The organism is Aestuariibacter sp. A3R04 (genome assembly GCF_018860805.1).
Taxonomy (GTDB): Bacteria; Pseudomonadota; Gammaproteobacteria; order Enterobacterales; family Alteromonadaceae; genus Alteromonas.
Genome location: NZ_JAHKQR010000003.1, coordinates 346,029 through 403,699, shown reverse-complemented (window position 1 = coordinate 403,699; position 57,671 = coordinate 346,029). Strand labels below are relative to the sequence as shown.

Annotated in this window: 50 protein-coding genes (2 of these 50 cut by a window edge); 35 read left to right on the top strand and 15 right to left on the bottom strand. The window is 47.8% G+C overall.

Translation table 11 applies throughout. From position 1 onward, the window contains the following. Together thrA and KO518_RS06535 are read right to left on the bottom strand one after the other, a co-directional pair. Positions 1 to 84, bottom strand: the 5' portion of a protein-coding gene (gene thrA, locus KO518_RS06540) for a bifunctional aspartate kinase/homoserine dehydrogenase I (protein ID WP_216025022.1). It extends 2,382 nt beyond the left edge of the window; 84 of the gene's 2,466 nt are visible here — the first part of the coding sequence; the start codon lies at positions 82 to 84; its stop codon lies off the left edge, out of view. A gap of 622 nt (positions 85 to 706) precedes the next feature. Continuing rightward, positions 707 to 3,271: a TonB-dependent siderophore receptor gene (locus tag KO518_RS06535; RefSeq protein WP_216025021.1), complete on the bottom strand. Its 2,565-nt coding sequence runs from the start codon at positions 3,269 to 3,271 to the stop codon at positions 707 to 709. A gap of 337 nt (positions 3,272 to 3,608) precedes the next feature. Between KO518_RS06535 and KO518_RS06530 the strand changes: the two genes are divergently transcribed. The 4 genes from KO518_RS06530 (at position 3,609) to KO518_RS06515 (ending at position 8,234) form a co-directional block, all read left to right on the top strand. Next, the gene (locus KO518_RS06530; protein ID WP_216025020.1) at positions 3,609 to 4,148 is read left to right on the top strand and encodes an NUDIX hydrolase; all 540 of its coding nucleotides are present in this window, start codon (positions 3,609 to 3,611) and stop codon (positions 4,146 to 4,148) included. Positions 4,149 to 4,309: 161 nt separating this feature from the next. Then, complete coding sequence (gene aceK / locus KO518_RS06525; RefSeq protein ID WP_216025019.1) at positions 4,310 to 6,031, top strand: bifunctional isocitrate dehydrogenase kinase/phosphatase; 1,722 nt, start codon at positions 4,310 to 4,312, stop codon at positions 6,029 to 6,031. Between the two features lie 128 nt (positions 6,032 to 6,159). Further along, a complete protein-coding gene (locus tag KO518_RS06520; protein ID WP_216025018.1) occupies positions 6,160 to 6,840 on the top strand; it encodes a response regulator transcription factor in 681 nt (226 codons plus the stop codon). Continuing rightward, complete coding sequence (locus tag KO518_RS06515; protein ID WP_216025017.1) at positions 6,837 to 8,234, top strand: HAMP domain-containing sensor histidine kinase; 1,398 nt, start codon at positions 6,837 to 6,839, stop codon at positions 8,232 to 8,234. The genes KO518_RS06520 and KO518_RS06515 overlap by 4 nt, the downstream gene beginning before the upstream one ends. Here KO518_RS06515 and KO518_RS06510 read toward each other — a convergent pair. Together KO518_RS06510 and KO518_RS06505 are read right to left on the bottom strand one after the other, a co-directional pair. Next, positions 8,229 to 8,783, bottom strand: a complete 555-nt coding sequence (locus tag KO518_RS06510) for a DUF3833 domain-containing protein (RefSeq protein WP_216025016.1) — start codon at positions 8,781 to 8,783, stop codon at positions 8,229 to 8,231. The genes KO518_RS06515 and KO518_RS06510 overlap by 6 nt on opposite strands. Next, positions 8,780 to 9,325: a chalcone isomerase family protein gene (locus KO518_RS06505; protein ID WP_216025015.1), complete on the bottom strand. Its 546-nt coding sequence runs from the start codon at positions 9,323 to 9,325 to the stop codon at positions 8,780 to 8,782. Before KO518_RS06505 ends, KO518_RS06510 begins: the two co-directional genes overlap by 4 nt. A 118-nt stretch (positions 9,326 to 9,443) precedes the next feature. Here KO518_RS06505 and KO518_RS06500 point away from each other — a divergent pair, with 118 nt between their 5' ends. The 5 genes from KO518_RS06500 (at position 9,444) to KO518_RS06480 (ending at position 15,052) form a co-directional block, all read left to right on the top strand. Beyond that, positions 9,444 to 10,355: a 1-aminocyclopropane-1-carboxylate deaminase/D-cysteine desulfhydrase gene (locus KO518_RS06500; protein WP_371742258.1), complete on the top strand. Its 912-nt coding sequence runs from the start codon at positions 9,444 to 9,446 to the stop codon at positions 10,353 to 10,355. A 70-nt stretch (positions 10,356 to 10,425) separates the two neighbouring features. Then, on the top strand, positions 10,426 to 10,827 hold the full coding sequence (locus KO518_RS06495; protein ID WP_216025014.1) for a hypothetical protein: 402 nt from the start codon (positions 10,426 to 10,428) through the stop codon (positions 10,825 to 10,827). 95 nt (positions 10,828 to 10,922) lie between these two features. Beyond that, positions 10,923 to 12,125 carry a saccharopine dehydrogenase family protein gene (locus tag KO518_RS06490; protein ID WP_216025013.1) on the top strand — a complete coding sequence of 401 codons (1,203 nt, stop codon included), beginning with the start codon at positions 10,923 to 10,925 and terminating at the stop codon, positions 12,123 to 12,125. Positions 12,126 to 12,140: 15 nt separating this feature from the next. Next, positions 12,141 to 13,271, top strand: a complete 1,131-nt coding sequence (nspC, locus tag KO518_RS06485; protein ID WP_216025012.1) for a carboxynorspermidine decarboxylase — start codon at positions 12,141 to 12,143, stop codon at positions 13,269 to 13,271. A 191-nt stretch (positions 13,272 to 13,462) separates the two neighbouring features. Next, positions 13,463 to 15,052, top strand: a complete 1,590-nt coding sequence (locus KO518_RS06480; protein ID WP_216025011.1) for a methyl-accepting chemotaxis protein — start codon at positions 13,463 to 13,465, stop codon at positions 15,050 to 15,052. A gap of 276 nt (positions 15,053 to 15,328) precedes the next feature. Here the strand turns inward: KO518_RS06480 and KO518_RS06475 are convergent, their stop codons facing one another. Continuing rightward, a complete protein-coding gene (locus KO518_RS06475) occupies positions 15,329 to 15,595 on the bottom strand; it encodes a hypothetical protein (protein ID WP_216025010.1) in 267 nt (88 codons plus the stop codon). A gap of 63 nt (positions 15,596 to 15,658) precedes the next feature. Continuing rightward, positions 15,659 to 16,498, bottom strand: a complete 840-nt coding sequence (rsmI, locus tag KO518_RS06470; RefSeq protein ID WP_216025009.1) for a 16S rRNA (cytidine(1402)-2'-O)-methyltransferase — start codon at positions 16,496 to 16,498, stop codon at positions 15,659 to 15,661. Positions 16,499 to 16,697: 199 nt separating this feature from the next. On the opposite strand from rsmI, the gene KO518_RS06465 reads away from it, so the two are divergent. The 5 genes from KO518_RS06465 (at position 16,698) to KO518_RS06445 (ending at position 21,891) form a co-directional block, all read left to right on the top strand. Continuing rightward, positions 16,698 to 18,698, top strand: a complete 2,001-nt coding sequence (locus tag KO518_RS06465) for a penicillin-binding protein activator (RefSeq protein WP_216025008.1) — start codon at positions 16,698 to 16,700, stop codon at positions 18,696 to 18,698. 1 nt (position 18,699) lies between these two features. Continuing rightward, on the top strand, positions 18,700 to 19,044 hold the full coding sequence (locus KO518_RS06460) for a YraN family protein (RefSeq protein WP_216025007.1): 345 nt from the start codon (positions 18,700 to 18,702) through the stop codon (positions 19,042 to 19,044). A 25-nt stretch (positions 19,045 to 19,069) separates the two neighbouring features. Continuing rightward, complete coding sequence (locus tag KO518_RS06455; RefSeq protein ID WP_216025006.1) at positions 19,070 to 19,669, top strand: phosphoheptose isomerase; 600 nt, start codon at positions 19,070 to 19,072, stop codon at positions 19,667 to 19,669. Then, a complete protein-coding gene (locus KO518_RS06450) occupies positions 19,669 to 20,256 on the top strand; it encodes a BON domain-containing protein (protein WP_216025005.1) in 588 nt (195 codons plus the stop codon). Before KO518_RS06455 ends, KO518_RS06450 begins: the two co-directional genes overlap by 1 nt. Before the next feature lie 225 nt (positions 20,257 to 20,481). Next, positions 20,482 to 21,891, top strand: a complete 1,410-nt coding sequence (locus KO518_RS06445; protein ID WP_252736003.1) for an MFS transporter — start codon at positions 20,482 to 20,484, stop codon at positions 21,889 to 21,891. Positions 21,892 to 21,923: 32 nt separating this feature from the next. On the opposite strand, the gene KO518_RS06440 is transcribed toward KO518_RS06445, so the two are convergent. After that, complete coding sequence (locus KO518_RS06440; protein ID WP_216025004.1) at positions 21,924 to 24,044, bottom strand: glycoside hydrolase domain-containing protein; 2,121 nt, start codon at positions 24,042 to 24,044, stop codon at positions 21,924 to 21,926. A gap of 299 nt (positions 24,045 to 24,343) precedes the next feature. Between KO518_RS06440 and KO518_RS06435 the strand changes: the two genes are divergently transcribed. The 7 genes from KO518_RS06435 (at position 24,344) to KO518_RS06405 (ending at position 32,820) form a co-directional block, all read left to right on the top strand. Next, complete coding sequence (locus KO518_RS06435; protein WP_216025003.1) at positions 24,344 to 25,015, top strand: GntR family transcriptional regulator; 672 nt, start codon at positions 24,344 to 24,346, stop codon at positions 25,013 to 25,015. A gap of 12 nt (positions 25,016 to 25,027) precedes the next feature. Continuing rightward, the gene (gene prpB / locus KO518_RS06430) at positions 25,028 to 25,906 is read left to right on the top strand and encodes a methylisocitrate lyase (RefSeq protein ID WP_216025002.1); all 879 of its coding nucleotides are present in this window, start codon (positions 25,028 to 25,030) and stop codon (positions 25,904 to 25,906) included. A gap of 54 nt (positions 25,907 to 25,960) precedes the next feature. Further along, complete coding sequence (prpC, locus tag KO518_RS06425) at positions 25,961 to 27,085, top strand: 2-methylcitrate synthase (RefSeq protein ID WP_216025001.1); 1,125 nt, start codon at positions 25,961 to 25,963, stop codon at positions 27,083 to 27,085. A 57-nt stretch (positions 27,086 to 27,142) separates the two neighbouring features. Then, positions 27,143 to 29,743, top strand: a complete 2,601-nt coding sequence (acnD, locus tag KO518_RS06420) for a Fe/S-dependent 2-methylisocitrate dehydratase AcnD (RefSeq protein ID WP_216025000.1) — start codon at positions 27,143 to 27,145, stop codon at positions 29,741 to 29,743. A 1-nt stretch (position 29,744) separates the two neighbouring features. After that, complete coding sequence (gene prpF, locus KO518_RS06415; RefSeq protein WP_216024999.1) at positions 29,745 to 30,941, top strand: 2-methylaconitate cis-trans isomerase PrpF; 1,197 nt, start codon at positions 29,745 to 29,747, stop codon at positions 30,939 to 30,941. A gap of 199 nt (positions 30,942 to 31,140) precedes the next feature. Next, on the top strand, positions 31,141 to 32,151 hold the full coding sequence (gene add / locus KO518_RS06410) for an adenosine deaminase (RefSeq protein WP_216024998.1): 1,011 nt from the start codon (positions 31,141 to 31,143) through the stop codon (positions 32,149 to 32,151). 105 nt (positions 32,152 to 32,256) lie between these two features. Beyond that, entirely contained in the window at positions 32,257 to 32,820 is a 564-nt protein-coding gene (locus tag KO518_RS06405) for a hypothetical protein (RefSeq protein ID WP_216024997.1), read from the top strand. Between the two features lie 4 nt (positions 32,821 to 32,824). Here KO518_RS06405 and KO518_RS06400 read toward each other — a convergent pair whose 3' ends face one another. From KO518_RS06400 to arcB, 3 genes are read right to left on the bottom strand one after another with little or no spacing between them, the layout of a single operon-like run. Next, positions 32,825 to 34,399 carry a PH domain-containing protein gene (locus KO518_RS06400; RefSeq protein ID WP_216024996.1) on the bottom strand — a complete coding sequence of 525 codons (1,575 nt, stop codon included), beginning with the start codon at positions 34,397 to 34,399 and terminating at the stop codon, positions 32,825 to 32,827. Further along, entirely contained in the window at positions 34,399 to 34,938 is a 540-nt protein-coding gene (locus KO518_RS06395) for a PH domain-containing protein (protein ID WP_216024995.1), read from the bottom strand. Before KO518_RS06395 ends, KO518_RS06400 begins: the two co-directional genes overlap by 1 nt. A gap of 9 nt (positions 34,939 to 34,947) precedes the next feature. Then, positions 34,948 to 37,305, bottom strand: coding sequence for an aerobic respiration two-component sensor histidine kinase ArcB (gene arcB, locus KO518_RS06390; protein ID WP_216024994.1), 2,358 nt, complete (start codon positions 37,303 to 37,305; stop codon positions 34,948 to 34,950). A gap of 1,001 nt (positions 37,306 to 38,306) precedes the next feature. Here arcB and gltB point away from each other — a divergent pair. The 9 genes from gltB (at position 38,307) to KO518_RS06345 (ending at position 48,964) form a co-directional block, all read left to right on the top strand. Continuing rightward, positions 38,307 to 42,773, top strand: coding sequence for a glutamate synthase large subunit (gene gltB / locus KO518_RS06385; protein ID WP_216024993.1), 4,467 nt, complete (start codon positions 38,307 to 38,309; stop codon positions 42,771 to 42,773). Positions 42,774 to 42,791: 18 nt separating this feature from the next. Beyond that, positions 42,792 to 44,207, top strand: coding sequence for an FAD-dependent oxidoreductase (locus KO518_RS06380; protein ID WP_216024992.1), 1,416 nt, complete (start codon positions 42,792 to 42,794; stop codon positions 44,205 to 44,207). Positions 44,208 to 44,380: 173 nt separating this feature from the next. Then, positions 44,381 to 44,743: a hypothetical protein gene (locus KO518_RS06375; protein WP_216024991.1), complete on the top strand. Its 363-nt coding sequence runs from the start codon at positions 44,381 to 44,383 to the stop codon at positions 44,741 to 44,743. Positions 44,744 to 44,896: 153 nt separating this feature from the next. Next, entirely contained in the window at positions 44,897 to 45,481 is a 585-nt protein-coding gene (locus KO518_RS06370) for a DUF2726 domain-containing protein (RefSeq protein WP_216024990.1), read from the top strand. A 171-nt stretch (positions 45,482 to 45,652) separates the two neighbouring features. Continuing rightward, positions 45,653 to 46,348: a 5'-methylthioadenosine/adenosylhomocysteine nucleosidase gene (locus KO518_RS06365; protein WP_216024989.1), complete on the top strand. Its 696-nt coding sequence runs from the start codon at positions 45,653 to 45,655 to the stop codon at positions 46,346 to 46,348. A 26-nt stretch (positions 46,349 to 46,374) separates the two neighbouring features. After that, positions 46,375 to 47,334: a cobalamin biosynthesis protein gene (locus KO518_RS06360; protein WP_216024988.1), complete on the top strand. Its 960-nt coding sequence runs from the start codon at positions 46,375 to 46,377 to the stop codon at positions 47,332 to 47,334. Positions 47,335 to 47,513: 179 nt separating this feature from the next. After that, positions 47,514 to 47,918, top strand: a complete 405-nt coding sequence (locus tag KO518_RS06355; RefSeq protein ID WP_216024987.1) for a rhodanese-like domain-containing protein — start codon at positions 47,514 to 47,516, stop codon at positions 47,916 to 47,918. A gap of 85 nt (positions 47,919 to 48,003) precedes the next feature. Then, positions 48,004 to 48,393, top strand: a complete 390-nt coding sequence (locus KO518_RS06350; protein WP_216024986.1) for a DUF2721 domain-containing protein — start codon at positions 48,004 to 48,006, stop codon at positions 48,391 to 48,393. Further along, the gene (locus KO518_RS06345) at positions 48,380 to 48,964 is read left to right on the top strand and encodes a GNAT family N-acetyltransferase (protein ID WP_216024985.1); all 585 of its coding nucleotides are present in this window, start codon (positions 48,380 to 48,382) and stop codon (positions 48,962 to 48,964) included. The genes KO518_RS06350 and KO518_RS06345 overlap by 14 nt, the downstream gene beginning before the upstream one ends. Before the next feature lie 101 nt (positions 48,965 to 49,065). Here KO518_RS06345 and tyrS read toward each other — a convergent pair whose 3' ends face one another. Further along, complete coding sequence (gene tyrS, locus KO518_RS06340) at positions 49,066 to 50,268, bottom strand: tyrosine--tRNA ligase (protein WP_216024984.1); 1,203 nt, start codon at positions 50,266 to 50,268, stop codon at positions 49,066 to 49,068. A 181-nt stretch (positions 50,269 to 50,449) separates the two neighbouring features. Here tyrS and KO518_RS06335 point away from each other — a divergent pair, with 181 nt between their 5' ends. Further along, positions 50,450 to 51,763, top strand: a complete 1,314-nt coding sequence (locus tag KO518_RS06335; protein WP_216024983.1) for an OapA family protein — start codon at positions 50,450 to 50,452, stop codon at positions 51,761 to 51,763. 85 nt (positions 51,764 to 51,848) lie between these two features. After that, positions 51,849 to 52,784: a D-2-hydroxyacid dehydrogenase gene (locus KO518_RS06330; protein WP_216024982.1), complete on the top strand. Its 936-nt coding sequence runs from the start codon at positions 51,849 to 51,851 to the stop codon at positions 52,782 to 52,784. 3 nt (positions 52,785 to 52,787) lie between these two features. Here the strand turns inward: KO518_RS06330 and KO518_RS06325 are convergent, their stop codons facing one another. From KO518_RS06325 to KO518_RS06315, 3 genes are all read right to left on the bottom strand, one after another. Continuing rightward, complete coding sequence (locus KO518_RS06325) at positions 52,788 to 53,360, bottom strand: glutathione S-transferase family protein (protein ID WP_216024981.1); 573 nt, start codon at positions 53,358 to 53,360, stop codon at positions 52,788 to 52,790. A gap of 154 nt (positions 53,361 to 53,514) precedes the next feature. Next, positions 53,515 to 53,859 (bottom strand): iron-sulfur cluster insertion protein ErpA, encoded by a 345-nt coding sequence (erpA, locus tag KO518_RS06320; protein ID WP_216024980.1) that lies wholly within the window; start codon positions 53,857 to 53,859, stop codon positions 53,515 to 53,517. A 153-nt stretch (positions 53,860 to 54,012) separates the two neighbouring features. Then, on the bottom strand, positions 54,013 to 54,744 hold the full coding sequence (locus tag KO518_RS06315; protein WP_216024979.1) for a DUF6776 family protein: 732 nt from the start codon (positions 54,742 to 54,744) through the stop codon (positions 54,013 to 54,015). Positions 54,745 to 54,846: 102 nt separating this feature from the next. On the opposite strand from KO518_RS06315, the gene KO518_RS06310 reads away from it, so the two are divergent. The 3 genes from KO518_RS06310 (at position 54,847) to KO518_RS06300 (ending at position 57,219) form a co-directional block, all read left to right on the top strand. Beyond that, the gene (locus KO518_RS06310) at positions 54,847 to 56,523 is read left to right on the top strand and encodes a chloride channel protein (RefSeq protein ID WP_216024978.1); all 1,677 of its coding nucleotides are present in this window, start codon (positions 54,847 to 54,849) and stop codon (positions 56,521 to 56,523) included. A 10-nt stretch (positions 56,524 to 56,533) separates the two neighbouring features. Continuing rightward, positions 56,534 to 56,959 carry a protoporphyrinogen oxidase HemJ gene (gene hemJ / locus KO518_RS06305; protein WP_216024977.1) on the top strand — a complete coding sequence of 142 codons (426 nt, stop codon included), beginning with the start codon at positions 56,534 to 56,536 and terminating at the stop codon, positions 56,957 to 56,959. An 83-nt stretch (positions 56,960 to 57,042) separates the two neighbouring features. Beyond that, complete coding sequence (locus KO518_RS06300) at positions 57,043 to 57,219, top strand: hypothetical protein (protein ID WP_216024976.1); 177 nt, start codon at positions 57,043 to 57,045, stop codon at positions 57,217 to 57,219. A gap of 8 nt (positions 57,220 to 57,227) precedes the next feature. Here the strand turns inward: KO518_RS06300 and KO518_RS06295 are convergent, their stop codons facing one another. Then, a protein-coding gene (locus KO518_RS06295; protein WP_216024975.1) for a UPF0149 family protein crosses the window boundary here: on the bottom strand, positions 57,228 to 57,671 show its 3' portion. Its footprint extends 210 nt past the window's final position; the window shows 444 of its 654 coding nt (coding positions 211-654); its start codon lies off the right edge, out of view; the stop codon is at positions 57,228 to 57,230.

Here is a 57,671-nt window from a genome sequence, read left to right as displayed (position 1 = left end):
GTGGGTGGTCATACTAATCTCGGTCACGCGCAAATAACGGGGGGCGTCGGCCAGAGAAGATCCACCAAACTTTAAGACTTTCATGTAATGCTCCTTTCGGTTTTATTTTGCTACATCTGCAGAAATTTGCGTAAAAAAAAACCCGCTCTTTTTCAGGGCGGGCTTTCGATGTCTGATTGCAATTTGCGCACTAGCCAGCGACCGCCCTCCAAGAGGTGGTAATAATCATCGTGCTGGTGGTGCGAATCACTCTATTCATGACTTTAATTTGCCGTATAGACGTCTATATGTCAACCGGCAATAAGGGTTATTTTCAGGACAAGTGAAATTATTACTTCCCCCATAACCATCATTATATGCATTCAGCTACCCGGCAGAAACGTAAAACCAATGTCTCTGCGCGTTGCTACGATGTTTTTTCACTGTCGCGGCATTACATTGTCAGTGTGACCTGTACGGCTCTGACAAACTTAACCTTTTGATTTACTTGTTGTTTTTATTTTAATTCCTTTTCAACGTGAATATTACCACATCTTGAGGTTTTTTTGATCTGATATTTAGTACTTATAAACATGCAGTGTTGTCACCCGTATCTATTCCCCCAGCTCAAAATCGAGTCTGCATATACACGTGATAAAATCTGGGAGCGGCACAGGTACAAAAAACGGAGCACAGTGCTCCGTTTTACATTTATGCCAGGCCACAATCAGAAAACGTAACTCACCTTTCCGTAGACATAGCGACCAGTGAAACCAAATGCCGAAAAGCCCGAGTATGGGAAAATGTTGGAGAAGGTTGTCACATCTTCCACATTGTTCCGGGTGGCCTCTGGGTATACATCAAACAGGTTGTTTGCCCCTATCGAAACACTCAGTCCGTCGGTAAGTGCAATGCGAACGTCAAGATCGGTTACCCATTCTGAAGGGATGATTTCATTTCTCGCTTCTATTGACGACGGATCTTCTACTTCACCATAGCGCGTTGTGCGCAGCGTAGTAGTATAACGATCGTAATTCCAAGTTACGCCCAGATTTATCTTGCTATCTGGAGAACTGGTTTCAAACCGACGCAGTTCGACATCGTCAAACAAGTTACTTTGGTCGAAGCCAGCCCCTTGTAACACGTCCGGAGCATCCAGAATTCCGGTCACTTCGTTGTCGTTAAAGTTGATACCTGCATTGAAGTTAAACGCCCCCCAATCGTTGGTGTTTAATGTATATGTAGACACTATGTCCACCCCTTCTGTACGCGAGTTAATCGCGTTTAAGAAGAAGCGCGCGCGGTTTGCCCCCGTACCTGCAAGTAGCGCTTCAATGGCATCACCTGAAAGGTTGTTCGACAACACGATCCTGTCGTCAATATCAATGCGATAGAAATCCACGGTGAGATTAAAATCGGCGTTGGGTGAATACGTAAAGCCGGCGCTGTAGTTTTCAGACTCTTCCGCGTCCAAACCCGGGCTGCCAAGCGCTTGCGCGACGTCACTAGAAGGAGCGAAAGTACCGGTTTCCGTAGGCACGCCATCAACAAACACGGTAGCAATAGACGTAAAGTATTGCTGCTGTAACGACGGTGCGCGGAAACCAGTAGATACTGATGCTCGCAATGCAAAGGCGTCGGTTACGGTTACCCGATGTGACATTTTCCAGTTAAATGTACTGCCAAAATCTGAATAATCTTCATATCGACCCGCTACCGCCACGTTCCAGTTTTCAAGAACATCCGCCTCAACATCTACGTAGAAGCTGTAGTTATGACGACTATTGTCGCCCGCTGACTCTGGTGTAAACCCAGGAAAAACCTGAGAACCCGCGGCACCAAAGGGGCCGTTCAAAGGATCGGTTACCGCACCGCCAGGGCCAAAATCGCCCCGAATGTATGAACCTTCTTCACCGGCCGTAATCTCGTACCCCTCGTGGCGGTATTCCGCTCCCATAGCGAAGTTCATTTCACTGTAGAAAGCACCAGTATCTACCAGTCGTGACGCATCGGCATTCACAATGGTGGTGGTGTATTCCAGTGCACCGGCATCAAATTGAGTAGGGCTTGTTGGGCCCAATGAGGTGTTCAGTGTATTGACTACACTGTATTCAAGTTCATTACTACCATGGGTAACAGACAGATCGTAATTCCAAACATCACCATACCCTTTTATCCCCGCTAGTAGCGACATATCCGTAATATCCGTTTGAATTGACGGTAAAAAACCGTCCGGATAGATCGACAGAATATTTCGATCGTCCTGGGCTCGGCGATAGAAGCCCCCACCGAGAGAGTCGCGCTGACTGAACCCTGCAGTACTGTAGAATTCAACCTCATCATTAATGGATTTACCGGCGTTTATAAACACAGCATAATCTTCTACTTCGCCGTTGCCGTACACATGATTATAGCGATTTACTGTTAATTCCCGTTCATCCACGTCACCATTCTCATCTCTGGCGTAGTTTTCCCGTGGATCGAAGTCGGCCCGGTTTGCTTGCCCGCGGTCGCGGTATTCTGCAGACACATTGACAAAACCATCTGCCCCCCACTCAAAACCCATATTCCCGCGCACAGTCACCGTCTGACCATCTGTGACAGAGCGATCTGAACCTGTGGTAAAATCCAGATTGCCGTCGTCACCAACACTCACACTATCAAGATCAGGTACGCCATCCATGGTTGTGACATTTGCACCATAGGTGACCGATACATCACCGCCTTCACTGGCGTCTTTTAAAACAATATTGATAACACCGGCAATGGCATCAGAACCGTATTGAGCCGCTGCACCGTCCCGCAACACTTCAATGCGTTTGATGGCATTGGCAGGAATAGCATTTAAATCAACGGCGGAAGAACCGCGCCCTACCGAACCGTTGAGATTCAGCAGTGCACTGGTATGTCGGCGTTTACCGTTCACCAGTACCAACGTGTGGTCGGGAGCCAAACCGCGCAGTTGAGCCGGCCTGACGTGGTCAGTGCCATCGGTGATAGACGGCTGAGGAAAATTGAAGCTCGGCAGCAGGCTGTTCAGAATCATATTAGTTTCTGTTAAACCCGTCGCTTCAATAGATGAGGCGTCAATAATATCAATGGGCACCGGTGAATCATTTACCGTTCTCCCCACACGACGGGAGCCCACCACCTGAATTTTTTCCAAATCTTCATCTGCGATTTGTTCCTGAGCAAGGACGGTAGTGGATAAAAGAGAAAGCGGTGCGCCAATAAGTGCTGCGGCAACCATAGAAAGTTTAAATGCTGGTTGGGTGCATTTTTCCTGTTGCATGATAGTGATCCCGAGTTGTTAATTGCTTTGAATGAGTTGCACTGGGGCAACCCGATGATAGTTCATCTTTTTCTGTCACAGTGCACAGCGAAAGCCAGTGAGTCTAGGTTGATGTATTATTATCTTGAATGGGCCTGCATATAGCTGACTTGTGAAGTAAATCACAGAAATATAGCCGTCTACAAGTCTAAACATGTAATAAAATTTTAATGACCATTTGGTCAGATGAGATACCCCAAACAAAGTTAACTTCAATAGGGTACATGCGTATCTTTTTGTCCCTGGTTCTTGTTAAATAGTGTTGAGTTCCACTAAACCACGTGTAAGAGAGCAAACTATGTCGGAAATCAAAACACTCAGCAGTAAAGTTGTTTACGAAAATAAGTGGATGCGGATCAGGGAAGACACCATCGAGCGGGAAAGCGGGCAGCAGGGTTTATATAGCGTCATGGAAAAGCCTGACTTCACCGTCGTGATCCCCGTGCACAATGACCATGTTTACATGGTGGAGCAATATCGCTACCCCGTAGAAAAACGACAGCTCGAATTTCCCCAGGGAACGTGGGAAACACAAAGCGACATTGACCCCCGAGCCCTTGCTGCAGGTGAGTTGCAGGAAGAAACCGGGCTCATCGCCAAACACTTGGAGTGTATCGGTTACCAGTATCTCGCCTACGGATTTTGCAACCAAGGATATCACATCTGGATTGCCAGGGATCTCACCATGACAAAGCAAAGCCTAGACCCGGAGGAAGAGGGCCTGACGTGCCATCGCATCCCGTTGAGCCAATTGGATGACATGATAAGACAAGGGGAAATTCAGGATGCAACCACCTGCAACGCCCTCGGTCTGGCCAGATTAAAAGGTGCTTTATAGCGCCTTTGCGCCGGAATGTGATTTAGTTACTATGCATGTGAATACCCACTGACCGTAGAGACCCGTTTATGAGCACAGGCAATACAGAACATTCACGGGAATAACCCTCGACCCACATTGGTTGTGCTATTGTTACTGGGATACATTTGCCGGGTAACAGCATGACCAACACCGATTTAGCGAAAAAAATCGCATTTCAAATTCTCACGCACTTTGATAAAAGTTACCGTTGGTTCACCCGCATTACCCGAGGCGCCAAAGCGCGATTCGAAAACGGTGAGTGGCAAGCTACCCAGACGGCCTCACAATCCCGGATCCACATCTATGAAAAATGCGTCTCTGAGGCCGTCTCGGATATCTATCAGCAATGTCATATTAACCTGCGCGATCCTGAGTTTTGGCGTGAGGTAAAAGACGCTTTTACTCTGCTTCTCCAACAACACCCTCAGTTTGAACTGGCTGAAACTTTTTACAATTCCATTATCGGCCGCGTGTTCCGACACACTACTTTCGACGATAACATCATGTTTTTACTTCCCAGCCGTTGCTTTTTGGCAGGCCGTGACAGAGAAAAAGTGATCAACAGCTTTGACACCACCACCACAGTGGCACAAATGTACGAAACCATTTTTCAAATTTATCGCTTCAAACAGCCATTTGAAAACAAATCCCGAGACATGGCAAATCTGGAAGCTGCATTGCGCCGACGCCTAAACACTCAACAATTGGCCAGCGTTTGTTGTGCAGAATTGCTCAAACCTGTTTTTTACCGCGGTAAGTCGGCGTACCTTATCGGCCGCATCTGTATGCCAGATGAAACGCTGCCCTTTGTTATTTCAATACACACTAATGAAATACAGGAAATTTATGTTGATGCGCTGCTGACCGATCCTCAGGATTTATCAGTCATTTTCGGCTTTGCCCGCAGTTACTTCATGGTCGATACCCAACATCCCGCTGAAATAGCCGCCTTCCTTCAAGAACTACTGCCCAACAAAAAGCACTTTGAACTGTATATGTCGCTGGGCCATCACAAACACGGCAAAACCGTTTTCTACAGAAATTTTTTGCAACACCTAGACAACAGTACCGATGAGTTTGAACGCGCGCCCGGCACCAAAGGATTGGTTATGATGGTGTTCCACCTCCCCTCATACGGCGTGGTATTTAAAATTATAAGGGACGAATTTGCCGAGAGTAAAAAAATTACTAGGGACCATGTCAAAGCCTGCTACAAATTAGTAAAACTGTCAGACCGTGTTGGCCGTATGGCTGATACTCACGAATATGTGAACTTTCACATTCCCCTGGCTCGCATCGCGCCGTCGCTATTAGCAGAACTCAAAGCCAGTTGTGGATCCAGCCTGACAATTACCAATGAAACGCTGATCATTCATCACTTGTACATTGAGCGAAAAATGACACCACTCAACGTGTATCTCCAACAGGAAAAAGACGAAGAAAAGATCAAAAACGCCATTGATGAGCTTGGCCTGTGTATTAAACAGATCGCACTGGCGAATATTTTTCCGGGTGACATGCTGCATAAAAACTTCGGTATTACTCGCCATGGCAGGGTTATCTTTTACGATTACGATGAAATATGTCTGATGAAGGACAGAAATTTCCGTTCCCTTCCGCGATCCGACGACCCCTATGCCCTCGACACACTCTCGGTAGCGCCAGACGATGTATTCCCAGAACAATTTGAGCACTTTATTTTAGGAAAAAAACAATTCAAGGATATACTCAAAGCATTACACGGTGACTTGATGAGGCCGGAATACTGGCGCTCTGTTCAGGCGATTACTGCCAGTGGGGAGATCCAAAATTTCACTCCCTACAACCCTGCAATGCGTTTTGCCCGAACCGATGAAAATTAAAGTTGTGTAACAAACGACAATTTGCCGTGGCTATGTGATCGAAAGCAGGCAATTTCCCAGTATTAGTAATGTGTAAACACGTAACCGTGAAGGCTGTAAAAAACCAGCAATAAGGTAAAACCAGACCTATGAAAGCATTAATAGTAGAAGATGATCTAACCGTTGCAGAACACATTCAAGCCGGATTGGCGTCAGCAGGGCACCAGTGCTTTCATCAAAGCGACGGTCAAAGCGGGTTAAACTGTGCACTTGACGAAACATTTGATTTGGTGATTTTGGACATTATGTTGCCAGCATTGGATGGGTTTTCGGTGCTAGAACAACTCCGTACCGCAAAACCTGCACTGCCAGTGCTGTTGCTGAGTGCTAAAAGCCAGGTTGATGATAAAGTTCGCGGATTGCGCAGCGGTGCCAATGATTACCTCACCAAACCCTTTGCCATTGAAGAACTCCTCGCCCGTGCCGAAGGAATGACGGGACGCGCCACACCGGAGGCAAAAGAAACCGAGCTTTCAGTTGGCGACCTGACACTCGATTTGCTGCGGCGCAAAGTGACCCGAGGTGATTCTGAAATTAATTTGCAGGCCAAAGAATTCCAGTTGCTGGAATGTCTACTGCGAAACCGCGGTAAAGTGGTAACCCGCAGCATGTTGCTTGAGCGGGTTTGGAACTATCATTTCGACCCGCAAACCAACCTCATAGACGTGCACATAAGCCGGTTGCGGCAAAAAGTGGACAAAACCTTTAATATTCCGCTAATCGAAACCGTTCGCGGAACCGGGTACCGCATATCAGAGACAGGCATTTGATTGCAATAGGTGCGTTCACCCGAAGTTCCAGTTTTAGGGTTGGCGCCCTTTTTACAACGCTGTCCTCAGCGGGAATTTTATTCGTTTTCTACTTTTGGTCGCTGGCTGACGACGACAAACTTATTAACGAGGCTAAAGCCGCTCTGTCTGCAGAGCGCTTTGTAGTTGAAGAATTGTACCGGCAACAGGGTATTATTGCGGTAACATCCGCTATACAAAACCGGATTCTTCAGCAAGGCAATAACACCTTTATCGCACTTTTAGACGGAAAAAATAACCTTGTTGCAGGCAACCTTATTGTCCCTCCCACATTTCCTGATAAAACCTTCCCGGTGGTACTGTCTCTCCCACTTAAGAATTTAATGGTTAAAGAGAGTTCGGGGGGTGACCGCCAGACTTTTAGTAGTGTCCTGCTAGACCGAGTAATACTGGGCACGCACCAGGTCATTCTCGTCCGCAATGTGGACGATTTGTACAGCACACAGAAAATCGGTCGCGCGCTGGGTTGGGTATTCGTCGTCATGCTCGCCATGATCGCTGCGCTGAGTTTCGGCGTGGCCATTTATGTAGTAAACCGCATAAACCGCATGTCTCGTACCGCCAGTGATATTATGGACACGGGTGATCTCAGTGCCAGAATGGAAATTGACAGCAGTTGGGACGATCTTAGCAAGCTAGCCATTGTGTTTAACAAAACCTTGGAAAAAATTGAAAGTTCAGTAAAAAATATCAAACAGGTCTCTGACAACATCGCCCACGATCTAAGGACCCCCCTATCGCGGTTGCGCAGTAAACTTGAGAAATTACCCGAAGGTGAATTGAGGGGTCAGGCACTAAATGAGGCCGATAACTTACTGGCTATTTTTAACTCCCTGCTGCGCATTGCCGATGTAGAAAGTGAACGACAGCGTGCAGGCTTCATTGAAGTAGCGCTGCATCACGTGGTGACAGATGTTGTCGACCTGTATGACCCTTTAGTAGAAGATCGGGAAATCACGCTAACCGCACATATTGAACCTGTCTACATCGAGGGTGACCCCCACTTGCTTTTTCAGGCATTGAGTAACCTGATGGACAACAGCTTAAAATACGCCGTGGGGCATTGTCGGATAGAGGTTGTGCTGAAAACCGTAGGCGCCCGGATTATCATTGGTGTTTATGATTCTGGTCATGGTTTACCCACCAGCGAATTTAACGACCTAGGTCGACGTTTCTACCGCGCAGAACAAAGCCGAACGTCACCGGGAAATGGACTCGGCTTATCTATGGTGAAGGCAGTAGCGTCAATCCACTACGGGCAACTGTGGTTTATCGACAACCCGCTGTGCGAGGAAAGTGGATTTGGCGTTGTCATCAGCTTACCGTATCGCGAACACAAAAAACGCGCACTATAAAACTGTATCCTGCTGTTTTTGCATAAAAATTGTAACTTCTGCCATCACAATACCGAACTTTTTGATGTAAGAACGATTCATCATAGTGTCGGCTCCTAAAGCAAAAAACCAATCGTCAAAGGTTACTTCGTAAGTTGTGTCATCTACGGGTAAATCCATTTTGTACTGAAAATTAAAAGCATTCCCGTAGCTTTGCCCTGTTGCCGAGCCTAAAATATCACCCGCATCCCCGCGAAAAATGGTGTCTTCAACCCGGGATATAGTCCATATTCTGGAAGCTGGCCCGTCTCCGAGTTGATAATTAAACGACTCATTCAGCTCAAGTTGACTCCCCTTTTGTTTCCCCTCGATGTCTACTGTAAAACGCTGTACTACCTCCCCGGAACGGTTCTGAACAATTCCCCAGGCTTTGACTGGGCCGTCGAAAAAGTCATACAAGTTGAAGACGGGTTGCTGCTGTCTGTAAAGGGCGCCATCTATTCCGCCAGCGCAGCCTGGAAGGAACACCAGTGCCCCGCAGAACAATGCCACATAAATGAGTAATTTCATTTTAACTCTCCCAGTAAACTCTTGCGCATGTCAGGTTGCGAGGTTTTCTCGCCAAGCCAGATATTAAAAAAGGCTTGCGTAAACGCGACGTCGTTAATTTCACCCAATTTTTTACTGTTGAAGTAAAAAACACTGTGCTGCATGCCATCCGCAATGCCTATCAATTGGTCGCCGTCTTTCACATCGGGAAAGAGCCGCGTCATTTCACTCTGCCATCGGGCAAGCGTGTCCGTATCTGCCGGGTTTTGCGATCGCATTTCTTTGACAGATCGGCTTGCTATGTTATCTCCTTTGAAGTTTCTGGCGTAAGTAAGTTTCAGGGCAAAAGGCGCATCAGGGTTCCACTTTCCCTGACTTGCGTACAGGCTGGCATCGTAAACATCCCAAAAGAAATATGTAAACTGACTCTCTCCCACCAGATGCGCTTCAGTAAGTGCAAAAGGTAGCTCCGGAAACATTTCAGTTTTAACCTCAGCCATCACTGAGGAGCAAATCACGCTACAACAAAGCACAAATTGACGAAACAGGCTGCAGTTACGCATAAAAACTCTGTAAAATGGTTAATAGTATTTTTACCCGCGCCCTTGTCTGGTTGATCAAACATGACACCGAGTTAATGTTCAGCCCGCGCGATTATCGTTATTTCCCGAGAGTGATACCGTGTTGTTTTCCGATTTTGCCGCCAGCAAACTAGCCGTTCGTCTCCCCTCTCCAATCGAACCATTCACGCCGTCCTGGCAAGGTGCCGACCAAGTGAGCCTTTTTATAAAGCGAGACGATTTGATTCATCCGATTATTTCCGGAAACAAGTGGCGCAAATTAAAATATGCACTCGATACCATGCCTAATGACACAAAACATATAGTGAGTTTTGGCGGGGGCTATTCCAATCATCTTCACGCCTGTGGTTATCTGTGTCACAAACTGGGATTGCAATTTACCGCGATTGTCAGAGGCGATTACTCTCACTCCCTCACCCCCATGCTGAAAGATTTACACCATTGGAACACCAACGTTGAATACGTAAATAAACTCACCTATAAACGACGCAATGACACCGATTATCTGACCGCATTGCGCACTCGTTTTGCAGCGGCATACATTATTCCTGAAGGTGGTAGTCAACGCGCCGCCCTCAAGGGTATGGCTGAACTGGTAGAGGAGGAATCGAGTACGCACTTCAACCATTTTTTAGTACCTGTTGCAAGTGGAGCCACGTTAGCCGGGCTAGCCATCGCAATTACACCGCAACAGAGCGCAACAGGCATTGCTGTCCTCAAAGGGCAGGGATACCTTGAATCCTTAGTTAAGACTTTTGTCGGACTACCTACAGCTGAAAACAATTGGTATATTAACCATGATTATCAGTGTGGTGGTTACGCAAAGACAAACACAGCACTACAAAATCTATGTGACGAGATGACAAACGAGTACCATGTACCTGTAGAGCCTGTTTATTCCGGGAAGGTATTTTTAGCGCTAAAAACCTTGTTGGCCCGCGGTCACTTCGCCAGAAACAGTAGAATACTTGTCATACACACCGGTGGTCTTCAGGGCCTCAGGCAAGTGTGATCCAAGTAAAGTTATGGCGCGTTACAAGTGATATAGTAACGTCAATGACTGATAATATCGGAGAGAAAGCGTGATACATAAATCGCTCAGTGTGCCCGAACCGCTTCAACTACTGGTAAACCGGTCTCTGTCATTATGTGAAATGCTACTTCCTCATTGCAACGCAATCTATCCCTTTGCAGCAATATATGAAGACGGGCGTATCGGTTGTCTGTTTGCAGAAGATCGCAGTCACGGACAAAACGAAAGCTATCTTATTGAGCAACTCCAGTGGCGGATTATCGACACCACTACAGGTACAGAAAGCTACAGCGTATTAGTTTACGCCGCCACCGTTACCACTGACAGACAGAAGCAGCTCAATGCCATTGCCATCAATGCAACCAGTCCAAACGGCGAAGAAACTATACTACTGTACCCCTACTTCCGGGTGGGGAAGAAAATTGTGGTATCTCCGCCGATTCCAGGCTGAAAAATTGCTTTATCTGACTCAACTTTGCTTGCCAAAAAGTTGATGTCTGCTAGCATTCAGCGCAAATTTATCTAACGTCCCGGGAAACAAAAACTATGTCTCGCGTTTTAATTATTGGTGCTGGCGGAGTTGCCGCTGTAACAGTGAAAAAATGTGCCCGTTTACCAGAGTATTTCGACGAAATTTACCTGGCAAGCAGAACCGTTTCTAAATGTGAAGCACTGCAAAATGAAGTGGGTGCAGACCGCGTTAAAGGTGTCTTTGCCGTTGATGCTGATAACGCAGCTGAAGTAGAAACACTGATCAACAAGGTCAACCCCGATCTCGTGATTAATCTGGCATTGCCCTATCAGGATTTACCCATTATGGATGCCTGTCTGGCGACTAAAACCGATTACCTCGATACGGCAAACTACGAGCCAAAAGACGAAGCAAAATTCGAGTACAGTTGGCAGTGGGCGTATCAGGACAAATTTAAAGACGCGGGGATCATGGCCCTGTTGGGCTCTGGTTTCGATCCGGGCGTAACCAATGTGTACACTGCCTATGCGGCCAAGCACTATTTCGATGAAATTCACTACCTGGATATAGTTGACTGTAATGGCGGCGACCACGGTCAGGCGTTTGCGACTAACTTCAATCCCGAGATCAATATTCGCGAAATTACCCAACGGGGTCGTTTCTGGGAAGCCGGTGAGTGGAAAGAAACGGATCCGCTGAGCGTGCGAGAAGATCTCGACTATCAAAACATCGGCGTCCGCGCGTCATATCTGATGTTCCACGAAGAGTTGGAATCCATTGTTAAGCACTTCCCGACCCTGAAACGCGCCCGTTTCTGGATGACATTTGGCGACGCGTACCTCAACCACCTCCGCGTATTGGAAGGTATCGGCATGACCAGCATTCAGCCAGTGGAATTTCAAGGGCAAAAAATAGTCCCTCTTGAGTTTTTAAAAGCTGTGCTACCTAATCCGGGGTCTCTGGCTGAAGGTTATACCGGGCAGACTTGTATCGGCACTTACATTACCGGTATCAAAGATGGCGAAGAAAAAACTATCTTCATCTACAACAACTGCGACCATGCAAAATGTAATGAAGAAGTGGGTGCACAAGCCGTGTCTTACACAACAGGTGTACCGGCAATGATCGGCGCCATGATGATGTTGCAGGGTAAGTGGAAAGCGCCTGGCGTGTGGAATATGGAGCAATTTGACCCCGACCCATTTATGGATGAATTGAATATTCACGGTTTGCCATGGCACGTTATTGAGTGCAAAGAAAGCCCGTTTAAACGCTAATTGGAGAGCATCAGGTTGACGGATTTAACACAGCGAAATGATATCCCCTCGCCTTGCTATGTGTTGGAAGAGGAAAAGCTAATTCGCAATGTTACTCTTATGAAACGGGTTCAGGATGAATCCGGCGTGCGTATTATACTGGCGTTAAAAGGTTTTTCCATGTGGTCGAGCTTCGACATCATAAAACCGTATTTGCACGGTGCAACGGCGAGCTCGGTATGGGAAGCAAAACTGGCGTCAGAAATGGGCAAGGAAGTGCATGCGTACTCACCGGCGTATAAACAGTCTGACATTGCTGAACTGAAAAATCTGGTCAACCATATTTCATTCAATAGCATCAGCCAGTGGCATACACATCGCAGCGCATTGGCAGGGATCTCTACAGGACTGCGGATTAATCCCGAACACCAGGAAGCAGAAACGCCTCTGTATGATCCTGCTGCACCTGGCTCCCGGTTGGGAATACGGGCTTCACAGTTAGAAGGTGTCGACCTGTCAGGCATTGAAGGGTTTCACTGTCACAATTTATGTGAGTGTGACTCCTATGCTACTGAGCGCACCCTCAACTCCATCGAAGAGCGCTTTGCAAAATGGTTGCCGTCACTCAAATGGCTGAACCTCGGCGGCGGTCACCTGATGACCCGGGATGGTTATGATGTTGAACATTTGATAGCGACGTTGAAGCGCTTTAAAGCGCGATACCCTCATCTGGATGTAATCTTAGAACCGGGTTCCGCTGTGGCATGGCAAACTGGCCCATTACTGGCTGAGGTGGTGGATATTGTGGAAAACGATGGCAAGATAGCCATTCTTGATATTTCTGCCACCGCACACATGCCCGATGTGCTTGAAATGCCCTATCGTCCTGCCATTTTAAATGCAGGCCTGCCCGACGAGAAAGCTCACAACTATAAGCTCGGTGGAAATTCTTGTCTTGCCGGCGATGTTATCGACACCTATTCGTTCGATAAGCCACTGCGCATTGGTGATCGTTTGCAGTTTGAAGATATGATGCATTATACCATGGTGAAAACGACGTTTTTCAACGGCGTTGAACATCCCGGCATTGGGATCTTACGTGCGAATGATCAATTCGAACTAATACGTCAGTTTAGCTACCAGGACTTTAAGTCCAAGCTGTCCTAACGCATCGGGAAAACGGCTCAGTAGAGTCGTTTTTTTACGGCTTCCCACGGTCATTTTTTGCTATTTCAATCTGATATACCGTTATTTTGCCGGTGAAAGAATAAACCCCAATAAACGGTCTATACTTCGTAACCATGACGTTACGCGGGTATGTTGTCCTGTTTCTAACACCACACACCAGGTAATCTAGAATGCTGAAAACAATAAAAGCGAGAATATTCATCGGGTACGCGTGCGTGCTGTTAGTCACCTTAATTGTCGCAACCGTTCTGACGATAAATAATCAAACCATTGCTGAACAGGTTGATGCATATGTCACCGATACGCTGCCAGCGCTGGACGACATCGACAATGTTCAGCGTGACGCCAAAGAACTGGTGCTTATCAGCTATTCTTTGTACGGTACCACGCTCTCCCCCAGTGACTTTGCAGAACAGAAACAGCTGATTAATACTCGGATTCAAAACCGTATTACGCGAATCAAAGGCAGCGATTCCATCGAAGAACAGTACACGCGCTTGTATGATGTCATTGACAACTTGTATGTCACCATGACAGCCAACCGCATTAGTTGGGATGACGCCCGTGAAAACCTGCAAACAATTACCACCAGCGCTGAAGAATTTCAATCTGTGATTTTAGAAAAAAGACAATCCGTGGCCCGGGCAGCACAAGCGCGCGCATCAATGATGCAAGGACAACTGGACAGCAACCAAATGCTTATCTTTGCCCTGATAGCAGTATTGACAACCGTTGCTCTGTTTGGCTGGTATTTGTCCCGTGTGCAAATTGCAGATCCGATGGTTAATTTGGCAGGTAAACTCAGTGATGTAGCCGAATCCCGCAATTTAGTTGCTTCCTTCTCTGCATACAAAATAAGCGAACTTGAAACCATGCGGGCAAGTATCACTGCCTTACTCGATGTTTTTCACAAGGGAATGACAAATGTACAGGGTGCGGTCGACGAAATTAACGTAGCCACAGATGTCCTGAGTAACGCAACCGGAAAATCTGGCGCATCGGTGAAAGAAATTGGATCGGAAATCAATCAATTGGTTTCAAAAATGGATTCCCTTTCTAATGACATGAGTGAAAGTCTGGATCATTCGAGAACCGCTGCAGAATCAGCGAGATCCAGTGCCGATAAAGTCAATGAGGGGCAACGGCAGGTTCAGCAAACCGCAGATGCCATCTCAGCACTTTCCGGTGAAATACAACACACCACTGAAATATTAGACACGTTAAAGGCCCAAGGACAAAATGTATCCGGTGTGGTTAAAACCATTGCAGACATTTCCGACCAAACCAATCTATTGGCGCTAAATGCCGCCATTGAAGCCGCTCGAGCAGGTGAATCTGGCAGAGGGTTCGCGGTTGTGGCCGACGAAGTCAGGACCCTTGCAGGCAGAACCCACCAGTCAACGGTCGAAATAAATGCCATGCTTGAAAGTATAGTGGTGGCTATTCAAAGTGCGGTAACCACCATGACTAGTAACCGGGCGCAAGCAAATCACTCTGTCGAGTTAGTGAATACGCTGGTGAGTACACTGGAAAATGGCAGACAGAGTATGTTGTCGCTGGTCAGTATGAGTGAAACCGTCGCCAGTCTCACCGAACGGGCACAACAAACACAAAGCGAAACCAAAACACAAGTGAATCAGTTTAATGCCTTGGGCAAAAATATTGCCGCCACTAACGCCAATGTGGAAGAAGCAGCAGCGCGACTGGCGCGTTTATCTGATGCGTTAAACACGAGTGCCAGTCACTTCAAACTGAGTTAACCTGTGTATCGGGTTAACCATGGTTTTTATTACGTCGGCTGACCTTGATGCCTTTAACGAAGTTTCTGAGATCTGTACTAAAGGGGGACGGCTCAATTTCTTGTCGGTGCGCGACTAATGCCAGCTTTCTGGCTCCGGCATTACCCCCTCGAACAAAAAGACAAACTGGCCGCTAAAGTGCTGATTGCTGATTGCTGATTGCTGATTCGCAATTGTGCCTTACATAGTCGGCTTAACAGCCAGGTACTCGACCGCGAGCGCATCACGTTAGATGCATTAAATAATACTGCTGCCCCGACTAATACCGGTTTTATCAACCTTTCCGTCTAAAATTAGCTCACCGTCGAGGAATATTTTAAAATCTGTGCCTTCGGGCGCGCTGATATTGTATTCCAGTCCGTACATATGGTCCTCATTAACCTTAATGACTGCATCCTTATTGGGGTAAACAAGGTCAAATACACCGTCATCATCATGCTCTGCAATCACATCAAGCATCCAACGCCCGTGAGCTATTTCGATAGATAGTGTTTTCTCAATCATCTTTTCTCCTTCATATTGTCTTGCTACTCACTACGATTGTGCTGCCACTTCGATCGCTTGTTTCTATAACTCCATGTCCAACCCCGCCTGGTACAAAGCATTCTTTTTGAGGTTGTAGTGTTCAGCCACCACAGCCGCGGCTTTTTTCAGCGGTAACAAAGGCATCAGCTTTGCCAGCAAAGCAAGTGCTTCCGGAGATAATTCAGAGGGCGTTATTTCGGCTCCACCTACCATTAGCACAAATTCACCTTTTTGACGTACCGCATCGGCTTCTAACCAGTGTTTAACATCAATGGCAGCACCATCTTTGTAGGTTTCAAAGGTTTTCGTCAGCTCTTTTGCCAATACAATGCGCCGCGACTCTCCTAGCGTCTGGCAGATGTCCGACACGGTTTCCAGCACCCGTCGCGGCGCTTCGTAAAACACCGTGGTAAAAGGGCGTTCTGTGAGACATTCAAGCACTTGTTTACGCGGCCCGGTTTTGGGGGGCAAAAAACCTTCGAAAATGAACTTATCGGTAGGCAAACCCGATGCGCTCAAGGCTGTAATAGCTGCACAAGGACCCGGCAGGGCCACCACGGGAATGCCTTCTTCCCGACACTTTCTCACCAGCACGAAACCCGGATCGCTGATAAGAGGCGTTCCGGCGTCACTGACCAAAGCCACCGTCTCTCCGCTTTTCAAACGCTGACAAAGCATGGCTGTCCGTTTGTCTTCGTTGTGCTCATGCAAAGATAGCGTGCGGGTAGAAATTGAGAAATGTTGCAGTAATCGATGTGTATGACGGGTATCTTCTGCTGCAATCCAATTTGCGTTTTGCAGTGTTTCCAGTGCCCGTGGCGAGATGTCTTCAAGATTTCCTATCGGCGTAGGCACAATGTACAAGGTCGCAGTTTCAGACATAATTCTCACTCTTTGTGGTAGGCGTTATCGCTATACGCGGTTCTTTATATAGGTGTCAATAATACAACCCGAACGAAGAAAAACGAAAACGAATAAATGTAAATAGTAGCAAGTCGGAGGTACAGTTTATCGCGGCAACCATAGATTTTCCTGATGTTTTCGTTACACTGAGCCGGTGTGTCAAAAGAAGGGCTTTTTAGTGGATTTCACCTTACGTACCAAACATTTCGGTCAGGTTTCATTACTTGCTATTACTTTAGCGGTTGCCGGCTGTGGCAGCACGCCCAAGCCAACACAAAGCCGCCTCCCGGTAAACCAACCCGTGGAAAAAGAGAAACCGGATGAATACCTCACGCCTCAGTCTCTTATTGCCCTGGCAAAAAACGCCTGGGAAAAAAACGGTGACGCTCAAGCCAAGCACAGTTATCTACTCGATGCCGCATTGGCTTTTATGGGTGAAAAAAAGTTCACAAAGGCCCAGCATCTGCTCAATTTGTTGAAAAGCGAGCCTTTATCTGACGCACACCGTATTCAGTTGAATACCATACTCGTTCAACTCTACAAAGATGATGACACCGCTGACACAGATGCCTTGCTCGCCCTACTGACGGAACTTTCAACAGAGCAATCTCTGCGGCAAACTCAGTTGCAGTTGCGACAAACGCTGTACGAGAGAAAACACGCATGGATGGCTGCGGCAAACGCCTTACTGGCCAGCGCCCCGCCTTCAGCCAAGCGGGAAGCCCAAATTTGGCAATGGATAAATCAGGCATCGCCAAGCGCCAGACAACAGGTCCGGCACCAGTACCCTGCGCTTCGCCCCTATGTCGCTTTATTTGACATTGCTCAACAACATGGCCTGGACAACGTCGCCTATCGTCAGGCTGTTGCGCAGTTTACACAGGTATACCGCGGCGAGGCCATCGCAACGCACTTACCCGAAAACATAAAGAGAGCAGCCAGTCTCAGTGGCGAAAAGCCACGAGCGATCGTTGCCTTACTTCCCTTAAGCGGTAAACTCGCCGCCAGCGGAATGGCCATTAAAGAAGGCATGCTTTCCTCTTACTTCGCATCCAGCGCCGAGCGCCCTGCCTCAGAAGAGCCTGTAGCGTTTCACTTTGTGGATACCGTGGGTAAAACGCCTGATGAACTGCTAGAGGCTATAAGAGGTTATCGTTGGGTGATCGGGCCGTTACTCAAAGAGAATGTAGAAAGTTTGGCTGGCCGCGTACCACCGGGTACAACCATGTTAGCACTAAACCGCTTAGATCCTGCCTTGCCTTCGGCAGGTGGCGACGTTGCACATCAACAGGACGAACAGACAATACCTGCGTCGCCAATCGATCCTGTCTCTGACACCACAAAGGTTTCATCTTTTCGCGCTTATTTTGCCCTCGCCCCAGAAGATGAAGCCAGGCAATTGGCCAACACGATTTTTGCCCGCGGCTTCAAAACCCCCGTCGTGGTTTCTGCGCAAAACAACATAAATCAACGTATGCGGGACGCTTTTACCACCCAGTGGCAAACGCTTAATGCCGAGGCCAAGCGAAATACAAACGCAGCACTCACCGAAGTGAGCTTTACCGATAGCACCAGCCTTCGCAAAGGCATTACCGAAGCACTGGATGTTGCTCAGAGCCACGACAGAATCCGTCAAATCGAGTACATGGTAAACGAGCAACTCTACAATGTGCCCAGAAACCGTCGTGATGTCGATGCCATTATCGTATTTGCTTCACCGTCTCAAACGGAACTACTCAACCCCATGGTAGAAGCCAGCCTCAGCCCGTTTAACGGAAAGACAGTTCCAGTGTTTGCCACATCGCGTTCCATCGAATACGACGATACCAAAAACCAGTGGCGGGATTTGCAGAATGTACACTTTTTAGATATGCCCTGGATGATGCCGGAGCACAAATGGAAGGCGTTGCAGGCTACGGCGTCAATGTTGTGGCCACAACGGGATACGCAAATGTCCCGTTTGTTTGCTTTTGGCGCAGACGCTTATCACCTGTTGCCGTACGTCCCTGTTATGTCAACCCTGCCGCAAACCAGTATAGATGCGTTAACTGGCAGGTTGCAGATAAACAGCGAGGGACAGGTTGAACGTCTGTTGCCCCAGGCAATTATCGACAACCAAAGGGTAAGATTGGTGGCACTGCCGGAGTCCAAGCAAGAAACGCTAGCTTCAGGTGAGTAAAATGGCCACCACCCGAGAGCGGGGAGCAAAAGCTGAAGTCAGAGCAAAAAACTTCCTGCAAGAAAACGGGCTCACATTCCACTGCGCGAACTACACAGCCAAAACCGGCGAGCTTGACTTGGTCATGATAGAGAACTCTACCTGGGTATGCGTCGAAGTTAAATACCGTGAAGACAACGCTTATGGTTCTGCCGTTGATTTTGTTACGCCGGCTAAGTTAAATAAGGTTCGCCGCACCTTTGAACATTTCATATTGTCAAAGGGGTTGAATCCATTGCACACGCATATGCGAATAGATGTGATAGCATTAGATGGAGATAAGCTTCAATGGCTGAAAAACGTGTAGTCAGCCAGTAACCAATGTGTAGAAAATGATTGATAAAATTAAAGAAAATTTCACTGAGAGTATTCAAACAAAAATTTCTGCCATCGAAATACTGCCAGAGGCCATTGAAAAAGCTGCATTTATGATGGTAGATGCACTTATCAGAGGGAACAAAATTCTCAGTTGCGGAAACGGCGGCTCTGCCGCTGATGCTCAGCGCTTCTCCTCTGAAATGCTTAATCGATTCGAGCGCGACCGCCCCAGCCTGCCCGCCATCGCCCTGACAACTGATACTTCCACGCTGACGTCGGTTGCCAACGACGCAAGTTTCGACGAAGTATTCGCCAAACAAGTCCGGGCGTTAGGCCAACAGGGCGACATCCTTTTGGCCATTAGTAGCAGTGGACACTCCAGAAATATCATTGCAGCCGTTGAAGCTGCACTTTCACGTGACATGACAATTGTAGCCCTTACCGGTAAAGACGGCGGTGAAATGGCCGGTTTTCTTAGTGAACACGACGTGGAGATCAGAGTGCCATCAAACCGTACAGCGCGAATTCAGGAAGTTCATCTACTTGTTATTCACAATTTATGCGAATGTATTGATGATTGTCTTTTCCCGGCAGATCACGGAGATGAACAATAATGATAATTAGCAAACGCAGAGCGCTAATTGCTTCGATTATGGCAATAGTGCTTGTACATACCCAGGGCTGTGCATTACTTGCCGTTGGCGCTGCTGGCGCGATCACGGCCAAAGTAGCGAACGACAGGCGTACCGTGGGAACACAACTTGACGACCAAACTGCGGAAGGCCAGGTAGCGTACCGTTGGTCAAAAAATGAATCATTGAAAAAAAGCGCAAACCTTCAAATCGATATTTACAACGGTGTTGCGCTGGTCACCGGGCAAGCGCCCAGCCAGGTTTTAATTGATGAAGCTATCGCAGCGGTGAAGTCAGTGGAATACGTGCAGAAAGTACATAATCAAATCCGCATTGGCATGCCAATCGACGCCTCAGCTCAGGCAAAAGATATCTGGCTGGCATCTAAAGTAAAAACAAAACTGGTAGCCGACGAACGCATTCCATCACTACAAGTAAAAGTCATTGTGCAAAATAGCGAAGTTTTTTTAATGGGTAGAGTGACAAATCAAGAAGGTACTTACGCGGTTGATGTTGCCAGAAATATCAATGGTGTTACACGGGTAATTCGCGCATTTGAGATCATGTGAAACCCGTTGAGATTATCTGCATAGACGAGGTGAAATTTCCGCGGCGCTCAGTACGGGAAGGGCCTCTGGTACCCTTCATATTGCCTGGGGCTGTGAGCAACCTAAAAGAGATACACTTGTTCTGATAGACAACCACTGTCTGTTATACTTACTTTCTGACATCGAAATCCTGAATGTGCAGGGGCTCATTCCGGTACCTCTCTTTTTTCTTTATTTCTGGACACTATGCTAGCACTTTCTCGCAGAACCGCTACCACGCTGCTGGTTGCAGCCACACTATTCATGGAAATTCTCGACGCAACAGTCATCACCACGGCATTACCTATAATTGCTAAAGACTTCGGAGTTGCAGCCTCACACCTCTCCGTGGGTATTTCAGCGTATCTGGTGGCCGTTACCGTTTTTATTCCCATCAGCGGCTGGGCGGCTGACCGCTTTGGCGCTAAAACCATTTTTTCCACCGCAATATGCATTTTCGTTGCTGCATCGGTATGTTGTGCCATCAGCAGCGATATTTATACCTTCACAGCATCTCGGGTACTGCAAGGGCTTGGCGGTGCCATGATGGTACCGGTGGGTCGCTTAGTCGTGCTTCGCAGCCTGCCCAAAGAAGAAATTGTTAAGGGAATGGCAATGTTAACCTGGCCAGCATTAGCTGCGCCTCTCATCGGCCCGGTGTTTGGCGGCTGGGTGGCGCAAACCTTCAGTTGGCACTGGATTTTTCTAATTAACGTACCACTGGGATGTATGGCATTGTGTATTGGACAGTATTTGTTAGACAACCACAAATCAGAGCCGCAGCGCTTTGATATCCCAGGATTCATTATGAGTGGGGTCGGCTTTGGTCTGTTTATGGCCGGACTCGAAACCTTCAGCACTCGCCCCGACAACCTGGCGCTGCCAACTGTTTTACTGCTAAGTGGCTTAGGCCTGTTAATTGCCACCTTCAGACATATGGCCGTTGTCCCAATGCCCTTATTTTCACTAAAAGCCATGGCAATTAGAACATTTCGTCTTACTATATTGGGTGGTTCAGCCATGCGTATCGCCTTGTCCAGCGCACCTTTTCTGGTGCCTCTTATGCTACAGTTAGCATTGGGGTTTACTCCTGTTGAAGCAGGCAGCGTACTTTTATGGCTGTTTGCCGGTAACCTGGCCATCAAACCCGCCACTACTTGGATCATGAACGCTGCAGGGTTTAAACGGGTAATCGTTGTCAACACCTTGCTGGTTGCTGCTGGGTTTATTGCCATTGGTCAGTTCAGCCAACACACGCCTACCTGGCTAATGGCGCTGACGCTGTTTATCAGCGGTATCAACCGCTCTATGCATCTTACAGTGCTAAACACCATCGCTTTCGCCGATATTCCGCAAGATAAAGTTAGAGACGCCAACACATTAAGTGCCGTGATCATGCAAATGACTCGCGGGCTTGGTATTACCATCGGCGCGCTCGCTTTAGCCCTTGCGACTGTAATTACCGGCTCCCAAAGTGGCGAACCAGTAATTATGGATTTCTCCATCACTTTCTACATCATTGCCGGTATCAGCCTCTTGACACTAGCGGACAGTTTCACACTGCCTGCCAATGCCGGAGAGACCATTTTAATAAAGCGAAAAATGCGGCGTATATAACTGTTCTCGCTATTGAAATAACAATTGAACTACTATTTATCCAACGCAGTCACAAATGGGGTGTTTTTACCCCAGGTCATATTGGGCTGATCAGTTAGTGTAAAATGCAATTTTGCGCCTTCAATGAGTTCGGAGTGATGGATCCAGGCTCTGTTTAGTGTTTCGCCGTTTAAAGACACAGAGTCAATGTACTTGTATTGTTTGGGGTCCCGGTTTGTGCTGATTTCTACCACATTTCCATTCCCAAGCTCTATTTGGATATTGCGCAATTGTGGCGTGTGCAATGAATAAACCGGTTCTCCAGGCAAAGCTGGGTAAAGTCCCATTGCTACAAACACATACCAACCGGACATTGTTCCAGCATCGTTGTCCATCTCAAAGATCATACCGTCAGGCGATGCAGTAAAAGCGCGACGCGCTTGTGGCTGTGAATGCTTTTCATGGGTGCCGTACCAATGTGGATAGTTGGTGTGAAGTAAATCAAATATCACTTCCTGAGTTTTCCACGGCTGACCGGAAAACGTAAACATGAAAGGCGTTTGGATATCGGGTTGGTTCCCCATGTTGAATAAATGGTTGTCAAAAAAGTAACTCAATTGATCGTTAAATACCGCTTCACCGCCAAGCGTGTTTATTACCCACTGCACGTCATAAGGCACGAACCAACGATATTGCCACAGCGTGCCTTCATACAACCCATCCCCATGCATAACGTCAAACTTGTCGTTGATGTTTAGCATTTTAGATGCCCACATAGCGCGGTATTCTCGTGCTTTAAGACGAAAGCGTTTTGCTAGCTCAGGCTTCCCTACTATATCGGCAAACTCTGATATCGCCCAGTCATCATAAGCGCCCTCTAATATTTGATCAGGTGTGTTCCGTTCAGAGCTCTCCACCTCATTAATAAGGTGTGGTAACAAGGCCGGTACATCAACTGTACGTATTCCTTTTTTCCAAGCATCCAAGATCACCACACCTGAATGTTCAGTTCTCACGGTGGGCAATGGTGCTTGCTCTGTCGCCCAATTCTGCTTTCCCTGCGAATACAATTGAGCAAGTGAACGAGTGACTTCTCCCATTACCTGCGGCTCTAGAATAGTTAGCAGTGGCAATTGCGTTCTAAAGTTATCCCATACAGACCAACCAAAATAGTAATCCCCTTGATCTTGCACGTAAACCTGGCCATCCGACGCTCGATACGTCCGGATGCTGTTAGTCAGGTTGGCGGGCGAAAGATACAAGTGATAAAGGTGGGTAAAAAACAATGTCTTGTCTTGTGTACTCCCCTGCAAGGAAAACTTTCCAAGCGCATCTCGCCAGGTTTTGTGCGCTGTTTCAACGGCGTGATCAAAGGACATATCAGGCAAATCGTGACGTCGTGCTTGCTCTGCCTGTTCTGCGCTGACAGATGATATACCGGTGTGCACAACAATTTCGCTGCCCGCATCCACATCGAAATGCAATGTAAGGCGATGTTTATCGATTTCCGTAATTGTTTTTGGCGCCGACGACAGTGTCATACTGAAATGAAAAGCAAATCGTCCTGCTTTACACACAGTGGGACCGGACACAAAGCCTGTGATCTGGCGATCACTTCTAATTGTATAGCTTCCCTCGCCACGCTCATGATGCGCGTAGCCAGTGTCAATACTCAGCAATATCTCGCCTTTGCGCGTGAATCGGTAGCGCTGTATGCCGGTTGACGGCGTGACAGACATAGATGCATCAATAGTGGGCGAACCATATTTTACACTGTATTGGCCAGGCGCAGCCGACTCAGAGGACTTATTATAGGAAACGGGCGCAAGGAAAGACTCGAGCCCGGACTCGCCCGTTGCATAGTCTGCGCGCATAAGCAATGACCCGCCCGCTCCCCTGCAACCCACTCCCATTGTTCTTGTGTGCGAAAACCCGATCAGTGTTTGTGACGTGTAATCATATCCCGAATGTGCCGGATATCCCGTTTCTGGTCCCATCTGCACCATACCAAATGGTACTGTCGCCGCAGGAGACAACTGTCCGCTATCGCCTTGCGTACCAATAAAGGGATCGACCCACTTTGTATTATCTGGCATAGCGTTACTGTCACTGCTGTGGGTCAACAAAGAAATAGACAGCGCGCCCACTAACACAAACACTTTCAAATTTTTCATATCGATATTTAAGAACCATCAAAATTGGCCTTACAAAATAACAACTGGCCTAACCGATTTCAACCATTTTGATCTCAGCGTTTTCCATACCGCGCCTATCCATGGCAACTGGGAACTAAGACCAATGTCTTATGAATCAACACTCCCCTGTTGAGACACACACTGAGGGCGAGTCTGACTCCATTTATCTGTTGTAGCACCTCCACATTGTCGACAATAATGCCTTATTTTATTGACAGAGCCAGAAATACCCCCTACATTGTCGACAGTCTATTATTTCATTGGAAACTCTGAGACTCATGAGTATCGTTGCTGAAACCCTGGTAACTAATGCAGACCGCACTTATGTGCAGCTTCGCAGTGACATCGTTGAAGGTGTTATCCCTGCCGGATCGAAACTCAGTGAAACAGAATTGTCGACAAAATATGATGTCAGCCGTGCCATCATTCGCGAGGCTATCAATCGTCTGACAGCCTGCCACCTGGTAGAGAGAAAAGCCAACGTGGGTGCTCGGGTAGTCGTGTTAACACCGGAGGGGCTAGTTGAGCTTTATCAGGTTCGTGAAGCACTGGAAGGCATGGCCGCTCGCCTCGCCGCTCAGCACATGTCAGAAACTGAAATAAACGCGCTGCAAACTCTACTAAACGATCATTTCGACGAAGTCAAAAACGGCGAATCTTATTATCAGGAAGCCGGCGATGTAGATTTTCACTACCGCATCGTCCAGGGCAGTAAAAACAACCACCTTATTGCCGTACTCATCGATGGGCTTTATCACCTGGTACGTATGTACCGGGTACAATTTGGTATGGCGGGCCCGCGGGTCACCACAGCTTATGATGAGCACCGCCACATAGTGAGGGCCATTGCCAATCGCGACGGGGAACTGGCCGAAATACTTATGCGTCGTCATATTTTGTATTCAAAAAACAGTATTGAACGCAAATTACAGCAAGTTCCTTTGCGTTAACAGGAGAGCATTATGCACAGTGCAGGTAACAAATTTCGTCAGGCCTTAGCTGACAATAAGCCATTGCAAATTGTGGGCACTATCAACGCCTACACCGCAATGATGGCTAAGCAAATTGGCCATCAGGCTATCTACCTTTCAGGTGGCGGTGTGGCAAACGCATCGTACGGACTACCCGACTTAGGTATGACCTCATTAAATGACGTACTGGTGGATGTTCAACGCATTACGTCTGCCTGTGATTTGCCCCTTTTAGTAGATATCGACACTGGTTGGGGTGGTGCATTTAATATCGCAAAAACGGTAAAAGATATGGAGAAAGCCGGTGCAGCCGCTGTTCATATGGAAGATCAAGTAGCGCAAAAGCGCTGCGGTCATCGGCCAAACAAAGAGATTGTATCCACGGAAGAAATGGTTGATCGGATCAAGTCGGCGGTCGATGCCAGAACCGATCCGGATTTCTTTATCATGGCCCGCACCGACGCGTTTGCTCAAGAGGGGCTGGACAAAGCCATCGACCGGGCCAAAGCATATGTCGCAGCGGGGGCTGATGGCATTTTTGCGGAAGCGATTCAGACCGAGGCCCACTACCGCGCATTTGCAGAGGCCTTGGATGTACCCATTCTGGCTAATATTACCGAATTTGGCCAAACCGAACTGTGGAACAAACAACAACTCGGTGAATGGGGTGCCGCTATGGTGCTTTATCCGTTAAGTGCTTTTCGCGCCATGAATAAAGCTGCCGAACGGGTTTATCAGTCTATTCTTGAAAACGGCGATCAGAAGGCCGTGGTAGATGATATGCAAACACGCATGGAATTATACGATTACCTCGGCTATCACGACTACGAACAAAAGCTCGACGCCTTGTTCGCGAAAACCAAAGACTAATTATCACAACAGTATTTTAACTATTGTACCTTACAAAAATCGGGAGACAGCAAAATGGCAAAAGAACTCAGCGGTGCCGGACTTCGCGGCCAAGTAGCGGGAAAAACCGCCCTTTCCACCGTGGGAGTGTCCGGTTCAGGACTCACTTATCGTGGGTACGATGTCAAGGATCTGGCCAACCAATGTGAATTTGAAGAAGTCGCGTATCTCATCTTAAAAGGTAAGTTGCCAACCAAAACCGAATTGTTTGGCTACAAACAAAAACTAAAAGGCATGCGCGGCTTACCCCAGGCATTAAAAGAAGTCCTGGAGCGTATTCCCAAAGAAGCTCACCCGATGGATGTACTGCGAACCGGTTGTTCCATGCTGGGGAACTTAGAAATGGAAAATGACTTCAGCGAACAAAGTGAAGTTGCCGACAGAATGCTGGCGTGTTTTCCCAGCATCATTTGCTACTGGTATCGATTTAGTCACGATGGCCTGCGCATTGACACAGAAACCTGCGATGACTCCATAGGTGGTCACTTCCTGCATATGTTGCACGGAGAACTGCCACGAAAACTTCACGAGCAGGTTATGCATGTCTCACTTATCTTATATGCAGAGCACGAGTTCAATGCGTCGACCTTCACCGCTCGCGTGTGCGCGTCTACTTTATCAGATATGCATTCCTGTATTACCGGCGCCATAGGATCTTTGCGCGGACCACTTCACGGCGGCGCAAACGAAGCCGCCATGGCAATGATTCAACAGTTTACGTCTGCCGACGACGCCGAAGAAAAAATGATGGGTATGTTGGCGCGCAAAGAAAAAATCATGGGGTTTGGCCATGCCATATATCGCGAATCTGATCCGCGCAACGACATCATTAAAGGCTGGTCAGAAAAGCTGGCAGCCGATGTGGGTGACACAGTACTTTATCCGGTATCTGTTCGCTGCGAAGAAGTGATGTGGCGGGAAAAGAAACTGTTCTGCAACGCCGACTTTTTCCATGCTTCAGCCTATAACTTTATGGGTATTCCCACCAAGTTATTCACGCCCATTTTTGTCATGTCAAGGCTCACTGGCTGGGCCGCTCATGTCATGGAGCAACGCGCAGACAACCGCATTATTCGTCCTTCAGCGGAGTACACAGGTGAAGACTATCGCCCTGTTCCCGCCATAGATGAGCGCGATTAAGCCAACACTGCGCAGGTAGCCCACACTACTGACGCGCCGGCACGGAGAAGACCGAGTATGAATACTGATTACCGCAAACCGCTACCTGAAACAGGTATCGACTTTTATGACGTCCGCGACGCTGTGGACAATATCGAACCCGGCGCCTACGCCAAATTACCCTACACTTCACGGGTACTGGCAGAAAACCTGGTGCGAAAATGCCCTCCAGAAAACCTCACCGACGCCTTGTCTCAACTGATTTATCGCAAACGTGATTTGGACTTTCCCTGGTTTCCCTCCCGGGTAGTTTGCCATGATATTCTCGGTCAAACCGCGCTGGTAGATTTGGCCGGACTGAGAGACGCCATTGCCGCAAAAGGGGGCGACCCCTCGAAAGTAAACCCGGTGGTACCGACTCAACTCATCGTCGATCATTCCCTGGCAGTTGAACATGCGGGCTACGAGAAAGATGCGTTCGAACAGAATCGTGCCATCGAAGACAGACGCAATGACGACCGTTTCCACTTTATCAACTGGACTAAAACCGCATTTAAAAATGTAGACGTCATTGGTCCGGGTAACGGCATCATGCATCAGATCAACCTTGAGAAAATGTCTCCGGTGATCCACGCTAGAGACGGTGTTGCCTTTCCCGATACACTCGTTGGTACAGACAGCCACACCCCGCATGTAGACGCTCTCGGCGTCATAGCCGTAGGCGTAGGCGGGTTAGAGGCAGAGAGTGTTATGCTCGGTCGAGCGTCATACATGCGTCTGCCCGATATCGTAGGGGTTGAACTTACCGGCCGTGTTCAACCGGGTATTACAGCAACGGATGTAGTACTGGCGCTGACAGAATTCCTCAGGAAAGAACGGGTTGTATCCGCGTACCTTGAATTCTTTGGCGATGGTGTGGCCAGCCTTACTGTTGGTGATCGAGCCACAATTTCCAATATGACACCAGAATACGGTGCCACTGCCGCCATGTTCTACATCGATGAACAAACTATCGATTATTTAAAACTTACTGGCAGAGATGACAAACAGGTTGCCCTTGTAGAGCGGTACGCGAAGCACACGGGTTTGTGGGCAGATGATCTGTCAACCGCTGAATATGAGCGAGTGCTAGCTTTCGACTTGTCGTCCGTTGGCCGAAATATGGCCGGACCTTCAAACCCTCACGCCCGTTTAGCCACCTCAGACCTGGCCGCAAAAGGCATTGCCGGACACGTCGAAATCGAAGAAGGCAAAATGCCTGATGGCGCCGTGATCATCGCGGCGATAACATCCTGTACTAACACCAGTAATCCACGCAACGTTATTGCCGCAGGTCTTTTAGCACGCAATGCCAATAAAAAAGGGCTCGTTCGCAAACCCTGGGTGAAATCTTCCCTAGCGCCAGGTTCAAAAACCGTGAAACTGTATCTTGAAGAAGCCGGCCTGATGGATGAGCTTGAAAAACTCGGTTTTGGTGTGGTGGCCTTTGCCTGCACCACTTGTAACGGTATGAGTGGCGCCTTAAAGCCAGAGATTCAGCAAGAGATTATTGAGCGGGATTTATATGCGACAGCGGTACTGTCTGGCAACCGCAACTTCGACGGTCGTATCCATCCTTATGCCAAACAAGCATTCTTAGCATCTCCGCCATTGGTTGTTGCTTATGCCATTGCGGGTACTGTGCGCTTTGATATTGAAAAAGACATTCTCGGTCACGACAAAAACGGCAACCCGGTTACACTGAAAGATATCTGGCCAAGTGATGATGAAATCGATCATATTGTCGCCACGGCGGTTAAGCCCGAACAATTCAGACGAGTTTACGAGCCAATGTTCGATTTAAAAGTGGACTACGGCAGCGGACTCAATCCCCTTTACGAATGGCGACCAAAGAGCACCTATATTCGCCGTCCACCATATTGGGAAGGCGCGTTAGCAGCAGAGCGCAAACTTACCGCCATGCGTCCACTGGCAATTTTGGGAGACAATATCACCACTGATCACCTTTCTCCCTCCAATGCCATCATGGCTTCCAGTGCAGCTGGAGAATATTTATCGAAAATGGGGGTGCCAGAAGAGGATTACAACTCTTATGCAACCCATCGCGGCGACCACTTAACGGCCCAGCGTGCCACACTGGCAAACCCGAAACTTTACAACGAGATGGTGCAGGAAAACGGCAATATCGTTCAGGGTTCCTTAGCACGTATTGAGCCAGAGGGAAAAGTTGTTCGCATGTGGGAAGCCATTGAAACCTACATGAATCGCAAGCAACCGCTAATCATTATTGCCGGTGCCGATTATGGCCAGGGATCGTCCCGTGATTGGGCCGCCAAGGGCGTTCGCCTGGCCGGAGTTGAAGTCATTGTCGCTGAAGGATTCGAGCGCATTCACCGCACAAACCTCATTGGTATGGGTGTGCTGCCCTTAGAGTTTGAAGCAGGAACAACCCGAAAAACACTAAACCTGGACGGTACCGAAACCTATGATGTTGCCGGTGAACCCGCCCCTGGGGCAGCGTTGTGTCTGAGAATTAGTCGCACTACCGGTGAAACGCTGAATGTGCCAGTGAAGTGCAGATTAGACACTGCAGAGGAAGTATCAATTTACACTGCAGGAGGTGTACTGCAACGCTTCGCCAAAGATTTTCTGCAAGCGGAAGAGACAGCAGGAGTGTGATATGTCATTTGCACCACAACGAAAAATATCCGCTACCTATATCCGCGGTGGCACAAGTAAAGGCGTATTCTTTAACGTCACCGATCTACCACCTGCAGCGCAGGTGCCTGGGCCGGTAAGAGATGCCATTTTACTTCGCGTTATTGGCAGCCCGGATCCCTACGGCAAACACACGGACGGCATGGGCGGCGCGACATCCAGCACAAGTAAAACCGTTATCCTTGCGAAGAGCAAACGAGAAGGGTACGACGTCGATTATACATTTGGGCAAGTTGCCATCGACAAGCCATTTGTTGACTGGTCCGGCAATTGTGGCAACCTCACCGCCGCCGTGGGAGCCTTTGCTATTAGCCAGGGTTTGATAGACCCGGCTCGCGTGCCGGAAAATGGCATCGCGACCGTGCGAATTTGGCAAACCAATATCAGTAAAGCCATCATTGCCCACGTTCCCATTAACCAGGGAATGGTGCAGGAAACCGGCGATTTCGAACTGGATGGAGTTACGTTCCCAGCCGCAGAAGTAAAAGTTGAATTCGTTGATCCTGCCGATGGCGACGGCGATATGTTTCCCACCGGCAATCTTATCGACGAACTGAACGTGCCGGGCGTTGGCACCGTAAAAGCCACATTGATTGACGCTGGGATCCCCACTATTTTTCTGAATGCAACTGACATCGGTTATCGGGGAACAGAGTGTCAGGAAGATATCAATGGTGACAATAGGGCGCTGTCGACATTCGAAACCATTCGCGCTTACGGTGCGTTAAAAATGGGCCTGATAGAAAACATCAGCGAGGCCGCCAGCCGTCAACATACGCCCAAAGTGGCCTTTGTAAGTGCGCCTGCAGATTATGTTGCGTCCAGTGGAAAAGCCATTGCAAAGCAGGATATTCACCTGAATGTTAGAGCGCTGTCTATGGGAAAACTGCATCACGCTATGATGGGCACCGCCGCCGTTGCCATCGGTTCAGCTGCCGCCATTCCAGGTACGCTTGTCAACCTCGCCGCCGGTGGGGGTAAACGCACTGAAGTGATATTTGGCCATCCGTCAGGCACGCTTAAAGTTGGCGCTAAAGCGAAGCAGGAAAATGGTATCTGGCGCATTGAAAGAGTGTCGATGAGTCGCAGTGCTCGCGTGCTAATGGAAGGTCGCGTATGCATTCCCGACGAGCCTATCTACAACGAAAAGATAGAATAATCGGTACACCTTATGGCACAAAAGCGCACTCTTTTAGTGCGCTTTTGTGTTGGTGCTCTTCTGCGCATTATTTGCATATTGGGTACTAACGGGAATGCCTTGATTTCTGGCGGTTGTCAGGCATGGTGTCCTTCCCTCTGCAAGGGTATTAAACTTGCTTATTCGTTCTAAGACAGCTACCACCCACAGGACAATAGCCATGCGCAACTTTATAGAAAACATGCCAAAAGCAGAACTCCACGTTCACTTGGAAGGGACATTAGAACCCGAACTGAGTTTTTCCCTGGCAGAGAAAAATGGCATATCCCTGCCCTTTGAAACACCTGAAGCGCTCATTGCGGCTTATGACTTTCACGATCTTCCCTCTTTTCTCAAGATCTATTACGCCGGAATGAGCGTGTTACAAGAAGAGTCAGACTTTTTTGACCTGACCTGGGCATATCTTGAAAAAGCGGCATCGCAAAACATTGTCTATGCAGAATTGTTTTTTGATCCCCAAGGCCATACTACCCGCGGCGTTGCCTTTGAAACGGTAATTACTGGCATTCACAACGCTCAGGTTGCCGCGCAGGAAAAACTGGGCATAAAGTCGAAGCTAATCCTGTGCTTCCTGCGCGATATGTCTGCAGATTCAGCCATGGAGCATTTGCTTATGGCAAAGCCCTATATAGATTGGTTAGTTGGTGTAGGCCTCGATTCAGACGAATACAACAACCCCCCGGTCAAGTTTAAAGAGGTGTTCGCCCTCGCCAGGAAATGGGGACTGAAACTCACCATGCACTGTGACGTTAATCAGAAAAATACTCTTGAGCATATTGGGCAGGTACTTGACGACATTCAGGTAGATCGCATCGACCATGGTGTGAATGCGCTGGAATCCGATGCGCTGTGCAATAAAATTAAAGCCCGCCAATTAGGTCTAACGGTGTGCCCGGTATCAAATCGCTTTGTGGTGCAATCTCTGACTTCTCAGGAAATTAGAACTATGTTGTCTAAGGGTATGCTTGCCACCATCAATTCCGATGATCCGGCCTATTTCCGTGCCTACCTCAATGAGAATTTTATTGCGCTCCAAGAAGAAGGGAACTTTACCAAAGACGAAATTCTGACACTGGCCGCAAACGCATTTTCCGTTTCCTGGTTAACTGAACCGGAGAAAACCGACTATTTACATAAGCTCTCTGTATTTTCAGACACCCGTGCTGAGTAAACGTCAAAAATTCGGCTAATAAACAGGCACGTTTTTTGAACTACCTCTTGCACTGCACGTCAGGCTGATGACGTAACTAACACATTGCAGGTAAGAGGAATTTCCATGCAAACCATTTTAGTTGAAGATGATTACGTGTCGTCCGCAGCGCTTTTTACGGCGAGAAAGTACGCCCTCGCCGGTCATTTTCGCCGTCATACTGGTGAGAGCTTTGTCGATCAGCCCAAAGCACTGGCTGCAGAACTGAGTAAGCTGCCCCACAATCGCGAAATGCTGGCGGTGGCATGGTTACTCCGCTCCCATCGCGACCGCTACACGGATATTGATGAAATAGGACTGTTTTTTGGTAAAAAAGTGGCGCGTACAGTTGATCAAATCGCTAGGTTGAACCTTCCGGACCAACTCTCACCCGACACTTTGTCAGCCATTCAAACTCGGGAAATCTGCAAAGCCAATGCGGCGGAGCAGACTATTGCGTTGGCTGATTTATTTGTACTGGGGATGGCGGCTGAAGCCAGTGAAGAGGCTGATGAAACTCTGCTCGCCCATTGGCTACACAACCACCTCCCTTTGTTTAACAGGGCCAACAGGAGCCTCGTTCAACGCACTATGGGCTGGCTGGCGTCACTCGATGTATCTGCATTGAGTAACCCTGTAGCGAGAGCGTAACACGCTACATCCAAGAACGACGTTGGGTTTCGACTTCCAGCAAGACACTATTTGCCAACGAATACGCATCTTCTTGTGGAAGAAAGGGAATACTCACGTCGCCACTGGCCAATACAAATCGAACGTTGGCCAAACTTCTGCGTTGCATCAACACACTTTGAGTCACCACAACCTGCTGCACCTTGTGCAGTTCAAAACAATATCTGTCGATTCCAATAATCCCTTTTCGAACATAAAGATATCGATTGTCGATATGGTAGCCCCAACGCCGCCAACGGCAGTATATGAGCGCTTGTAACAGCAAAGAAACCGGAATACTCACCAATAAGATCGCAATCCCCTCCCGTTGAAACCCGGCTACAGTCAGGCTTGCAAACAGTGGTATAACAGCGAGGAAGAAATAACGAGTGACAAAACGAATGCTGATAGGCTTATAGTGAGCCTCGTACGTTGCGTTGCCGGGCATAATATCCGCTGCCAAAAATCGGGCTTCACTTTCGGTAACTGACGGAACCAGCATTTTATTGGACGCGCTCAACTCCTGCTCTTGTCTATCTCCGGTTTTATTTTGTTCAAAAAAGAAATTTGCCCGCCCGAGGAGGTAATCGAGCCAATCCTGCTTGATCGCGACTTTCTGTACCCGGCTCTCGCGCATGCTGACTTCTTGCTGAGAAAACAAACCTGACCGACGTATATACCGGTCGGCGGTGCGACTAAGAGTAAAGTTGTAATAGGTAAATATAGATCCAATCACAGACACCGATGCCATCATCGCCAATACCAATACCATCATAGTAATGACGTATAACGACAACTGCCACCATGCGACATGCTCGTCAACGACCAACGCATCCAGTGACAAACCAAGCTTGTCGATATAACCGTAAATTCCACCGGCAATATCATCGTAAAAAGGGGCCAGGGCTCCCATGATGATCCAAACTCGGTTGTTTGTCAGGCCATGCAGAATCAAATCTGTCACGCTGCGGCGGTTTATCACCGTTTCGTCGAAGTGGGCCTGTTCTCTTCCCGCCTCTGCGGGCGAAGAATCACCCGGGCGATCACAATGATCTTGTTGCAAAGATTGCGAAGTCGTTAACAATATCTGCTGCTTGAGTCGCTGCGCATAACCAGACGATACTGCCACAATCTTGGCTTCTTCGTCTGCCGAACCGGCTGTATCGAGTACCATCACGACGTAATCGGTGATGCGGTAGTAGAACGGCCGGAGGATTTTCACGTTTTGAATTCGCCAAAAAGGCAAATTAATATTTCTGCGCTTTATGACACCGGAGCGAATTTCAACGTGTTGCTGACGAATGCGATACTGATAAAACCAATAGCTAAGCACGCCACTGACAACCGTAGACAGCAACAACGCACTAACAACAGGTACGAAGTAAGCAGTGTTCTGTAGCTCGGCAGTAGAAGCCGAATAGGCCAAAGCAGAAATAACCACAATAAACTGGCGGACAAACTGAATGATGTTCGACACAATAAAATACACAATGGCAATGGGTGACAAACGCCGCCAACTGCCGCTATCAGAGCACTGTTCTGCTGCATTGACATCGTTCATTAACGAGCGCCCACATCCTTGTGCGCCAAAATAAATTGCCTGATTTTTTGTGCCTGCGACACCGCGAGGCCGGGAATTTCAAAGGTATGTCCCGCGCCGCCCGCCGAAAACACCTGTAACTTAGCCAGGCCAACCAAGCGGTCTAATGGCCCTCGCTTGAGTTCAATGTGTTGTATGCGAAGCACGGGTTGACACGCGAGACTGCGAAAAAAGAGTCCTTTTTGCAAAGACAAATCCTGTTCCCTAAGGGCGTACAAAATACGTTTATCAGCAAACCAGTGGTACATAAAAGACAGCGTACCAATACCCAGTATTCCTCCCAGAACAATTGGGTATGCGAACTTCAGCGGTTCCGGTAATTCAACAAAAGGCTGAAAGCGAATAGCAGAGACCAACAACGCCAAAACACTAAAAATCACAGTTGTCACCATGAGATTGAGTTTTCGGTATGCTGGCGATAGCGGCTCAAAAAGCTGATGCTCTATTTCAGGTAATTTATTCATTCCCACTTGCTGGTTCGAAAACGCCACGCCTTCCATTGCTTGTTCCTAATCGTCAATCATCTGTGAGTTAATCCATTCGTGAAGTGATTTCATGTCGTGACCCACTGCCATCTGCAATTCTTCAACCCAATCGTGTACATTTTGCCACCATGCGGGGTGATCGCCTTGTTGGATCTGATTTGCTATCCGCTGGACCCTGGCTAAACCCACTGAACCTGCAGCGCCCTTAATTTTGTGCGCTTGAGAACACACCTCTGATTTTTCATCCGCGCTTAAACTCAGTTGCAGGATCTCCATGTATTCAGGCATTTTCTCCTGGAATACCTTGACGCTTGCCCGCACCATATCTTCACCTATAGTGTCTACCAGCATTTGCAGCAGTTCCATATCGAGAATATTCGACAGGGCTTTGCTGTTGTCACTTTTCGGTTTCTTTTCTACCTCGGTGTGAAGCGGTGCGGCAGGCTCGGTGAACAAACTGTTAAAGACCTCAATTACGCGACTTTTCTTAATAGGCTTGGCAATGACATCATCCATGCCATTTTGCAAATACTCTTCCCGCTTTTTGATCACATTTGCCGTTAAAGCTACCATAGGCGTTCCCATCACCAGATCTTCGTCTCTAAGGGTGTTTGCAACGTCGAACCCTGTCATATCGGGTAACTGAATATCCAACAAAATTAGGTCGTATTGATTCTCTCTTGCTTTGTCGATAGCTTCCTGGCCGGTCATCGCAACATCGACAGTTTGACCCAGCTTCTCCAGCAACGCTTTAGCTACCATAACATTCAGCTCAATATCTTCTACCAGCAAAATATTTAAATCTGTAACCAGAAGTTTCGAAACCTGCATGGGACGCTTGGATATCTGCAACGGCAATTCAATTTCAAAACGGGTGCCATGACCCACTTCACTGGAGACACGGATTTCCCCGTTCATTAAATCTACCATTTGTTTACAGATAGCCAGACCAATACCTGTTCCCGTGGCAGACTGGTGGTCAGGGTGATCAACCTGATAATACATGGCGAAGATTTTTTCGATTTCACTGTCTGGGATCCCTACGCCGGTATCCTCGACAATGTATGTAACTATTGTCATATCGTCTTTGGCTGGGGTGGCTGAAACGCTAAGACTCACGTTACCCTTCTGCGTAAACTTCACCGCATTAAACAGAATATTCCAAAGGATCTGTCTTAACCGCGTGCCGTCCACTTCAACCAACTGAGGCAACGGCTCTTCAATATTAGTAATAAGTTCCAGCGACTTATCTGCCGCCAGTAATCGAATAATGCTAGCCAATTCCTGGGTAAAATCCCGCAGTGAAACGGTTTTCAGACTGAGCTCGAGCTTATCCCTGTCTAGCTTATCTAAGTCAATAATATCGTTAAAGATATTCCCCAGTGTAATAGCACTGGCGTAAATAGTACTCACCCAGCTAAATTGCTCATCCGTTAAGTCTGTATCCCTTAGCATTCGGCTCAGGCCCACAATACCATTTAGAGGCGTTCGCAATTCGTGAGAAATGGTGGCAATAAACCGGGTTTTATCGGTACTGGCCTTCGCCGCGGCATTTTCAGCCTGTTTTCTTTCCGTCATATCACGACCAAATGCCAGCAGCCCCAAACGAGTGCCTTCGTTGTCGAAAAACGGGACGCGTTTCATTTCGAAGTAACGGCGACGTCCATCTGCAAACCGCAGCCATAGTTCTTCCGTCATACTGGCGTTGGTTTCCAGTACTTCGTGGTCAGATGCAACGATTTGACTGGCCAAATCCTCTTCGAAGACGTCGTGTAGAGTCAGCCCAACCAATTCTTCTTCCGTTTTTCCTGTCAACATTTCTGCTATGCGGTTACAGCCTGCAAAACGCCCTTCTTCATTGCGGTAGTAAATTAAATCTGGAGAGGCATCAATGATCGACCGGAGCAACGTGGACAAATGCCGGGCCTGTTGTTCAGAATGAGATTTCTCGACAATTTCTTTTTCCAAATCTTTAAAAACGGCTTCCCGCTCTTCCTGGGCTTTACGACGCTGCTCCATTTCGTGATTGAGTTGTCGGATGTTACTTTGCAACTCGCGGTTCAAAAACACGTCTTCTTCGCGTAGGTGTTCAAGCTGGCTGACCACTTCTTTTAAATTTGTGCGTGAATTTTCCAACTGCTTAACTAGTTCACTCAAAAAATACAGTACCCAGGGCGCAGATATCATAGTGAGTACCACAGCGATAATAAAATCATCAGGCTGTACTTCATAACCCAAAGCAACTCTTATTACATAAGAACCAACAAGGGTGAACACCAGCGTAACGACGACGAACACTATACTGAGCTTTAATGTTCCGAATCGCTTTATGAATTGAGCAAATTTAATTGCCCAGGAGTCGTTTGGGGAATCTTGATGCATAGCAACAAACTACAAAATTAAATCTTAATTAGTAGCACTTATATCACGTCAGGCAGGCAAAGCCCACTGAGTTTAAACGAATTATCGGGCGGAAAAGAAAACGAAAAGAAGGGTTGTTGTGTTTTGGCGACACCAGGCGCACTAAAAAGAGGCAAGGCGAGCTGCGATCTAATATGAATTGCTCACAGCCGCCTCATAAACGCGCATTTAGTTATACCCTGGCACTGCGATGCCATCCATATCTTCTTCATCTAAGATACTGTAAAACATAATGTTATCTCCACTTTTAAGTTACAACGATAGTTTGTACAAGACCGCCAGTACACCTTTTATATCTCCGTTTCGGGATATCGTTAGCTACTGGCTCAGTTTAGAAAAGCAAAATTCTGGCCATATTGCACGCGGGTTTGCAATTGCGCAAACTTTCTCCAACTTTTCTGCTTTGTGGGTCTCCACACCTCATTTTATATGAGGATTATGACTTTTTTTCATGACAAGAGTGTTAAGCAAACCTTTGCACTCTGAACAACTCCCCTGTATATTTTTAGAACCAGTAAAATAAACATTCACTTCAAGCCTGATATTCCTAATAAATAATCAAACATAACGAATGTTTATTCATTATGTGCAAAATCAAAATGGCGTTTAAATTCCGTAAACAGTTTTAACTGGACCATTTTTAGCCGTAACGAACAAAATACGCACATCTTTAAATTTTTGTTAAGATACTGAAGTTAAAAGCTTTATCCCAAAATAAGCAGGAAGAATTGCCACCTCCGCTTTTTATCATTTGCTTTTGCATAGCAATGTATGTATTTTGTACGGCCCGCTGTGCAATAGTGCATAAAAATGCGGTTAGCGACTGGCATTTTCTAATAATAAAAAATCAAATAATCAGGCGTTCTGTAGAACGTCACAAGAACGTTTGTGATGCGTCCCATATGCTGGCGACGATCCGGCAGATACCTTGCCCAGTCGAAGGTTGAAGGAGTTTTTTTAAGATGAGTTTATATAATCCCAACGATTCCCGGGACAACTGTGGCTTTGGTCTCATCGCCCACACTCACGGGGAAGCCAGTCATGTACTGGTAGAAACTGCAATTCAGGGCCTGGACAGAATGCAGCATCGTGGTGGTATTGCTGCTGATGGTAAAACAGGCGATGGCTGTGGGTTGCTATTGCAAAAACCAGATGCCTTTTTTCGCGAGGTAGCCGAGGAACACGGTTGGAAGCTAAGTAAAAAATACGCTGTAGGCATGATTTTTCTGAGTCGGGATAACGCCCTGGCTCAGAAAGCCAGGGACGTATTAAACGAAGAGCTGGAAAAGGAAACCCTGGCGGTTGTGGGCTGGCGAGAAGTGCCTGTAGACCACAGTGTGTTAGGGGAATTGGCGCTTACCGGTGTACCTCAAATCGAACAGGTGTTCGTAAATGCACCCGCGGGCTGGCGCAAGCGCGATTTAGAACGCCGCCTTTATATGGTTCGTCGACGCGCAGAAAAGCGTCTTGAAACCGACCCCGATTTTTATGTTGCCTGTTTGTCAGGATTGGTGACGATTTACAAAGGTCTCGTCATGCCTCGTGACCTGCCTGCCTTTTATGCAGACTTGGCAGACGAGCGCTTGAAAAGTGCAATTTGCGTATTCCACCAGCGCTTCTCAACCAACACGTTACCTAAGTGGCCTTTAGCACAGCCATTTCGCTTTTTAGCCCATAATGGTGAAATTAACACCATCAAAGGCAACCGCGACTGGGCAATGGCCCGATCCGGTAAATTTGCGACGCCACTTATCCCCGATTTAAAAGACGCCGCCCCGTATGTTAATACAGAAGGCTCTGATTCGTCGTCTTTGGACAATATGCTGGAGCTCTTCCTCGCCGGCGGTATGGATTTATTCCGCGCCATGCGTCTGCTTGTGCCGCCAGCCTATCAGAACAACGCCACAATGGATGACGATCTTCGCGCGTTTTACGAGTTCAATTCCATGCATATGGAGCCGTGGGATGGTCCTGCGGGCATCGTTATGACAAACGGCAGACACGTTGCGTGTAACTTAGACCGCAACGGCTTGCGTCCGGCCCGTTATGTCATTACCAAAAATGGCTTCATTACCCTGGCGTCGGAAGTCGGTATTTGGGATTACAACGAAAGCGACGTGGTTGAAAAAGGCCGCGTTGGACCTGGTGAAATGCTGGCCGTTGACACCTACAACGGCAAAATCTGGCGATCTAACGAAATTGATGCCGATCTAAAAGACCGTCATCCTTATAAAGAGTGGCTGGAAAAGCACATCAGACGCCTTGCTCCTATTGAAGAGGTCGATTCCTCCGAACTGGGTAAGCGCGTGTTTGATGATGACACCATTGCCGTTTACCACAAGCTGTTCAACTACAGCTACGAAGAAATTCAACAAGTCGTTAAAGTACTGGCCAAAGATGGTCAGGAAGCCGTTGGCTCAATGGGCGACGATACCCCAATGGCCGTGCTGTCTTCTAAATCACGTACTATCTACGACTACTTTCGCCAGCAGTTTGCGCAGGTGACAAACCCGCCAATAGACCCTTTGCGGGAAAACCACGTAATGTCACTGGCCACGTGTATTGGTCGCGAACAAAATGTTTTTAGTGAAACATCGGGTTATGCGAACCGGGTATTGTTTAACTCTCCGGTATTGGTGTACACCGACCTGAAACAACTGCGGGAATTTAATCCTGAACACTACTACTCTGAAAAAGTAGAATTGCAGTACAAGCAGGAAGAAGGCCTTCGCAAAGCTATTGAACGCATTTGTAACGAAGTAGAATACTTGGTGAAACAGAAGCGCGCGGCCTTTGTCATTCTGTCTGACAGAAACATTAAGAAAGACAGACTTACTATTCCGGCAGCGATGGCAACTGGCGCGGTTCACCGCAGACTGGTCGAGAGCCACTTGCGGTGTGATGCCAACATTGTTGTGGAAACCGGTAGTGTGCGTGATCCGCATCACTTTGCCGTACTTATTGGTTTGGGCGCCACCGCGATCTATCCGTACCTGGCTTACGAAACCATTGAGCAACTGTGTGAGAAAGGTGAACTCACCTGCTCAGTTACCGATGCCGTGCTGAACTACCGCAAAGGTATTAATAAGGGCTTGTATAAAATCATGTCCAAAATGGGTATCAGTACTGTGGCGAGTTATCGCTCTGCTAAGTTGTTCGAAGCCATTGGTATTAATAAAACCGTTATGGATTTGTGCTTTAAAGGCGTAACTTCACGCATTCAGGGTGCGGGTTTTGACGATTTTGAACAGGACGCCATCAACCTGGCTCGTGTAGCGTGGCTGAAGCGGAAACCTCTCTCACACGGCGGATTACTCAAATACGTCCACGATGGCGAATATCACGCTTACAACCCGGACGTGGTGAAGTCTCTGCAAACGGCTGTGGTCTCTGGTGACTATGCCGATTACCAAATTTACGCCAAACACGTGAATGAACGCGCGCCGTCTCATTTCCGCGACTTACTGGCGTTAAATTCCCCCAGTGACCCAATTGATATTAGCGAAGTTGAAGGTGCTGAAAATCTGTTCCCTCGCTTTGACACTGCTGCAATGTCTATTGGCGCACTAAGCCCGGAAGCTCACGAGGCACTGGCTATTGCCATGAATCGCTTGGGTGGTCAGTCGAACTCGGGTGAAGGTGGTGAACACCCTTCCCGTTTCGGCACTGAGAAAAACTCTAAGATTAAGCAAGTCGCATCGGGACGCTTTGGCGTTACTCCTCACTACCTGGTGAACGCGAATGTTATTCAGATTAAAGTAGCCCAAGGCGCCAAGCCGGGTGAAGGTGGTCAGTTACCTGGCGACAAAGTGAATAAGTACATTGCACAACTGCGATTCTCTGTACCCGGCGTAACCCTGATTTCACCGCCGCCCCACCATGATATTTACTCAATTGAAGATTTGGCTCAGCTTATTTTTGACCTCAAGCAAGTCAATCCGTCAGCCCTGATTTCAGTGAAGCTGGTATCCGAGCCCGGTGTAGGCACTATCGCCACCGGTGTTGCGAAAGCCTATGCAGATCTCATCACCATTTCAGGCTATGACGGCGGAACTGGCGCAAGTCCGCTGACATCGGTAAAATACGCAGGAAGTCCCTTCGAACTGGGTCTGGCAGAAACTCAACAGGCGCTAATCGAAAATGGCTTGCGTCACAAAGTTCGCGTGCAAACTGATGGCGGCTTAAAAACCGGATTGGACGTGATCAAAGCAGCCTGTTTGGGTGCGGAGAGCTTTGGTTTCGGTACTGGCCCTATGGTGGCATTGGGATGTAAATACTTGCGAATTTGCCACCTAAACAATTGTGCGACGGGTGTTGCAACGCAAGATCAAAAACTGCGTGATGATCATTTCATTGGCTTACCTGAAATGGTCATGAACTACTTCAAGTTTATTGCGCAGGAAGTGCGGGAAATAATGGCCGCACTGGGCGTACGCAAGTTCGATGAACTCGTGGGCCGCACTGATTTACTGAAGATCATCGATGGTATTACGGCCAAGCAAAACAAGTTGGATTTATCACCGCTGCTGGTAACACCAAAAGAAGGTGAACATACGCGACTGTTCTGTTCAGAAACAACTAACCAACCGATGGATAAAGGCGAATTGAATGCGCAGCTTCTCACTGACGCCCAAAAGGCCGTGCGGGAAGGAAGAGGCATACGTCTGAATTACCCAATTCGCAACACCGATCGGTCTGTGGGTGCGTTGCTGTCCGGCGAAATTGCCAAACATCACGGCAACCATGACATGGAAGACATGCCGGTAGAAGTGCAGTTTACCGGTACTGCCGGTCAGAGCTTTGGAGTGTGGAATGCAGGTGGCCTCCACATGCGTATAGAGGGTGATGCCAACGACTATGTTGGCAAAGGCATGACTGGCGGCAAACTGGTTATTTATCCACCCAAAAACATCAACTTCGATGCTCACAACAGTGCCATCATGGGGAACACTTGCCTGTACGGTGCAACCGGCGGAAAACTGTTTGCAGCAGGCCGTGCGGGTGAGCGCTTTGCAGTGCGAAACTCAGGGGTGACCGCCGTTGTGGAAGGTATAGGTGACAACGGTTGTGAATACATGACTGGTGGTATTGTTGCTGTGCTGGGCAGCGTGGGAGTGAACTTCGGCGCGGGTATGACCGGCGGCTTCGCCTACCTGTACGATGAAGCAAACGACCTGGAAGACCGGGTAAATCCAGAGCTGGTTGAAATTATGGACATCGGCGATAAAGTGATTTTAGTAGAGCATTTACGCGGCCTGATTAACCAGCATTACGAAGAGACCGGAAGTGAGCATTCCTTGTCGTTACTCACGAATTTCACCGAATCACTGAAACGCTTTAAGTTAATTAAACCGAAAACCAGTGAAGTGAAAAACTTATTGGGTCACATCAGCCGCTCAAGTGACGAGCTGCGGATCCAGGCACAATAACAAGAGGTAGGTGAAGTAATGGCTAAAAATGTATACCAATTTGTTGATGTTGAACGGATTGATCCGCCTAAGAAACCTATCATGGTGCGCAAAGGTGAGTTCGCTGAAATCTATCAACCATTAACGCAATCTCAAACAGAAGGACAGGCAGATCGATGCCTGGACTGTGGCAACCCATATTGTGAATGGAAATGTCCGGTTCACAATTATATTCCGCAATGGCTTGCGCTGGCCAATGAAGGCCGAATTCTGGAAGCTGCTGAATTGTCTCACAAGACCAACAGCCTGCCTGAAGTCTGCGGCCGTGTGTGTCCCCAGGATCGGCTCTGTGAAGGCGCCTGTACGTTAAATGACGAATTCGGTGCAGTCACTATCGGTAGTATAGAAAAGTACATCACCGACACCGCGTTCAAAATGGGCTGGCGCCCGGATATGTCTGATGTAGAGTGGACGAACAAGAAGGTGGCCGTCGTAGGTGCAGGCCCTGCCGGCCTTGCCTGTGCTGATGTACTCGTTCGCAACGGGGTTAAACCGGTTGTGTTCGATAAGTACGAAGAGATCGGCGGCTTGCTGACATTCGGCATTCCCTCTTTCAAGTTGGAAAAAGACGTTATCAAACGTCGTCGTGATATTTTCACTGAAATGGGAGTGGAGTTCGTACTAAACACGGAAATAGGAAAAGACGTAGATTTTCAAACACTACTGGACGACTACGATGCCGTTTTCCTGGGCATGGGCACCTATAAATCGATGCAAGGCGGTTTTGACAATGAGCATGTCGAAGGTGTCTTCGATGCCCTACCTTTCCTTATCGCCAATACGAAGCGGGTGATGGGACTTGAAAAAGACCCTGCCGATTTTGTTGATATGAAAGGCAAAACCGTTGTTGTCCTCGGTGGTGGTGATACCACAATGGACTGTGTCCGCACGTCTATCCGACAGGGGGCCAAACGGGTTATTTGTGCCTATCGACGCGATGAAGAAAGCATGCCCGGCTCTCGCCGTGAGGTGATTAATGCAAGAGAAGAAGGGGTTGAGTTTATGTTCAATCTTCAACCTCTGGATATCGCAATAGATGACAATGGCCATGCCGCAGGGGTCAAACTGGTAAAAACGGAAATGGGGCCACCTGATGTTAATGGACGCCGTCGCCCTGTTGAAGTGGAAGGCTCGGAACACGTGCTGGAAGCCGATGCGGTCATTATTGCCTTTGGTTTCCAACCTAGTCCTGCCAGCTGGTTTGCTGACTATGGCATTATTCTTGACGAAAAAGGCCGTGTCAGAGCGCCTGCCAAGGGCAAGTATGCCTACCAAACATCTAACCCGCAAATATTTGCCGGTGGTGATATGGTGCGCGGCAGCGATCTGGTAGTAACGGCTATCGACGAAGGCAGAAAAGCAGCGGAAGGGATCATGGATTACCTGAACGTTTAATCCTTCGCTCCAACATTTAAGAAGGCCAGGTAAATAAATTTACCTGGCCTTTTTTGTGGATACTCGCATATAAAAATCCATACCTAAGAAGGGTTGTTGACATCAGGCATATTGATATAGTTATATTGAAGTATAACTTTCTGATACATCAACATCGGTAGTAGGGCGAAAATATGAAAGCATTAATCCTCGTTTGTGCAATGGCGATATCTTCCGCCACATACTCCCCGGCTTTGCTTGCTTCGTCCGCGGCATTTCAGGTATGCCCAACCGACTTTCACACGGTATCCATGCCATCAAATGCGACCCTGTGCCAACGATTTGATTCAGGCTACCCTGCAACGATGGTGTTTTATTCACAGGACTCACAACAGGTACTGGTTGACCATTATCGCGATGCGTATCCCGGCTTAGAAGTGCGCAGTACTGTTCAGGGCCGCACATTGCTCACCGCAGACAACAACTCAGTGAGGGTTATCATTTCACCAGATAACGACGGCTCACAGGTAGACATGATGATAACCACTGCAAGGTAACCTCATCTTCCACTGCTCCCATACAATAGTGCATTAATATTAAATGGCATTTCGTCGAATTGGCATTTGCTTTGCAATTTCCTTCCACAACAGGTTTCTGACACTTACATTGTCAGTTTTTTGACGCATTAGTGAGTATTGGCGAGGGATATTATGGAATTAGCAATCATTTTGATGATGTTACTAATAGTAGTGGCGCTAGGCGCCATGAAATTGTCAGACAGCGGCGTTAGCTTTCCGTTTAGAAGCAAGCCTCAGTTGTTTACACCTGTCGAGCACAACTTTCTCAAACTTATCGAACAAGCAGTGGGTAGAGAATTTCGCATTGTTTGTCGGGTCCGTCTCAGCGATGTACTAGCCGTACGGGCAAAAGCAGGCAAAAAGCAGGCGACCTCAGCGATGGCACGAGCATCGTCGAAGCAACTCGATTTTGTGCTGTGTGACAAAGATGATATGACCCCCATTATGGCCATCGACCTCGTTTATAACGATGGTAAGACCAAATACAAATCTCAGCGTGATTTTTTCGTTTCCGGTGCCCTTGACGCAGCTGGGTTACCTCACGCCAGGATCAAGGTAAAGACAGGCTACAGCCTGGAAGAAATTCGCGAGTGTATTGAAGCAAAACTCGTGATGTACCGCCGCAAACAACAGCGCCTGGCGCAAGCGCCAATCCACAACCCTGCGCCGCCGAAACGCCCTACCCGTCCGTTGCGTTCAAGCCGTGCGGCTGCCTAATCTGACTTTGTATGGCTCCGAGCCCCTAAGGCCAATAACGTCCCCCAACGTTATTGGCCTATTTTCTTTCAACTTCTGTCAGTTTTGCGTCTTTCATATTACCATTAGCCATATAGTTTAATTTGCCGCATCAAACTGTGTTCGATGCGCTCACCCTTTGTGGATGACATTATGAAAATTGGTATTTTAGGCGCGATGGATCAGGAAGTCGCACTGCTACAGGCTTCGCTTAGTAACTGTGAAACACACCAATGGAAGCACCTTACATTTTACACCGGAACATTGCACGACGCCGATGTCGTTTTGGTAAAGTGCGGTATCGGCAAGGTCGCATCAGCCATTGCAACTACCGCGCTTATAGAACAGTTCTCTCCTGATTTTGTTGTCAATACGGGCTCTGCCGGTGGCTTTGATCCAAAGCTTGATATAGGAGATCTGGTGATAGGCACCGCAGTAAAATACCACGATGTGGACATCACCCATTTTGGCTATGAAATGGGTCAATGTGCTGGCATGCCAGCCCAGTACGATTGCGATACTCGCCTTATCGACGCTGCCGCTGCAGCTACTAGCGCCATCGGTCATGCAAAACACACCAAAGGCGTAATTTGCACCGGCGACGCATTCGTGGGTTCAGACCAAGCGGCAACCAAAATCAAAACCACTTTCCCAACAATGAAAGCCGTGGAAATGGAAGGCGCCGCCATCGGACAAACCTGTTTTATGCTCTCCACACCTTTTCTGGTAATCCGTTCTCTATCTGATATCGCGGGAAAAACGTCGACAGTGTCATTTCAGGAATACCTTGAAACTGCTGCTAAACACTCTGCAGAACTGGTTATGGGGATGATTGCCCGACTGGCCTGAGCAGTAAACCTCTTCGAAGCGTTCCCATGGAAAACATAGTTAATAGTACTGTCCTGCAACTTCTTGCTGTCTTGTTAACGGCTATTGCCATTGACAGCGTGTGGCGTTGGCCTGAGAAGTACCATCCTTTAACGTTGTTTCGTCTGCTGGCAGACGGAATGGCAAAAAAGGTACGTCCCGGAGCTTCCGAGCCTGCCTCACAGCACAAAGTGTCTGGCGCACTAGGGGCAATCGTATTGATTGCCCCCTTTACCGTGTTGTTGGCAATGTTGGTGTACATGGCTGAATACCCAATTTTTTTTGAAGCTATCATCCTTATTTCTGCGTTGGATTTTGCTGGCGTTCGCTGGCGTTACAATCAAGTGGTTACCGCCCTTGCAAATGGAAAGAAAGTGTTGGCCCGTGAAGCCGTTAGCAATATGGTTGCGAGAGATTGCCAACGCTTATCAGAAGTGGGCATTGCAAAAGCGGCGATGGAAAGTTATCTACTGCGCTTTTATTATCAGTTTTGTGGTGTAGTGATGTGGTTCCTCATTGGCGGCCCCGTTTTAGCGCTGCTATTTCGGTTGCTACTTGTTTTCACCTGGCAATGGCACTGGCGGCGCCCGGGGTACTATTGGTTTGCGCTTCCCGTACGTCGAATGAGTCGACTGATGGCTCTACTACCGGCTTTTGTCGGCGCGTGCCTGTTTGCATCGGTTACTCACCCCGTCGCCAGTTTCAAAGCTTGGAAGCGTTGTGGGCAAAAGGACACCACATCATGGCTGCTTGCACTGTCAGGAGGAGGACTCGGCATCAAACTGGGCGGCCCTGCATTTTATTCAGACAACTTAATTCGCTATAGCAGGGTTGGCGGTAGCCGCGAGGTAAGATTGTCTGATCTTACCTATTGTCGCAGGGCGATAGTTCGGGCGACACTTCTGCTCTGCGGTTTAAGTATCTTGTGTTTAACGCTGCTTCACGTACTCCAACAGGGGGCAACTTAGGTGAACACAGATTCCGATGTACTGGTCAGAGCAATAAGCGATAATATTGGTATACAGTAGTGAATAAATTAACACTGGCAGACTAGATCAGATCTGCGCATCAGAGACAACATACCAGCGAATCAACATCCTCTGATAATCCGTGCAACGGCCTGTGTTTTCACCTAACGGAAGGCATTATGCGAAAATTGATATTTGCCACAATAATACTGGCGACGACAGAATTACTGGTCAGTTTTTACTACCCGGCGGAAGCCGAGGGATTTCCATCCGTAGAAGCCACGCCTTTTCTGTTGGAAAAAGTAAAAGCAGATGAATGGTTACTCATTGATGTAAGAACACCAGAAGAATATAAACAAGGGCATATTCCCGGTGCCATCAATATGCCGCACAACGAAATTAACGGCTTTGTTGAACAACTCAATGACGCCAAAAACAAACCCATCATCATTTACTGTCGAACTGGCCGACGGGCTACTATAGCGATGCAAATGCTTGAGCAAAAGCAATTTCTAAGGGTGACCCATCTGGAAGGTGACATGATGGGCTGGACGGAAGCCGGCTTGCCAGTAGACAAAATGTAGTTGCGATTCACTGCCCGCCCCGGATAGCGTAAATGCCACTAAACTGTTATTATTCCGCGCTTTGATTCTGGGCAAATAAGTTACTATGCAAATAGATATCGCAACGCCGGCAATGCTCTTTCCGGCCATATCATTACTGCTTCTGGCTTATACCAATCGCTTTTTAACACTGGCGACCATTATTAGGAATTTCGCTCGGGAAAACCGGGACGAAAATACAGAAGCGCAAATCCGAAACCTCCGCCAGCGGATCTTATTTATTAAGCGTATGCAAATTGCCGGCGTAGTGAGCTTTTTTCTTTGCGTGCTGTCAATGCTGGCTATATACCTGACCTACCAAATAGCCGGGAACTGGATTTTCGCTTCCAGCCTGGTCTGCCTCATGTACTCCCTGTGGATGTCTGTGCGAGAAATCCTTATTTCCGTAGAAGCACTCGATTTCCACCTCGACGGTATTAAAGATGACAACCCATAATCCAAAAGCTTCTGACATAAGCTACCACACCTTATCACCAGCACACTTTGACGGTGTGATAGCGCTGGGAAACCGTATCCAAGGCGAAGGCTATCTTTCCCTGCCAGCCCTTGAAACCATGTACAAGCAAAGCTGGCACGACGATATCAACGCCAGCTTTGTAGCAATGTACAACCATGCCGTCGTAGGCTTTCGTTTGACCTTCGCTCACTCTCAGTGGCAGCCCGATAACTGGTGTTCAATTGATAAGTGGCCTGTGGATCCAGGTCGAGTTTGCTATTTTAAGTGCAACACGGTGGATGACAAGTTGCAGGGTTGCGGCATTGGCAGCACCCTGCTCGGCCTGGCCAAAGAGCAGGCGAAAGCCCAGGGCGCTCAAGCCGGATTAGCACACATTTGGTTGGCAAGCCCGGGAAACAGCGCGTACCGATATTTTAGTAAGAACGGCGGAAAACTCATCGCCAAACATCCGGGTAAGTGGCGACATGCCTCTATTCACGAGGGTTACGATTGCCCAGTATGCCCTGGCTATTGTGAGTGTGAGGGCGCGGAAATGCTACTGACTTTCTAATTCTCGTTGCCCTTTGTCATTGAGCGCTATCAACCACCTTAAAATTTGCGTAAAAAAAAAGCCCGCGTAACGCGGGCGTAATAAACAACTAAACTCCGCCGTTACGCAGTCAGCGTTATTCTGGCAAACTTCCGCTTTCCAACCTGATACACGCTCTCACTGGCTTCGCTGATTATCAAACGCGCGTCTTGCACCTTTTCGCCGTCAATCTTAACAGCACCTTGTTTTATCATGCGCATAGCGTCAGATGTTGATGCCACCAAACCAGCTTCTTTCAATAAGTTACCAATAGCAATGCCATCACTGCCCATTGATACCGCCACTTCAGGCATCTCATCGGGAATAGCATTTTTCTGAAAACGCTGTACAAAATCTTGATGCGCGGCCTCGGCAGCGGCGTCATCGTGGAAACGAGCAATAATTTCCTTGGCTAATTCAATTTTAATGTCACGAGGGTTCGCTCCTGCATCAACCTTTGCTTTCAGTTCAGCAATTTCAGCCAATGGCCGGAAACTCAACAAGTCGTAATAGCGCCACATGAGGTCGTCTGAAATTGACATCACTTTGCCAAACATGTCGTTAGGCGCATCGGTTATACCGATGTAGTTGTTCAGCGACTTTGACATTTTTTGGACGCCGTCGAGACCTTCGAGCAAAGGTACCATCACTATTGCTTGCTGGCTCTGGCCATTCTCTTTCTGTAACTCCCGACCCATAAGCAAATTGAAACGCTGGTCGGTACCACCCAGCTCAACATCTGATTTCAATGCTACCGAGTCGTATCCCTGAACCAGTGGATACAGGAATTCGTGAATGGCAATGGGCTGACCGCCAGTATAACGCTTTTTAAAATCATCCCTTTCCAGCATGCGCGCCACTGTCTGACTGGCTGCCAGCTTAATCATACCCGCCGCACCAAGCGCATCCATCCACTCTGAGTTAAATCGTATCTGGGTTTTGTCTTTATCTAGAATTTTGAACACTTGTTCCTGATACGTTCTTGCGTTTTCCAATACCTGTTCTTTGCTTAATGGCTTGCGTGTGACATTTTTACCGGTAGGATCACCGATAAGACCAGTAAAGTCACCAATCAGGAATACCACGTTGTGGCCCAGTTGCTGAAAGGTGCGGAGTTTGTTGATCAATACCGTATGACCTAAGTGCAAATCAGGCGCAGTAGGGTCGAAACCAGCTTTTATTGTCAGCGTTTTGCCAGACTTGAGTTTTTCAATTAACGCTTCTTCAGGCAGGATTTCGTCCGTACCTCGTTTTATTTCAGCTAAAGCGGTTTGCCAATCGGTCATGCTTATTCCACACCTGTTACATTTACTGGAAAAATTTAGTCGGGGCATTTTACGCATCCCGGTGAACCTTTGAAAGTCTTGAACATCAAAAATACGCGCCGATTATTGAATGTTCCGTAAATTTTAGGCGCTTAGGTGGAAAGTCGCAGTGTAACGCGATATTCTCGAATTGAGCAAAACTATGAGATTGATATATACCGTGGTGCTAAAAACATTTAAAACACTTCCCAAACCACACCGCACCGGATTGGTAATTGCTTCTGTGTTTCTTGGCGGGCTTATCCTACTCCCCTCTGAACCAGTAGAAGCAAGTCGCCATCAGGAATCCCTTGTGTTAGATGCCGGTGTACGTTATCCCCTTGAACTATCTGTCCTGGACACCACCGACGTACTCGTTGAAGAAGACGATGGAGAGTGGGAAACCTACAGCGTGGGCCGTGGCGACACCCTTGCCAAAATTTTCAAACGCGCGGGATTTTCCGCACGAGATACCTATGACGTCACCCAGGCAGGTGAATTAGCAAAAACACTGGTGACCCTAATTCCCGGCGATGAACTTTCTCTTCGCGCTTCTGAGGACGGCAGTTTCAGTGGATTGCGTTACGCCGTGTCGTTCAAAGAAACCCTGCGAATAGAACGCAATGAAGAAAGTGGCGAACTCTCGGCGGAATTAGAAGCGAAAGAATTTGAAACCCGCTACAGTTTCGCCCAAGGGGAGATTGACTCCAGTTTTTGGAACGCAGGCGTTGACGCCGGTCTCACAGATAATCAAATTATGCATCTGGCTGGTATTTTCGGATGGGATATCGATTTCGCAGTGGGCATTCGCCAGGGCGATATTTTCAACATTGTCTATGAAGAAAACTACATCGACGGTGAGTTTGTTGGCTATGGTGACATTGTGGCCGCGGAGTTTATCAACCAGGGGGAACGTTTTGTTGCAATTCAACACGACGATGGCAACTATTATACGCCTGAAGGCCGCAGTATGCGTAAGAGCTTCCTGCGCGCGCCCATCAACTTTAAGTACGTGAGTTCTAATTTCACCAAAGCCCGCTTTCACCCGGTTCAGAAACGTTGGAAAGCACACAATGGCACAGACTACGTGGCGGCAGTTGGCACCCCGGTAATGGCCTCTGGAGATGGTAAGGTTATTGAAGCATCTTACAACCGCTTCAATGGCAATTATGTATTCGTGCAACACGGCGAGAAATACGTCACCAAATACTTACACCTGAAGAAGCGCGGGGTGAAAAAAGGCGATATGGTCAAGCAAGGGCAAACAATAGGCTATCTGGGTTCCACCGGCATGGTTACTGGTGCACACCTGCATTACGAATTTCTGGTCGATGGCGTACACCGCAACCCCAGAACAGTGGAATTGCCAAAGGCGCGTCCCATTGACGCCAACCAAAAAGACGCATTCATGAAAATTGCCGAGGTACGATTGCAGCAGCTTGACAACACCAAGCGTATAATGCTGGCAATGAAATAGCGCTGGCGGCACAACCAAACCCAGTAAAAAAGCCCGCATTGCGGGCTTTTTTACTGATGAATTCACTTACTAAAATAGCAATAGCATGCAGCATTATCTCGCCGTACTTACGAAAGAAGCCACCCAATATCAAACACTGATCCCCGCTCTGCTGCCAGCGAATGTACGTTTACAATGTATTACCTCAAAAGTCGGAGACGTGGATCTTGAAAAAATAACAATACTGCTAGCCGATCCGGATCTCGCAGCCTGTGTGGTACCGGTTATGCCCGCGTTACAATGGTGTCAGTCTATATGGGCAGGCAACCGCCCCTTGCTGACGCTAAATCGACAAGACTATATTCTCACTGCGGCAAAAGGCATGTTTGGTGCTCCCATGCGTGAATACTTGTTTACATACTTGTTGCATTACAGCCGCAATGTAGATGAATTTGACACGGCACAAAAAGCAGCAAAGTGGGCACCGCCCCCCTATTCCCGTCTGCAGGGAAAAACCCTTGGAATCATGGGTGCCGGTTCCATCGCTCAGCATATACTGCCCGTGGCCAGCGCCTTTGATATGCGAGTAATTGGTCTCAGCCGGCGGGGCGCACCACAAACGGGTTACCAACATGTGTTTCGCACAGACCAACGACTTGATTTTGCCCAACGGTGTGATTTTGTTTTTAACTTGATGCCAGACACGCCATCAACCACCGGCTTGCTGAACAGCACCTTTTTCCATGCGTTGCCTCGCCATTGTGTACTAATCAACGCTGGGAGGGGGACGGCCATTGTTGAAACGGATCTCATCCATGCTCTTAATCACAACCACATACGCGCTGCTGTGCTCGACGTGTTTGCTGAAGAACCGCTCCCCGCTTCCCACCCTTTTTGGCGTCATCCAAACATTCGAATAACGCAACACACCGCCGCAGAATCACGTCCGGAAGACGTGGCCGAGCTATTTGCCGAAAATTTACGCCGCTTTCTAACCAAGAGCCCGCTGCTCTACCAGTTCAACTTTCGCCAGGGCTACTAGGAATTATCCCCTCGGATCAGTGGCTGTGACTTCAATGCGATCAATGTGTTTCTCTCGGAAAGCCTTAAGAGCGTCCAAGCTGGTCAACGGGTGCAATTCGCGAAACTCCACCCAGTCAATCAGGGTAAACAAGGCAATAGAGGGATATCCCCACCCATCGAACTCACCCGCCTCGACCATTTCATTCAGCAATGTCAGCGTCGACGCAATACGTTCTTTTTGCAGCCGCACGAATAGCTGTTCATCGTTAGTTTCAATGCCAGAACGCTTCAATAAAAAAAGTTCAACAAACGAATCGTTAGCACCGTCGATAAGTGTGAGCTGATTTTCCTGATCCCAGCTCAAAGGCGGTAAATCAAATTTGGCAAGTAAATAGCTGTATATGACTCTGGAATCAAAGATCAACTGCCCATCGTCTTCCAGGCATGGAATTTTCAACGCGGGGTTTTTAGCTGCCAGAATTGCCCTTCCTTCGCCCTCGAATATATTCAGGTTGTGAAATTCGTGCTCAGTGTTGGCAAGTACGATGCGGATGCGACGCACATAAGGCGACGTGCCAGAACCATAAAGTTTCATACTTAACTCTCTCCCGTTAAAAGGACAAATATTGCATTGCTGTAAACCAATACATTAAAGAGAAATACTCCAAAAAAGTACATGCGAAGGGGAAAATAAGATAAATTTGTCTGAAAGGCCGCTGAACGGCATCTTCCAGACAAAATACATGAGCTTAGATACTAAAACTTGAGCCGCAACCACACGTTGTTGTGGCATTGGGGTTATTCACCAGAAAACGCGAACCTTCCAATCCGTCGACATAGTCCACGGTGCCACCCACAAGATATTGCAGGCTCATTGGGTCAACAACCAGTGTTACTGAGTCCTTTTCAATGGTCATATCCCCTTCATTCACTTTCTCGTCGAACGTAAAACCATACTGGAAGCCCGAGCATCCGCCGCCCGTCACATAGACCCGTAACTTCAACGACGGATTTTCCTCTTCCGTTACCAGTTCTTTTACTTTCCTGGCAGCCGAGTCAGAAAATTCAATAGGCAGCGCCATTTCAACAGACATTTATTACCTCACTTAACGCGATCAGGCAGTACGCCTGCTTAACAGTAATTATCTAACACCTAAATACGGTGATCAACACTAAAGGCGGTTTATCTGCTGCTGCAAAGACAATACAGCGCTGACGTGACGACGGGCACGCAGGTAAACCCACAGCTACACATCGTTTTCACTGTTTGGGTGTATAAGCGCATCCTGCCAGTTTACGATGCGTTGATAATCCCCTCGCAATGTTTTCCATTGGTAAACCGGCGTTTTTAACACAATGCGCTCAGGGGAGAACCCCTCAGGTAAGGTAAAGGTGTAGTCAATGGGCTGAAAAAAGCGAAACCCCCAGTCTACCTTGGATTCGGCGGCAAGCTGTTCTCCGGAAAGAGTACGCGGTTGCCCATTAAGACTGCCTTCGATTACTATAGACAACCCGCCTTTTATCAGTGCCTTATGAGTATTGCGTTGTAATAGTACAGCGGTAAGACGGTAATTTCGAATACTCGCAGTTGGTTCGACCTGTACGCCATCTACCAAAAAACCGTCTTGTGTTTTTTCCGGGGCAACCACCCGCTGATAGAAAGCCAGTTGTTGTTCTAACTCCCGTAATTGCTGTTGGTTTGCCTCTTCCGCTTGTATCAACGCATCGGCCTTTTTCCTCGCCAACACACTGGCCACTTCAAGCGCGCTCACTTTCTTACGCAACCGGCTATTTTCGGCCTGAACAAAAGACAAGCTCTGTTGCTCACTCGCCTGCTGCTTTTGGGTTTCTTTGTGATTAAACAGGGCGAGTTGATACCCAAAAACCATCATCATTACCAAAAACAATACGCAAATAAGGGTAAAGCGGTATTTTCCCCACTTTTCAATAAACTCAACCCGTAACAAGGGGACTTTCATAACAGGTAACCCATTTCAAATACACAATACGGCACAGAACTTGATATGATAAATCCGCACCTATGATAAGATAACCTCATTATAAACGGATAAGCCAGCTAAATGCGTTTTTCATCTCTCAGAGAGGAACTTGCTCACCCCAGAACTTCTGTGCAGGTCTGTGTACTTGGTATTCTTGGTGGACTCATCGCTGCGGCACTGATCATTGGTTTCAGACTTTGCGTAGAGTGGGTACAAAACAACGCCCTGTCTGCACTCACAGAGTTGATAGGTAACACCTGGTTGGTCTGGTTTCTTATGCCCTTAGGTGCCGTATCAATTATCCTGCTTATCGCTTTTCTCACCGGTTTTAAGCATTACCGCATGGGAATTCCGTTCATTATTCATCGCGTTAAGTACCACTATGGTATCGTTCCCTTTCGAACCACAATCAATCAGTTCTTTGGTGGAATGTTAGCCCTTGCCGGCGGATTTGTCGTAGGTAGGGAAGGCCCTTCTGTTCATATTGGTGCATCGGGGAGCAGCTTTTTAGGTCAATGGTTGCGCCTGCCTTACAACAGTATTCGTATTCTTGCCGGTTGTGGCATTGCCGCGGGAATTTCTGCGTCATTCAACACGCCATTTGCCGCCGTTATTTTTGTTATGGAAGTTGTACTTCGTGAGTACAAAATTCACATTTTTGTGCCTGTTATGCTGGCTGCTGCCATTGGCTCAGTGCTGACCCGGTCAGTATTTGGCGAAGTAAACGAACTTTCTTTTCTTGCTATTGCCGCCTTTGACGAATGGATGTATCTGTATTTTATTCTATTGGGGATCGTGCTCGGCGGTATTGCCACATTATTCAACTCGCAACTTATGCGCATAATGCAACTCTTTCGCCATATCAACATGATATGGCGCCTGGTACTGGCTGCACTGATAACAGGCATTGCAGGCATGATTTTGCCAGAGAGTCTTGGGGCAAACTTTATCGACGTTGAACTCTTGTTCGCGTCACACCCTGGTAGCTGGCTGTTGTTGGCGATTCTTGTAGCCAAACTGGTACTGGCCGTATTTGCTATCGGCCTCGGCGTTCCCGGGGGCATTATCGGGCCGGTCATGGTGATAGGCATGCTGTCCGGCTCACTGCTCCTCATGCCGTTACAAAGCATTGTAAATGTAGAAGAATACAACAGCAGCTTTGCACTATTAGGGGTTGCCGGTATGCTCACCGCCGTATTACACGCACCTCTTGCCGCGCTTTCTGCAGTAATGGAACTATCCTACAGCCCGCAAATTATTTTGCCGGCCATGCTCGTTATCGTTCCTGCATATGTTACCGCAACTCAGTTTTTGGGGAACCGCTCTATTTTCATTCGCCAGCTCGATTATCAGAATTTACCCTACGCGATTTCATCCATTCGGGAGTCGCTGGAAAAAACCGGCGTTGTTGCGGCCATGACAAAAGAATACAAACTTTTCATTGACGCGCCGGAGCTTGCACTGGAACAATATCTCTCAGCTAACCCGACGTATATTGTGGTGCAAAAAAGTCGAACAGAGTTGGATGTGCAGTATACCTTGGTGCAATACGACGTAAGTCTTGAACACAACGCACACCCCTTGAGTTACTTTAGTATGGAAGGGTTAAGTAATCAGGCTACGCTGCACGAAGTATATGAAAAACTAAAAAATGGCCGCACCGGCGCAGTGTACATTTACGGCCAGTCACCACAGGAAATAGAAGGCGTGATTACCTGGAATATCCTCCAGACCTTCTTGCAACGAGCACAATATTGACGGATTTTTTATGGTTTTGTGGATAAAAGCGCTGCACGTATTTTTTATGGTTGCCTGGCTCGCCGGTATTTTCTATCTACCCCGGTTGTTTGTCTACCACGCAAGCACTGAAGACGCTAACGTCAAAGCGCAATTTAGTATCATGGAAAAAAGATTGTGGTTTTTTGTCACGCCTTTTGCCATATTAACAGCAGTGTTTGGCATAACGCTTATATATCTCTATGGTGTAGCTTGGTTTAAAGCGTCGGGATGGCTGCATGTAAAACTGACACTTTTATTTGCTATTTATGGCTATCACATCTATTTATATAGGCTTATGAAAGCGTTTGAACGCGATGACAATAAGCATTCGTCGAAGTTCTACCGCATACTTAATGAAGCACCGGTTTTACTGTTGCTTGCCATTGTTATTCTTGCTGTGGTAAAACCTTTTTAAACCGCATTGGTCAACAATTGCGTAGTTAATGGAAGTAATTGCGCTCGTTTCGGGTCTTTTCTAATTTAACTGGCGGAAAACACATGGATGTAAGTAACGAACATCTCAAAGCACTTTTAGAAAAAACAGATCTTGCCTTTCAGGCATTACTCAGAGAGCCTGATTCTGAGGAACTCAATCTTGCCTATGAAGAAGCCAAAGCAGAACTCGATAGTTACATTAGTTCAGTAAGACAGCGTTTGTCACAGCGCAACCGTTAGTGCACCCGCTATTTTTTTTTCACGAAGGTTTCAAATTGATTCGGTAAGACTGCGGCTAACTCGCCGGCCAGCCCAATGTATTCCTTTAACATGCCGGGAACTTGTTTAACAAGTACAGGGAGATGCCGCTGCAATTGTGCTGCTCTGTCTTTATTTCTCGCCGCCATGGCCTGTTTTACATCTGCCAGTGTAGAAAAAAGAGTTAAACAACGCCGTAGCCGCTTTTCTGGCGCTTCTTTTGCGTCGATAGGGGCGTTTTTTTCCGCTTCAGCGGCCAGGACCCATGCCTGCTGCCAACATGGTTCAAGCTGATTATGAGCGGCAAGCAGGCCGGTTAGCCATTTTGCCAACTCGGGGGACACCTCGTCATCTCCGTGCATTTGCAAATAAATTTGTGGTATACAGCAACGTTCCACGCGCATGTTTCCCAGTGTATCTCGCAGCGCGTTCAT

What these genes read in the sequence shown, in the direction of transcription:
- KO518_RS06530 (WP_216025020.1), top strand. Translation starts at nt 3,609, where the DNA reads ATGTCGGAAATCAAAACACTCAGCAGTAAAGTTGTTTACGAAAATAAG.
- hemJ (WP_216024977.1), top strand. Translation starts at nt 56,534, where the DNA reads ATGGTTTTGTGGATAAAAGCGCTGCACGTATTTTTTATGGTTGCCTGG.
- KO518_RS06325 (WP_216024981.1), bottom strand. Translation starts at nt 53,360, where the DNA reads ATGAAACTTTATGGTTCTGGCACGTCGCCTTATGTGCGTCGCATCCGC.
- KO518_RS06535 (WP_216025021.1), bottom strand. Translation starts at nt 3,271, where the DNA reads ATGCAACAGGAAAAATGCACCCAACCAGCATTTAAACTTTCTATGGTT.
- acnD (WP_216025000.1), top strand. Translation starts at nt 27,143, where the DNA reads ATGAATACTGATTACCGCAAACCGCTACCTGAAACAGGTATCGACTTT.
- KO518_RS06520 (WP_216025018.1), top strand. Translation starts at nt 6,160, where the DNA reads ATGAAAGCATTAATAGTAGAAGATGATCTAACCGTTGCAGAACACATT.
- gltB (WP_216024993.1), top strand. Translation starts at nt 38,307, where the DNA reads ATGAGTTTATATAATCCCAACGATTCCCGGGACAACTGTGGCTTTGGT.
- KO518_RS06450 (WP_216025005.1), top strand. Translation starts at nt 19,669, where the DNA reads ATGATAATTAGCAAACGCAGAGCGCTAATTGCTTCGATTATGGCAATA.
- KO518_RS06315 (WP_216024979.1), bottom strand. Translation starts at nt 54,744, where the DNA reads ATGAAAGTCCCCTTGTTACGGGTTGAGTTTATTGAAAAGTGGGGAAAA.
- KO518_RS06435 (WP_216025003.1), top strand. Translation starts at nt 24,344, where the DNA reads ATGAGTATCGTTGCTGAAACCCTGGTAACTAATGCAGACCGCACTTAT.
- KO518_RS06475 (WP_216025010.1), bottom strand. Translation starts at nt 15,595, where the DNA reads ATGATTGAGAAAACACTATCTATCGAAATAGCTCACGGGCGTTGGATG.
- KO518_RS06335 (WP_216024983.1), top strand. Translation starts at nt 50,450, where the DNA reads ATGAGATTGATATATACCGTGGTGCTAAAAACATTTAAAACACTTCCC.
- KO518_RS06455 (WP_216025006.1), top strand. Translation starts at nt 19,070, where the DNA reads ATGATTGATAAAATTAAAGAAAATTTCACTGAGAGTATTCAAACAAAA.
- KO518_RS06480 (WP_216025011.1), top strand. Translation starts at nt 13,463, where the DNA reads ATGCTGAAAACAATAAAAGCGAGAATATTCATCGGGTACGCGTGCGTG.
- prpB (WP_216025002.1), top strand. Translation starts at nt 25,028, where the DNA reads ATGCACAGTGCAGGTAACAAATTTCGTCAGGCCTTAGCTGACAATAAG.
- KO518_RS06355 (WP_216024987.1), top strand. Translation starts at nt 47,514, where the DNA reads ATGCGAAAATTGATATTTGCCACAATAATACTGGCGACGACAGAATTA.
- add (WP_216024998.1), top strand. Translation starts at nt 31,141, where the DNA reads ATGCGCAACTTTATAGAAAACATGCCAAAAGCAGAACTCCACGTTCAC.
- KO518_RS06360 (WP_216024988.1), top strand. Translation starts at nt 46,375, where the DNA reads ATGGAAAACATAGTTAATAGTACTGTCCTGCAACTTCTTGCTGTCTTG.
- KO518_RS06440 (WP_216025004.1), bottom strand. Translation starts at nt 24,044, where the DNA reads ATGAAAAATTTGAAAGTGTTTGTGTTAGTGGGCGCGCTGTCTATTTCT.
- KO518_RS06445 (WP_252736003.1), top strand. Translation starts at nt 20,482, where the DNA reads ATGCTAGCACTTTCTCGCAGAACCGCTACCACGCTGCTGGTTGCAGCC.
- KO518_RS06460 (WP_216025007.1), top strand. Translation starts at nt 18,700, where the DNA reads ATGGCCACCACCCGAGAGCGGGGAGCAAAAGCTGAAGTCAGAGCAAAA.
- KO518_RS06345 (WP_216024985.1), top strand. Translation starts at nt 48,380, where the DNA reads ATGACAACCCATAATCCAAAAGCTTCTGACATAAGCTACCACACCTTA.
- rsmI (WP_216025009.1), bottom strand. Translation starts at nt 16,498, where the DNA reads ATGTCTGAAACTGCGACCTTGTACATTGTGCCTACGCCGATAGGAAAT.
- KO518_RS06405 (WP_216024997.1), top strand. Translation starts at nt 32,257, where the DNA reads ATGCAAACCATTTTAGTTGAAGATGATTACGTGTCGTCCGCAGCGCTT.
- arcB (WP_216024994.1), bottom strand. Translation starts at nt 37,305, where the DNA reads ATGCATCAAGATTCCCCAAACGACTCCTGGGCAATTAAATTTGCTCAA.
- tyrS (WP_216024984.1), bottom strand. Translation starts at nt 50,268, where the DNA reads ATGACCGATTGGCAAACCGCTTTAGCTGAAATAAAACGAGGTACGGAC.
- KO518_RS06310 (WP_216024978.1), top strand. Translation starts at nt 54,847, where the DNA reads ATGCGTTTTTCATCTCTCAGAGAGGAACTTGCTCACCCCAGAACTTCT.
- KO518_RS06330 (WP_216024982.1), top strand. Translation starts at nt 51,849, where the DNA reads ATGCAGCATTATCTCGCCGTACTTACGAAAGAAGCCACCCAATATCAA.
- KO518_RS06400 (WP_216024996.1), bottom strand. Translation starts at nt 34,399, where the DNA reads ATGAACGATGTCAATGCAGCAGAACAGTGCTCTGATAGCGGCAGTTGG.
- prpF (WP_216024999.1), top strand. Translation starts at nt 29,745, where the DNA reads ATGTCATTTGCACCACAACGAAAAATATCCGCTACCTATATCCGCGGT.
- KO518_RS06490 (WP_216025013.1), top strand. Translation starts at nt 10,923, where the DNA reads ATGTCTCGCGTTTTAATTATTGGTGCTGGCGGAGTTGCCGCTGTAACA.
- KO518_RS06370 (WP_216024990.1), top strand. Translation starts at nt 44,897, where the DNA reads ATGGAATTAGCAATCATTTTGATGATGTTACTAATAGTAGTGGCGCTA.
- KO518_RS06510 (WP_216025016.1), bottom strand. Translation starts at nt 8,783, where the DNA reads ATGAAATTACTCATTTATGTGGCATTGTTCTGCGGGGCACTGGTGTTC.
- prpC (WP_216025001.1), top strand. Translation starts at nt 25,961, where the DNA reads ATGGCAAAAGAACTCAGCGGTGCCGGACTTCGCGGCCAAGTAGCGGGA.
- KO518_RS06350 (WP_216024986.1), top strand. Translation starts at nt 48,004, where the DNA reads ATGCAAATAGATATCGCAACGCCGGCAATGCTCTTTCCGGCCATATCA.
- KO518_RS06395 (WP_216024995.1), bottom strand. Translation starts at nt 34,938, where the DNA reads ATGGAAGGCGTGGCGTTTTCGAACCAGCAAGTGGGAATGAATAAATTA.
- erpA (WP_216024980.1), bottom strand. Translation starts at nt 53,859, where the DNA reads ATGTCTGTTGAAATGGCGCTGCCTATTGAATTTTCTGACTCGGCTGCC.
- KO518_RS06375 (WP_216024991.1), top strand. Translation starts at nt 44,381, where the DNA reads ATGAAAGCATTAATCCTCGTTTGTGCAATGGCGATATCTTCCGCCACA.
- KO518_RS06365 (WP_216024989.1), top strand. Translation starts at nt 45,653, where the DNA reads ATGAAAATTGGTATTTTAGGCGCGATGGATCAGGAAGTCGCACTGCTA.
- KO518_RS06300 (WP_216024976.1), top strand. Translation starts at nt 57,043, where the DNA reads ATGGATGTAAGTAACGAACATCTCAAAGCACTTTTAGAAAAAACAGAT.
- KO518_RS06505 (WP_216025015.1), bottom strand. Translation starts at nt 9,325, where the DNA reads ATGCGTAACTGCAGCCTGTTTCGTCAATTTGTGCTTTGTTGTAGCGTG.
- KO518_RS06380 (WP_216024992.1), top strand. Translation starts at nt 42,792, where the DNA reads ATGGCTAAAAATGTATACCAATTTGTTGATGTTGAACGGATTGATCCG.
- aceK (WP_216025019.1), top strand. Translation starts at nt 4,310, where the DNA reads ATGACCAACACCGATTTAGCGAAAAAAATCGCATTTCAAATTCTCACG.